Below are 57,671 nucleotides of genomic sequence, written 5' to 3'. Positions count from 1 at the left end.
AAATCACCAATAATATAATCATGACCATTTACCAACGACCAATTGGCAAAAGCATCTCGTGGATAAGATTCGGTTTGCATAATGACACGGGAAGGTACACGCTGATGATCAACCGGCGCTCGATGCAGCAAATAATTATAGCCCACTATTTCATGTACGGCAGCCAATGGATCATATATTTCCCAGTCATTATCCCAAGCAGCTAAAGCAGAAGTTACCGGACGACTGGGATCAAACTTATGTACATAGTCGGCCAACTTCCGAGCTGTAGTGACCACTTCCAATTTTTTACGCTCAATTACTTCATTGCCAATACTCCAACAAAAAATAGAAGGATGATTGCGGTCACGAAGAACCATGGATTCGATATCCCGTTGCCACCATTGATCAAAAAGAATAGAATAGTCATATTGATTCTTACTGTCACGCCAACCGTCAAAGGTTTCATCTATAACCAATAATCCGAGACGATCACAGGCATGGAGGAACTCTTCTGAAGGAATATTATGCGAAGTACGTACCGCATTAAATCCCGCAGCCTTCATTAATTCTACTTTCCGTTCTTCGGCACGATCATAAGCCGCTGCCCCCAGACAACCGTTGTCATGATGTAAACATCCACCATTTAAAATAATTCTCTTGCCATTCAAGAATAATCCTTGTTCAGCCGAATAAGTAACCGTCCGAATACCAAAAGATTCCGTTGTACTATCTATTACATCACTCGCTTCAGTCACTAGAAAGTGTGCATTATATAAATGAGGGGTCTCAGGACTCCACAAAGCAGGATACAACACAAAAATTTTTTGTGTTATTTCCTTTATTCCATTGGCAGGCAAATCCACTTTTATTTCTCCTTTTCCGGCTTCATCATTTCCTTTAGTCAACTTTGTTGTCAAGGTAATCTGTCTGTCAGAAGAAGTTTCATTTCTCAAAATAGTTTTTATTTGTACAACAGCTCTCTCCTCACTTACCTCAGGAGTAGTTATAGCTATCCCCCAATGCTCTATATGAACAGCATTCATCGCTGTCAGCCACACATGCCGATAGATACCTGTACCGGTGTACCAGCGACAATTTTTCTGCTGCGAATTATCCACTCGTACAGCAATAATATTCTTATCATCATAACGTAGATAAGGAGTCAGATCATAATAAAAGGATGAATATCCATAAGGACGGATTCCTACGGATTTTCCATTAATAAAGACCTCTGAATTCATATAAACTCCTTCAAAGTAAATACCCACTTTCTTGCCTTTATGCTTAGAAGGTATTTCAAATGACTTACGATACCATCCTGTCCCTGCCGGAAAATAACCTCCATCATTCCCCATCGGATTTTCCGGATCAAGGGTTCCTTCTATACTCCAGTCATGAGGTAAATCAAGTATCCTCCAATCAGCATCATCGTATGTATTCAATGAAGCGTCAGGATAATCCCCCAACTTGAATTTCCAATCATAATCAAAAAGTTGTTTTCGATATTCACTTCCCGGATACGCATCTGCTCCGAAACAAACTCCCCATAACAGGAAAAGTGCAGTTAGTAATTTGATACTATCCCAACAGACTAATGGTAACTTCTTTTTCTTCATGCTTTATTATTTAAGAATCATGAAACAAAAGAAGCCATATCCTGGAAAAATAGGGTATTGAAACCCTTTACAGAAGGTATAAAATCCTTTCATGAAACGTTTCAATACCCTAATGACAGAAATTTATCCCCTCTTTCTTTTATCAGGCCTTGATATGTGACTGCTGATACTCGGTAGGCGTCACGCCAAATTCCTCTTTAAAACATTTCGTAAAATACTTAGGATTACTGAAACCTACAGCGTATGCCACTTCAGATATGGTCTGAGTACGCGCAAGCAACATCATACAGGCACGCTTCATCTTTATATTGCGTACAAAGTCCAAAGGTGTCAATCCGGTCATAGATTTTATTTTACGGTATAAAGTAGATTTGGACATGTTCATTTCTTCGGAAAGTCTTTCCAAATCAAATTCAGACTCTTCCAGATGTTGTTCTATGCTTTCAATTATAGACTGCAGAAACAACTTGTCGGCAGACGGATAAGCTAAAGTTTCCAAATTGACGTCTTCTTCTTTACGAAAAGCCGCCTGACGCATCTTAAACGATCTGATAAGATTATCCACACGGGCAAAAAGTACTTTCATTTCAAATGGCTTTGCAATATAACCATCCGCTCCGGCATCATAACTGGCTATCCGGTCATCAATGCCGTTCTTCGCAGTAAGTATGACCACCGGAATATGATTAAAACGCAAATCCGACTTAATACGAGTACAAAGCTCCCAACCATTGATATCAGGCAACATCACATCACAAATAATCATATCCACTTCATGGTTGCTTAGTTTATCCCAAGCTTGCTGTCCGTCTGCCGCAGTCCATACACTATACTTTTCCTTAAATATTTCTTTCATGATATAGAGTAATTCTGCATTATCATCTATCAACAGAAGAGTAGATTTATCCGTATCTCCATCAGATGAAACATCATCCTCTGCCACAATTACACATTCGGTGATATCCATTGCCACACTTTCCAACTCGTCCACTATTTCATCATGCTTATACCCCGTTCTGTCAATGGGAAGTTCTACCGTAAAACAGGTACCTTTACCTAATTCACTGTCTACTGTGATAGTTCCATGATGAAGATTCACCAACTCTTTCGTCAAAGAAAGCCCGATACCATTCGATTCGATTCCCACCTGTTTCTTACTACTATAAAAACGAGTAAAAATATAATTGATTTCTTTGGATGAGATACCTATTCCCTCATCCTTTATTTTGATAACCAAGACCTTATTTCCTTCCTTATTCATAAGGTATACGTTTACTTTGATACATTTATATTCGGGAGTGTATTTTACGGCATTCGATAACAGGTTATATATTATTTTGTCTAACTTATCAAAATCCAGATAACCTTTGATTTCCAATGGTTCTATGTCAATCTCTAAAATTATGCCTTTCTTTTGAGCAAGAGGAAGAAAATTCGTCTTGCAAATATTCTGTATAAACTCACTGATATTTCCTTCGGACACATTCAGATTCATTTTTCCCACATCCATCTTTCTAAAGTCCAAAATCTGCTGTATTAACCGTTTCAGTTTGTCGGCATTGGATTTCAGTATTACAGACTGTTGTCGGATAGCAGGAACTTTTTGTTCCAAGTGGTCAGTAACACAAGAAATAACGGTCAGCGGAGTTAGTAATTCATGAGAGATGTTTGTAAAATAGTTCAATTTTGTCCGTGCCAACTCTTCTTTCAGCTTCACTTCATTTTTGATTTTGATACGTTGTGCATACGTATGAAAAGACAGATAGACAGCAAGTACAATCAAAACAAGGTAAACCATATATGCCAACCAAGTTTCATAAAAAGCCGGAGCCTGGACAATAGCCAATACAACTTTGCCTTCCGTCCATTTTCCTTGTCCATATTTCCATTTTAACCGGAATGAATGAGTACCTTTCTTCAACTGATTATAGAAAGCAGAATTCTTATCATTGGACAGATATACCCAATCCTTATCTACTCCATCCAATTTATAAGCCATCTCTACCTTGGAATTCAATGAATAGATAAGCGATGAAAAAAATATTTCTATATTTCTGGAGTTGGGGGCCAAAGAAACCCGGTTGATGGTATGAAGTGATTCATCTTCAGCAAAGAAGATACTTTTATTTTCAACTTTCACATCTGTAACGACAGGAGAAAACTGTATCTTATCCGCTGACGAGACACTACCAGACTGAATATGTATAAAACCACGATGCCCACCTACATACAGCCCTCCTTGCCTGTCCTTGCTTATCGCTCTGTATCTGAATACATCAACCCATATATTCCCATCCGAAGTGGCATAATTCATACATATTTTCTGATAAATATCATATTGGAGTACCTTTTTGTTAGTTATGATCCACACATTGTTTTCATCAGCAAGTAACCCCAACACAGAGCAATCATCTATCCGGTTATCCAAAGCCATATTTTCAAATGTCTCTTTGTCCGTATCCGATTTGAATATTCTCCCTAAAGAAGAAACTAACCATAAGCAACCCTTCCTGTCTATACAGACATGATTTACATTTTCCTGTCCTGAAAGAACAGGAATACAACCTTTTAATTCATAAGATATATTCCTGTCAATACAGCTTAACCTATACACCTTTTTATCAGTAGACATTCCCCATATGTTACCTTCTTCATCACTTGTCAAGGAAGACATTTCCGGAAAATCAGAACTTGCTGCAAGTAAAACAGAATTATCAGGACGTTTTACATAAAGCCCCGACTGGGTAAAAATCCATAAATTGCCTCTATTATCTTCAACCAAGTCCCTGATATTTCCCGGATTATGGATTTGTTTTTCCAAATCAATATCCTCTTCCAACTGTATCTTCATATCCTGATGGGTCATTCTCATTACCCGTGCACCGTATCTGGGACTGATCCATACTCCTTCCTTAAGCTTGGATTTCACAATTATACTTACTTCGCCCGGATTTGACAAGTTGTTATCACTATTATCTGCAAATAGATCTTGTGACAAATCATACAGGCAAAGCCCGTATCTATCCTGATTAACCCACATCACATCATTTTTATCCAAGCAAAGATTCAAGATATTCGCATCCCAACCCATGTGTTTTTTAAGTTGTGGCAAAGGATAATTATCAATCTTCGAATTATCAAAGAAAATTGTATATGCCATATCATAAGACCCCAGCCACAGATTCCCTTCTCTGTCTTTCATGATTTTAGTGTACATCATGTGTGTATCTACCAAATCATGTATATCCACAGGTACCAATGTGCCCTCTTCGGTATATTGCAAGGCGTAAAGTTCATTATAAGACAATAGCCACAAGTAGCCGAATGTATTATCTTGCGTCATACTATAAAAGATCGGTTCCGTTTCCCCACTTCTGGAATTGATAATATGATGTCTTTTATAACATTCTTCCCCTTCTTTCTTTGGAAAGAACTGCCATAGTCCTTCACCCCACGTACCAATCCAATAATTGCCCGATTGGTCTTGACACATAGTATAAGGTGCATTATTCTTGCCTAATGGAGGATAAGTAACAAAAGAATCTGCCTTTTCATCATATCTGAACAAGCCTCCTCCCGTAAGCGCCCACATATTTCCCTCTCTATCCTGATAAACAAAATTAATGGCATGCCTATTCTGTTGTGAGCCGAAAATATCATATTCCTTCACAATAGAAGCCGTAGAATTACATCTGTATATTGTATTACCGGCTCCTATCCAAATATTGTCTTCTTTATCTGCTGCCATATAATTAATCCCCTTATCCAACAATCTCGCATCCGGAAAAGGAGTTATTTTACAGGTTTGTTTATCATAAAGATTTAATCCTTTCCACGTACCGATCCATACATAGCGAGAATTATCCACTATATTTGAAATTGAATTATTTGTAAGCAAATTCAGATTTTTATAATCAGACCGAAAAGGTTGTAAGCGGAAACCATCATACCTTGCCAGCCCGTTAGTGGTTCCTATCCATAAATATCCTTCTCTATCCTGATAGATATCAAAAATCTCATTAGAAGAAAGTTGATAAAAAAAAGGAAGCTGTTTGGAGATCATATGTTGTGCACAAACAGAGTAATTACCAAAAAATAAAAAGAGAAAGAGGAAAAAGTACTTCATAGTTATCAGATATATTGATGAAACAAAGTTATGGAAATTAATTGTTTTGTAGATGATTTTGGCAAAGAATTCGTATTGAAACAGGAAAAATAATACATCTACACCTTAAACATCTAAATAATATACTTGTAAGTTCTATAATCTTATCCTCGGAAGATTATAAATCTTACAACTGCTATTTGTCTAAATAAATACAATAAATTTTGGAGGGTATATATTTAATATATATCACTCCAAAAAATGTAAATAGAAACAATATATATATACATAACAAGAAGTTTTTTTTATTTCCTGTTCTTTCCATATATCTCCCCGACTTTCATTATCTTTGCAATCACTTAATAACAAAGATATTAAATAACAAAAAATAGATCATGGAATACAATTTCAGAGAGATTGAAAAGAAATGGCAGCAAAGATGGGCAGAGAACCATACCTATCAAGTGACTGAAGACGAAAGCAAAAAGAAATTCTACGTATTGAATATGTTCCCTTATCCGTCGGGAGCCGGATTGCACGTAGGACATCCGTTGGGATACATAGCCAGTGATATTTACGCCCGTTACAAACGCTTGCAAGGTTTCAACGTGCTGAACCCGATGGGATATGACGCATATGGACTTCCTGCAGAACAATACGCTATACAAACTGGACAACACCCTGCCATCACCACTGTGAACAATATCAACCGCTATCGTGAACAGTTGGACAAAATCGGCTTCTCTTTTGATTGGAACCGTGAAGTACGTACTTGTGAACCAGGATATTACCATTGGACTCAGTGGGCTTTCCAACAAATGTTCAACAGCTATTATTGTAACGATACACAGCAGGCACGCCCCATCAGCGAACTAACGGAAGCATTTGCCCGGTACGGCAACGAAGGACTGAATGCGGCTTGCAGCGAAGAACTCAGCTTTACAGCCGAAGAATGGAATGCCAAAAGCGAAAAAGAACAACAGGAAATCCTGATGAACTACCGCATTGCCTATTTGGGAGAAACCATGGTGAACTGGTGCCCGCAACTAGGAACTGTTCTTGCCAATGACGAAGTGGTGGATGGAGTTTCGGAACGCGGCGGTTTCCCCGTCGTTCAGAAAAAAATGCGCCAATGGTGTTTACGCGTATCGGCTTACGCACAACGGCTGCTGGACGGACTGGACACTGTGGACTGGACTGATTCACTGAAAGAAACACAGCGTAACTGGATTGGACGCTCGGAAGGTACGGAAGTACAATTCAAAGTGAAAGACAGTGATATTGAATTCACTATCTTTACTACCCGTGCAGATACCATGTTCGGTGTAACCTTCATGGTACTGGCGCCCGAAAGCGAACTGGTTCCCCAACTTACTACTGAAGCACAGAAAGCCGAAGTGGAAGCCTATCTGGACCGCACCAAGAAACGTACGGAACGTGAACGTATCGCCGACCGCCGCGTAACCGGTGTATTCAGTGGCTCATACGCCATCAATCCGTTTACCGGCGAGGCTGTTCCCGTATGGATCAGTGATTACGTATTGGCAGGTTATGGAACAGGCGCCATCATGGCGGTTCCTGCTCACGACAGCCGTGACTACGCTTTTGCAAAACATTTCAATCTGCCTATCGTTCCGTTGGTAGAAGGTTGTGATGTAAGTGAAGAAAGTTTCGATGCCAAAGAAGGTATTGTTTGCAACTCACCCCGCAAGGATGTCACTCCTTATTGTGACCTTTCTTTAAACGGACTGACCATCAAAGAAGCTATCGCAGCTACCAAAGAATATGTGAAAGCCCACAATTTGGGACGCGTGAAAGTGAATTATCGTCTTCGTGACGCCATCTTCTCACGCCAGCGCTATTGGGGTGAACCGTTCCCTGTATATTACAAAAACGGTATGCCTTATATGATTGACTCATCTAAATTGCCGCTTGAACTTCCCGAAGTAGCTAAGTTCCTGCCAACCGAAACAGGCGAACCTCCATTGGGACATGCCACCAAGTGGGCCTGGGATGTAGAAAAAGGTGAAGTCGTGGAAAACAACTTGATTGACAACGTCACTATATTCCCGCTTGAACTGAATACCATGCCGGGCTTCGCAGGTTCATCCGCATACTATCTGCGCTATATGGACCCACACAACGCACAAGCACTAGTATCAGAAAAGGCAGATCATTACTGGCAAAATGTAGATCTCTATGTAGGCGGCACCGAACATGCTACGGGTCACTTGATTTATTCTCGTTTCTGGAACAAGTTCCTGCATGATCTGGGCGTAAGTATCAAGGAAGAACCATTCCAAAAATTAGTAAACCAAGGAATGATTCAGGGACGAAGCAATTTTGTATATCGCATCAAAGACACCAACACCTTTGTGTCATTGAACCTGAAAGACCAGTACGAAACCACTCCGCTGCATGTGGATGTGAATATTGTATCCAACGATATTCTGGATGTAGAAGCTTTCAAAGCATGGCGTCCTGAGTATAACGATGCTGAGTTTATCCTGGAAGATGGAAAATATATCTGCGGATGGGCAGTAGAGAAGATGAGTAAATCCATGTACAACGTAGTCAATCCGGATATGATTGTCGAGAAATACGGTGCCGACACGCTGCGTATGTACGAAATGTTCCTCGGTCCGGTAGAACAGTCCAAACCTTGGGATACCAATGGTATTGACGGTGTTCACCGTTTCTTGAAGAAACTGTGGAATCTGTTCTATAGCCGCACAGACGAATTCTTGCCTGTAGAGGGTGAACCGACTAAAGAAGAGTTGAAAGCAATTCATAAGCTGATTAAAAAGGTAACCGGAGATATTGAAACTTTCTCTTACAACACTTCTATCAGTGCATTCATGATTTGTGTAAACGAACTTACTTCATTGAAATGTCGCAATAAAGAGGTATTGAGCAATCTCATCATCCTGTTAGCTCCGTTCGCTCCACATTATGCAGAAGAACTTTGGGAAGCTCTGGGAAATACCACCAGCGTATGCGATGCACAATGGCCTGCATTCAATGAAGATTACCTGAAAGAAGACACTGTAAAATACACTATCTCTTTCAATGGCAAAGCACGTTTCACCATGGATTTCGCCGCTGATGCTGATAACAATACCATTCAGACAACAGTTATGGCAGATGAACAAGCCCAGAAATGGATTGAAGGAAAAACCCCGAAAAAGGTAATCATCGTTCCCAAAAAAATTGTAAATATCGTATTATAATCGATACTATCCTTGAGGTGTGTCAAAAGCAGTAACTTTTGACACACCTTTCTACTTACATTAAAAACAATCCTCATTACCATGGACCAAATATTAAAAATCAAACTAGGCAGAGAGGTAAAAGACTATTTATCCATTACCTTCGGACTGATTTGCTATGCACTGGGATGGGCGGCTTTCTTACTGCCTTATCAAATAACTACAGGCGGAGTAACCGGTATTTCAGCCATTATATATTATGTTACAGGCATTGAAATCCAGGTTTCTTATTTTATTATCAACGCTGTTTTCTTAGGTTTCGCATTAAAGATACTAGGACCTAAATTCAGCCTTAAAACCATTTATGCCATCTTTATGCTAACATTCCTATTATGGCTCTTTCAAGCATTATTGAAGAACCCGGATGGTACACTGCCGCAATTGTTAGGACCGGGACAAGAATTCATGGCTTGTGTAGTAGGTGCCGGCTTGCTGGGATTTGGTATCGGCATTGTTTTCTGCAATAATGGAAGTACCGGCGGAACGGATATCATTGCCTGGATAATCAATAAATATAAAGATGTAACCCTTGGCCGCATGATGATGTATTGTGATATTGTCATCATATCCTCCTGCTATTTCATATTCCATGACTGGAAACGGGTGTTATTTGGTTTCTGCGTATTGTTTATTATGAGCATTGTGATTGATTATGTTATAAACAGTTCACGCCAATCCGTACAGTTCCTTATTTTCTCGCGTAAACATGATGAAATAGCCGAAGGAATCACCAAACAAATAGATCGTGGAGTTACCTTATTGGATGGTACAGGATGGTATAGCAAACAAGGAATCAAGGTCGTAGTGGTATTGGCAAAGAAAAGCCAGTCACTGGATATATTCCGATTGGTGAAAGATATTGACCCCAATGCATTTATATCACAAAGTAATGTGGTAGGAGTGTATGGCGAAGGATTCGACAAACTAAAAATAAAGTAACTAAAAAATAATCTCTTCCATTGCTTCACTGTTTCTGCATTGAAAAACAGAACGATGAAGCAATGATAAGATTACTACATATCGGTTAATCTATTTTCTCAAATTTCTATTTTATACAATACATGTCTGCATAACCAATGCCCTTGTTCCACCAAAGGATGATCGAACTCTTTTTCAAAATGCATTCCTATTTTCTGCATGACCCGTTCAGAGCGTTTATTGGGTATGGCAGTGAACGAATATACCGTTTTAAAAGGTAAATTATCACTCGCATAATCCAGACAGGCAGAAGCGGCTTCTGTGGCATATCCCTTTCCCCATGCATCCCGGCACAACCGCCAGCCTATTTCCACTCCGGGAGTAAAATCCGACTCGAAAGCAATATTATGAAAACCCACATAGCCTAGAAAATTCTGAGTTTCTTTACATTCTACAGCATACAAACCATAACCATATTCTTCAAATTCTTTCCGGATACGACAATAAAAAGCCATCGTCTCTTCCTCTGTCAAAGTAGTGAGAAAGAATTCCATTACTTCTTTATCACTGTTCATACGGACAAACGGAAGAATATCTTCTTCCTCCCAGTCCCGTAACAACAAATGAGGAGTTTCTATATATACCATACTATCAAGTATCAAATGATAGCAACAAAAATAATCAAAAATTGAAAATACACATAGCAAACAAATTACTATTTACCTTTTCACCTATATTATTCTGTCAGGAATTATCTTACTTTGGTTCATTCTCAGTATCTTTGCATTCAATTAATATGATATAAAATGAAAAAGAAATTAGTATTTGCTACAAACAATGCTCATAAACTGGATGAAATATCCTCCATTCTAGGAGAAAAAGTTGAATTATTGAGTTTGAAAGATATCCATTGCCATGTTGATATCCCCGAAACTGCTGATACGTTGGAAGGCAACGCGATGCTGAAAGCGGAGTATATTTATAAAAACTACGGTTTAGACTGTTTTGCCGACGATACAGGCCTGGAAGTGGAAGCTTTGAATGGTGCGCCGGGTGTTTATTCCGCCCGTTATGCCGGAAGCGAAGGACACAATGCGGAAGCCAATATGCAAAAATTATTGCAGAATATGCAGGGAGTGCAAAATAGAAAAGCACAATTCCGCACAGCTATCTGCCTGATTCTGGATGGAAAGAAGCATTTGTTCGAAGGAATTGTAAAAGGTGAGATTATCAAAGAAAAACGAGGTTCGTCAGGTTTCGGATACGACCCTATCTTTGTGCCCGAAGGATATACTAAAACTTTTGCCGAGATGGGAAACGAGACGAAAAATAAAATCAGTCATCGGGCGCTGGCGGTGGAGAAGCTTTGCCGGTTCTTGAAGGCATAATCTTATATAAAGAACAATAGCAAAACGGGGATGTGTCAAAACTCCGATAGCGCTATCACTTAGTCTGTCATTCAGAGCGAAGCGAAGAATCTGTAAACATAAGTAGATGTAAACAGATCCTTCACTAGAGTTCAGGATGACAAAATGATAGACCATTTTAGTTTTGACACACACCCGTTTTGCATTTATATATTTCACTTTCAATCCCATTCCACACCTCCAAACGAATTTTCCACCGAATAAAGCATTTTTTTCACTCCCATATTTCATATTTCTTCTAATATTGTACCATAAACAGTTAACAAGAGAAAATATGAAATTCAAAAAACAATTTTATCTATTATTTATCTGCTTATGGGCAGGCATAACAAAAACTACATTTGCACAACAACCCGCAACCTATGATTATGTAGTATCTTCAAACGGTAAAGGCAACTTCACAACTATACAAGAAGCAATAAATGCCGTACCCGACTTCCGAAAGAAACAAACTAGAATATTATTAAGTAAGGGCATATACAAAGAGAAACTTGTAGTCCCCGCCAGCAAAACAAATATCGCACTAATAGGAGAAGACGGAGCGGTTATTTCATACGATGACTATTCAAACAAACTGAATGTTTTCGGCGAAACTAAAGGTACGTCCGGTTCTTCATCCGTTTATTTATACGCTCCTGATTTCTATGTGGAGAATATCACATTCCAAAATACTTCCGGTCCTGTGGGACAAGCCGTAGCCTGCTTAGTCGTAGGTGACCGTACTCATTTTAAAAAATGTCGTTTTTTGGGATTCCAAGATACACTTTATACCTGGGGAGCCGACAGTAGACAATATTATGAAGAATGCTACATAGAAGGAACTGTAGATTTTATATTCGGAGCCTCCACTGCTGTATTTCATCGCTGTCATATACACAGTAAAAGCAATGGGTTCATTACCGCCCCTTCCACCCCTTCCGAAAAAAAATACGGATATGTTTTTCTTAATTGTAGACTGACCGCAGATACAAATGTGAGTGATGTATATCTTTCCCGTCCTTGGCGTCCTTATGCACAAGCTGTGTTTATTCATTGTGACCTAGGTAGACATATTAATCCTGCAGGGTGGAATAATTGGGATAACAAAGAAAATGAAAAAACAGTATTTTATGCAGAATACCAGAATGTTGGAGAAGGAGCCTGTAAAGACAAACGCGTTTCTTATTCCCATCAACTGAAAAATATAAGTCATTATGCTATTCAAACAATATTAGGTGGGGAAGATGGCTGGAATCCAATATAAAAAAGCATTTTTTTAACCCATTCAAGCAATTATTTCACCGCCAATAAAGTAGAAATTTACTCTTTTGCAATCAAACAAGGAAAAACACAATATCTAATATATCCTGACTGATAAGTCTTAATCATTAATTTAAATGTAGTAATATGGAAAACAACATTCATCTTAGAATCAGAAGTATCTGTTTTGTTTTGATTCTGTTCATAGCACAATGTGCCTATGCGCAAAACAGAATCATAACAGGTGTGGTAACTGACAACAAACAGGAACCATTGATTGGTGTGAACGTAATGGTAAAAGGAAACGAAGCTACCGGAACCATTACCGACATAGACGGCAGTTACCGGTTATCTGTCCCATCAGATAAAACCGTACTGGTATTTTCGTACATAGGCTATATCCCTTATGAGGTTACAGTCGGTAAGAACTCAAAAATAAACGTCATATTGAAAGAAGATACACAAGCATTGGACGAAGTCGTAGTAATTGGTTATGGTACTGTGAAACGTCGTGACCTAACTGGTGCCATCGCTTCAGTAAAAGGCGAACAAGTAGCTGCCAATCCTGTATCCAATGTGGCCCAAGCATTGCAAGGACGACTTCCGGGTGTAAATGTGATTTCACAGGATGGACGTCCGGGTGCTACAATCTCTGTACGTGTACGCGGTGGAGGTTCCATCACACAATCCAATGAACCTCTTTATGTAGTAGATGGATTCCCGGTAAGCAGCATTGACGACATCCCAGTGGCAGATATCGAATCCATTGATGTACTGAAAGATGCTTCCTCTACAGCGATCTATGGTGCACGTGGTGCAAACGGCGTTATTTTAATCACTACTAAAAGTGCCCAAGAAGGACGCGTAAAAGTATCATACGATGGATATGTACAAATAAAAAACGTATCTAAAACACTTGAAACGCTTTCGGCTCAAGAATATATTCTTCATAACTGGAGCTATGCTGCCTCACGAGGAAGTGCCAACCAAGATGCGGTTGAAAAATACTTCGGTTTGGGAAGCAAATATGGCAATCATTATACTGATTATGCTAATATTTCAGCACATGACTACACTGATGATGTATTACGCACAGCAATGTCTCATAGTCATAATATTAATATTTCAGGAGGTACTGAGAAAACTAAAGTTTTATTCACTTTCGGCTATGTGGATGATGAAGGTATTAAAATCAACTCGGATTATAATCGTATGAACGCTTCTTTTAAAATTCAACAACAACTGACCAAAAAGTTAAAGTTCGACATGGATGTCCGCTATACGGAAAATAACCTCAACGGACGTGAGAATGTAACCAATGGTAAAGGATCAAATGTATCCGGTGCCTACCGCTATCGCCCTATTGATAATCCGTTAGGAGGAGTCAGCTATTCGGAAGTTGCATCAGGATTCAGTTTTGGTGTGGCAAACATTGATGACAAACACAACCCTATAGAACTTATTAATGACATTACTAACAAATCTTATTCCCGTTCATTAAGAGGCTCAGCTGCTTTATCTTGGGAAATAATCAACGGACTTACCGCCCGTACAGAGATATCCATAACCCGTGGTTCATCAAAAAATTCATATTATGAAAACGGATATACCAATGGAGACAAACGTGCTACCTTGACCCGTGGTATAAGCGACGGATTACGTTCCGTAACCACACTGAATTATAATTTCAATATTGGCAAGAACCATACTTTTTCTGCACTTCTCGGCAATGAAATTCTAAAATCCGATTCAGAATCTTCTCAAATTTCAGGTCGTGATTATCCCGATACCTTTGATTATGATACTACCATGGGATTAATCCATACTGCAACCACTTCTCTTTCCGCGAACAATAATTTCAGTGTTCCCGGACGTACAGCCTCCTTCTTCGGACGTCTCAGTTATACATTGAATGATCGATATTTGTTTACCGGAACTTTCCGCGCTGACGGTTCTTCCAAATTTGCTCCGAATAATCGTTGGGGGTATTTTCCAGCAGGTGCTTTTGCATGGCGTCTGTCTGAAGAGCCTTTTATGGCAGTAGCAAAAGACTGGTTATCAAATTTAAAAGTCCGTTTATCATACGGTACATCAGGTAGTGACAACATCAATTCCAACTTATGGCGTGAAACTTGGTCCAGTCTAAGCTCAAGCAGCAACCACACTCCTATAAATGGTGAATTAGGCTCTTTCTATCGTCCAGACGGGTTATTGGCAAATTCCGACTTGAAATGGGAAACAACCATCTCACGCAATCTTGGTTTGGATTTCGGTTTTCTAAATAACCGGATCAATGGCAGTCTTGAAATATACTGGAATACCACTAAAGATTTATTAATGGCAGTACCTGTCGACAACACCACAGGTTATTCTTACCAATTCCAGAACTTTGGTAAAACATCTAACCGAGGCATTGAGCTATCACTGAATTTTGATGTGATAAATAAAGGAGATTTCCGCTTCAACATAGGTGCTATTTATAACTACAATCGAAATAAACTGGATGAACTGCCTAATGCTGATCAATACCTTTATTCTTCTTATTGGGGTTCATCTTCCCTTGTTCCTACCAATGACTATATGTTTGTAGAAGGAAAAGCAATCGGTTTAGTCAGAGGCTTTGTCAGCGAAGGCTTTTACACAGTAAACGATTTCCGTTATGAGAACGGCCAATACATTCTAAAAGAAGGAATACCCGATATTACTAAAGCGCTTACAGCTACCTATATGCATCCATTCAATATTCCTAATGGACAAACTGCGTTTCCGGGAGCGGCCAAATTCCGTGATGTAAACAACAGCGGCACTGTAGATCTGGATGATGCCACTTGCCTTGGCGAAGTAATGCCACGCCATACAGGGAGTTTCCAATTAAATTTCAACTATAAAAACTTTGATCTTTCCAGTAATTTCAATTGGACTGCCGGAGGAAAAGTATATAACGTTGCAGCCATGATTAATGCTTCAGGGCAAGAATTTGACGGTATCGGAGCCCAACGTACTTCATGGGTAGCAGATACATATAAAGTATATAATGTAAACTCATCAGGTGATTTGTATGCCGTAACCGATCCCAACGAATTGAATGCCTTGAATGCTAACGCCAAATATCACCTGCCATATCATCAAAGCGGAATCACTTCTTCTGAATGGCTGGAAGACGGGTCTTACTTACGTTTACAAACACTGACTTTAGGTTACACATTACCTCATACCGTTTTGAACAAAATACATATTGAGAAGCTTCGTATTTATCTTACAGCGACCAATCTGTTTACTATTACAGGTTATTCGGGTATTGATCCGGAAGTTAATGCAACTCCTACAGGACAAAGTGGATTTTATAGTAATCTAAGAGTTTTCCCTACTCTCAATATGGATTTTGGTACATACCCTCGTGCACGCACTTTTACTTTAGGTGCTAATATTACTTTCTAAATAAAAATCTTATAACTAAAATAGAACAATTGATATGAAAAAAATACTGAATATAGCCCTTGCAACAGCTTTTGCATTTACACTATCAGGTTGTAACGATTTCCTAGACACCTCTTCTTCCAGTGTCGTTGACCGAGATTTTGTCTTCTCTAATGAGGATTCTGCACGTGATGCCTTATACTATGGTTACGAAACCCTTAGAGCCAATCGCAGCTTGCACTCCACAGGATTCTTTTGGCATCCGGTATGGGGTTCGGATATTGAAGATTCCCAAGATACTTATAATGAAGGTAGTGCAGGTATTCTTCAGAAATGGTTTTATCCCGGAGGAACAAGCAATTATAATATTGATACAGGTGAAGGTACAGAAGTATTCACCAAACTTTATGAAACAATCTCAATAACCAATTCATTAATTTCAAGTTTCGAATCTTTGGACAATTTCAATGAAATTATGACAGGTGAACCTAATAATCTTTCAGATGTATATGGACAAGCAGTAGCTTTACGCGCTACTTGTTATTGGGAACTATGCCGTTGGTATGGAGATGTACCTCATGTACTGAAAGCAGGTGAAAAAGCGGAAGGCCTAGTATCACGTTACGCTATCTATGATTATCATGTGCAAAAACTGATTGAAGTCGAACCTCACATGTATCGTGCAGGTGAAGGAGGAAACCGTGCAGATGTTATGAACCGGAATTATGTTCAAGGTCTCATTGGTCGTATCTGCCTTTATAACGGAGGCTATGCTACCCGTCGTACAGATCTCGGTGCAGATTTCCATGTAGACGGAGAAGGTAATACACTGACTTTTGATGATTGGAGTGTGGAAAAGAATAACGCAATTTACGGACGTCGCAGCGATTGGAAAAAACTATATGCCATCGCCGAAAAATATCTTCAAGAATGTGTTAACAATCCCGGTTCAATAGTGCTACACACAGTTGATCCCCGTACCAAAGGAGCAAACGGACAGGAATATGGTAATCCATATCAATATATCTTCCAACAGATGCATGCAGGAGATAATATAACATTAGCTGACGAATCGGTATATGAAATACCTCAAGAGTATAATTATAGTTCCGACCGTCCTGCCTATATAGGCCGTCCTTCTACCGGAGGAAATGGACAAGCTCCTTGTGTAGCTTGTGGCCAGGATCGCATTCAGGCACATTTTTATTACGGTTGGTTTGACAACAAAGACATGAGACGCGATGTATCAGTAACCGTTACCGGAAGCACAGGGCAAGGACAAGAACTAATCCAGTCTTTTGATCGCAGCGCATGGGGGAAAGGCAGTGGTCCCGGAACTAATAAGTATGACTGGAACCGTCTTCCTAGTCCTAATACCCAGTCCTATGGCACATCAGGAATTAATATTTCCTATATGCGCATTTCAGATGTATATTTAATGCTTGCCGAGGTATATGCTGCATTGGGAGATGATGGTAAAGCTAAAACATATTTAGGCATAGTACACCATCGTGCATTTCCAGGAAACAACGATCCTAATTTTGAAAAATATATCACCGATTGCGGTTCCGTATTTAATGCCGTTATTAAAGAACGTGCATTAGAATTCAGTGGAGAAGGTATGCGTCGCTTTGATATTATCCGCACCGGAATTCTTCCTGAAGTAGCCGTTGAAAACCGTAAAGTGATGACTGCAATCATCACCGGTATCCGAAATAACGGATATTATACTTTCGATAATGGAAACCAACTCCCTGCCTATATATGGACCAAAATGGTAGATGCTAAAAAAGAATACGGATATCGTCTGACAACACAGACTCCTGCAGGTAAAGAAAACGACCCTGTTCTTTTTCCCGGATGGAGAGGACAGCATGATGATTGGGGAAGTATCGTACCTGCTTATGCTAATGAAAACATGACTAATGTAGCCATAAAAGGCTTATTTACATATATTGACCCTTCAAGCGACGAAGCAAAAGCTTTAGAGGCCGACGGATATGTAAAAACTCCATGGGCTATTGATATGTTGAACTATGAGGATTCTTATGCAACCAAACTTTTTGCAGGTTATACCGATGCAGACTATGCAGCAAAAAATCCACCTATCCATCTTATGCCCAATACATATCAGGTACTTTTGAATTCAAACATTACCAATGGTTACGGTTTCAAACAGAAATAAGAAAAAGAAACAAGATGTGTTTTTATGTTGTCAAAGCAAATCATTAAAATGATTGCAACCTAAACTTTTAGGTATCTTCTTTCCTTTTAAAGGCAAAGAAGATACCTTTGTTTTAGGAAAATATTCTTCTCCGTCAAATTCTATTTTCTTTGCCCGATTTATACTCTGTAGGAGTTACACCATATACTTGCTTAAAACATTTGCTGAAATAATGAGAATCATTAAAGCCCACTTGATAAGCAATTTGCGCCATATTACCCTCATCAGCTAAAATCAACTGAGCTGCCTTTTTAATACGCATTTCACGTAAAAACTCAACCGGAGACAGTCCGGTCGGTGTTTTCAATTTATTAAAGAAAACCGAACGGCTCATACCCAATTCCTGAGCTAAATCAGCAATCATCAAGTCTCCGTTATCCAAATTATCTTCAATAAACTCTATCAAACGATCCATAAACAATTTATCATTGGCAGATAAGACAGGAATACCCTCCTCTTTTTTATCTTCTTCGGATGATTCAGCCGAGGTCTTTAATAAAGTTGCACAATAAAGTGCTTGTAACTTTTTACGCTGTGCCAACAAATTAAATATACGAGCTTTTAAATATGCGGCACTAAAAGGTTTAGTAATATAGTCGTCGGCTCCAGATTCCATTCCTTCTATTTTATTTTCAACAGTAGATTTTGCCGTCAATAACACTAAAGGTATATGACTGGTAGACATTTCTTCACGCAATTCACGCATCATCCGAATTCCATCTTTTCTAGGCATCATCACATCACTGATAATGACATCAGGAACCACTTCTTTAGCCATATTAAAACCGGCAACTCCATCGACTGCTTCTACTATATTAAAATAAGGATTGAATATGGTTTTCAAAAAATATCTTAGTTCCCCATTATCCTCCACTAATAACAATGTTTCTTTCGCGGAATCAAAAACATCACTTTGAGAAGATATTTCTTCATTTTCCGATATCAATAAACCGGCAGTATCTTTATCTCCTACAGCCTCATTTCCTATTATATCCGTAAGAATAAACTCTGTATCCGAATCAAAATGTTCTTTCCCTAAAGGCAATAAGATAGTAAATTTACTACCTTTTCCTACCCAACTTTCAAAACCAATTGTACCTTTATGCATCTCTACCAATTCTTTCACCAAAGAAAGTCCTATACCGGTACTTTCTCTATTAAACAGATTTTTATCAACAAGATTTTCAAATCTCTCGAACAGTCTTTTTTGCTTATTCTCCGAAATACCTATACCTTGATCCTCTATACCTATACATACATTTTCACGGACTACATGGATTATGACTTTTATTTGTTTCCCTTGGGGAGTATATTTAAAAGCATTGGATAACAAATTGAAAAGTATTTTCTCCAATTTATCCATATCTCCCCAGATACTCAATGAATCAACAGAACTCTCCAGTTTAAAGGATATATGGTGTTCATCAGCCAGTCCATTAAAACTTTCCATCAACCTGCGTACAAAAGATACTAATTCGATCTGCTGTACCCTCATCTTCATCTTATTATTCTGAATTTTCCTAAGATCAAGAATCTGATTTACCAACTGACGCATACGGTTTGCATTTCTTTCAACCAAAGTCAACTGAGTACGATAATAAGAAGAAAGATGCTTATCCTCCAATAATTGTTCTACAGGACCTGCTATCAGTGTCAAAGGGGTACGAAGTTCATGAGAGATATTAGTAAAGAATTGAAGCTTTAACTCGGACAGCTTCTGTTCTACAGACACTTCATGCTTTAGCCGATAAAAAGTAAACAGGATATAAACAACAGACCAGATGATAGCCACTACTGCCAATATATATAAAAGAATAGCCCAAGGTGTCTCCCAGAAAGAAGGTAGCACAGTAATATCGATGCTGCGGATATTATCTGCCCACCTTCCATCACTGTTAGTAGAACATATCTGGAATTCATAATTTCCTTTAGGTACATTTGTATAAGTAGCCATACGTTGCTTACCTACCTCATTCCATTCTTTTTCAAATCCTTTTAATCTATAGGCATACGAAACATTGCCGGGATATTTCATATCAAGTGCCGCAAACTGAATGCTGAAAGAATTGTTGTCATGGGTAAACGTCAACGATCGGGTATCATCAATATTCCGTTGCAACAACCCTGTACTGTCCTTGGGTGTTATTATTTTATTTGATAATTGTAATCCTGTAAATACGATAGAAGGAACATAGGTACTTTTATTAATAGAATCGGGCTGGAAATATAACACTCCTTGTTTGGTATTAAATAATAAAGAACCGCTTTCAGGCAAACAAACTCCTCTTCCTTCATTAAATTTGAGTGATCGAGGAAAAGAGTGGGCAGGATAATTTTCTACAGTTTTTGTACTTGGATTGAATTTACAAAGCTCCTCTTCCATAGCTATCCATAAATTTCCTTTTTTATCTTCTACCATCGTCACAAGAAGGTCGGACGGAAGATTATTTAATGTGGTATACACATTAAAATGAGCTTTTCCATCTTTTAAAGAAACCAATTTATTGAGCCCTCCTCCGAAAGTCAAAACATAGAGTTCTTTTTCACGAGTTAGAAAAACACGATTTATATTATTATTACTCAAGCTGTTTATATCTTCCGGAGTACGTGTATAATGTTCGAATTCCAATTGTTCGGCATCAGAAAACTTTTCTTTGCAAGCAAGCAGACCATTACTTGTAGCAATCCATATTCTTCCATTACCATCAGAAACAAGGTCCCGAGTACGATAACATAAAGGAATAGGGAATTTTTTCAGCTTGTTACGATAGTTAATAAAACGAGTCTTACCCTCTATCTGCTCCATATAATTCACTCCACCACCAAAGGTTGCAATCCATATTCTTCCTACAGCATCTTCACATACCGCATAAATATCATTATGACTAAGACTATATATGTCTTCAACAGAATATTTGTATTGCTTCAATAAAAAATGTAACGAACTATGACCGGGCTGGACTTCTATCAGGCCATTTCCTTTAGTACCTATCCAAATGGTACCGGACTTATCCTGAGTAATAGCATAAGCCATTCCCAATGAAGTATCCGGCTGCATCGAAACACTGCCATCGAAATGAAGATAACCTAAGAAATTATGACTATTGTCATAAATAGCGATGGTTTTATCTTTACAAGCTATCCATAGTCTATTTTTATTATCATACAACAGTGCCCGGGCATTATTCTGGCCGGTTCTTTCATATCGGGTAGGATCTGTATAAAATTTGAAAAAGGTATCATTAAAAGTAACTTTTTCCAATCCGTTATCATAAGAACCTATCCACATATTTTCTTGCCTGTCCATAAAAAGAGCAGTAATACGATTAGCAATCTTGTGCTTTTCTAATGATAATGCCGGATTGGAAAACGGAACCAGCTGATTTACCGAACGATTATAATAAAACAATTCTCCTTTTGGAGGATGTATCCATAAATTACCGGAGTTGTCTTCAACAATAAATAATTCTGAATTAGCTTCCGATTTATCTCTTCCACTGACAGGATTAAAATAGTCTATATTCCCACTTTGAAGATGAAATAATGTAATTCCCTCTTTATCATGCTGTATCCATACTTCATGATTCCGGCTTACATAAATACTTTTTATACAATCACTCGGAAGTTGAGGAAAAAGGGTCCTTTTATATTGTCGGCTTTGTCCATTCTCTACATTAACAACAAAAAATCCATCTTCCCTCGTACCACAAACTAATTCCTTATTTCCTAAGACTTGCAGGCAAGTTACCGAAGAATCAACAGGTAATTTTATAAGAGTAAACTCCTTTGTTTGTTTATTATAGCGTTGTATAGAACCTTTTTCGGAACTGAAAAAAAGATAATCTTCAGTTTCTGTCACTTTATAAAAAGCACTATTCTGAGGATACTTTTCCGTAAAAAAAGAAATGATTCGTTTCGAATCTCTAGTTATTAAATAAATTCCATTACTGGTCAGTATCCATTCACTCTTTTCTTTATCAGCATATATCTGATTTATCTTTTCATCAGACGAAATCTGGTTATCTGCCGAAAAATTCTCTATCACAATCTGGCTATCGTCATCCTGATATGTCACTAATAACAGTGCTTTTTCTGTGGTAATCCATATACAGCCGGTAGGAGAAATATAGATTTGCCTAGCCTGATAGTCATCATAAGGTAAAGGAAAGAAACTCTCCGTCCTAGGGTCAAAACGGTATACATGACCATCATAACTTAAAGCCCATATAAAACCTTGATGATCTTCTGCAATATAATCCACACGATTATTAATAAAACCAATGAGGTCTCCCGGACGAGCTTTGTAATTTTTAAATGTATATCCATCAAAACGGTTAATTCCATCCCAGGTAGATACCCAAATAAAACCTTTACGATCTTGTAAAATATAACTAATAGTCTTTTGTATCAACCCATCTTTAGTAGTATATTGAGTAAAAACGCAAGATGGTTGCGATTGAAGAGATACAAAAGAAAGTATATTGAATAATAAAAGAAAAAGAATGTGCTTCATAATATTACAAATAACAACTCATATTTCTCTCTCTATTTTTTGCTTTCCGTCTAAAATAGTTTGTCTATTAGCCTTTAATTCCGCTTTTACTAACAGAAGGGCACTCTTCACATCCCGTTGCGTATTTCGTTTCTCTATCCAATCGCTTCCCATAAAGGTAAGGATGATACCAAGCACTACAGCAGTAAAATTGCATACGAAATCTCCCATTCTACGGTTCTTGAAAAGGAGGGTTATTTTTTCCACAGTATTATTTTCATTCTATCATTCTCTTATTTCCTTAAATAATTTTAGCGGAATAATGTATTATGAAAATCATTATTCCGCCAAAATTATTCAAGAGAGTAACATTAATAAAACAATTCCTATTCCGATAATACATCCTATGATGAATCCTTTCCAAAAAAATTCTCCTTTACTTTTCGGAATAGAAAACAAGTCTTTTATCACTTCCATTTTTTCATCTAGGTTATAACCCCAGTTTCTCGGAGATCTCCAGCATCTTCTTAATCGGTTTCACCGCTTCCTTGGCCACAGCTTCATCCACTGTCACTTCGGGCCATTCATATTTCAAGGTATTATATAATTTTTCCAACGTATTCAGACGCATGAAGTTGCATTCATTGCAAGCACACGTACTGTCTTCGGGAGGAGCAGGAATAAAGTTCTTTTCAGGACACTGCTTACGCATCTCGTGCAGAATACCGCTTTCCGTAGCCACAATAAAATCTTTCTTGTCACTGGCTACGGCATATTTCAACAAGCCTGCCGTAGAAGCAACCTTGTCCGCCAACTTGGAAACAGCTCCTTTACATTCGGGATGCACCAGAATGGCAGCATCGGGATACTGCTTCTTCAATTCCAGGATCTTTTCCACGGAGAACTGTTCGTGTACATGGCAGGCACCGTCCCAAAGCAACATATTGCGTCCCGTAATCGAATTGATGTAATTACCCAAGTTTCTGTCGGGACCGAAAATAATCTTTTCATCTTCCGGAAAGCTTTCCACAATCTGCTTGGCATTGGTGGAAGTAACCACCACATCGGTCACCGCTTTAACGGCCGCCGTGGTATTGACATACGAGATCACCGTATGATCGGGATGCGCTTTGACAAAATTGGCAAATTCATCGGCAGGACAACTGTCGGCCAGCGAACAGCCTGCATTCAAATCCGGCACCAGCACTTTTTTATCAGGACAAAGAATCTTAGCCGTTTCACCCATAAAGTGGACACCACACATCACAATGATATCCGCATCCGTTTTAGCTGCCCATTGTGCCAGCGCCAAGCTGTCACCTACAAAGTCGGCAATATCTTGTATTTCGCCCGACTGGTAATAGTGACCTAGGATAAGCGCATTCTTTTCCTTACGCAACTTATCAATTTCAGTTTTCAAATCCAGAGTTTTGTCTACCGGTTCGGTAACATACCCTTTTTTCAACCATTCCTCTTTATTCATTATATCTATATTTTTTCTCCTTCTTTCAAAAAAAGAAATATGGGTATTGATAATATGCAAAGTTAAAAACTTTATGGTTATGACCACCCAAAATAGTGATTTTTATTTCCCCGACTTCAATGTACCTGCATTGCTATCTTCGTTATTCACACGTTTCTGCATGGTTTCATACTTACGTCCAAAACTGATATTCCATGATACTTTTGCCACAAACAAGCGGCAGCTCTCTTTCACATACCACCAATTCTTAGAAGGAGCCACTTTACTGAACATTTCTCCTCCCATTCTGTAATTATCAACAAATGGATTCAAAGTCATCATCCCGATATTTAAACGCTTGTATCGATAGGACAATCCCAAGGTATGAAAACTCTCTCCGTATGACAATGTTTCCCCATAGAAATTATTCCGATGATTTTCCATTTGAAAGAATCCGGACCATCTTTTATAAGATGCCATCACTTCGGCCCTGTAATACCAATTGGTATATGTATGATGATAATCCAAACCACGACTATCATAATAATTTATACCGGTAGAAAAAGAAAAAGTCAAAATATCTTTCAGAGGACCGAGTTTCAATTCCAACTCAGGATTCAATTTCTGCCAACTTAACTGATTGGCATTGGTACCGACAAAACTGTTATTCTTATCTCGTATGGTTTCTTCCATGATAGGCCTGTGCTGATACTGATACGACAAATGAAAATTACCACTAAACAAACCTTTCCGGAAATCTGCCTCCGACTCATTTTTATATACTGTGAATATCTTTAATTCCGGATTTCCGCTTCTCACCTGTAAAGAGTCAATTAATTGTCTCACATTTCCCATATCGGACAAACCGGGCGATTTACGTGAAATCTGTCCCCGGTAACGGACAAAGACATTATCTGAAAATTGATACCCCAATCTCAAACGGGGCAATAACGAATACCTGTTATATCCTTCCTCTTTCTGTTTGAATCGGGAATAACTGCCTTGCAGTCCAAAAGAATAATTGAAACGATCCATTTTCCCACTGTATTCCACATAAGCTGTCGCATGGGTTTCATGCATCTTTGTTTCAGATGACTCGTTTCCACCATAGGTATTATCCGCCAGACTTTGCTGATATTTCACTCCTGCACTCAATCTGCTCTTCTTGGTTACTTTCCTTTCATAAATACCCTCTCCTATAAATGAATATTTATTTCCCGATACGGTAGAATAAATATCAGTCAGCGGTTCATCACTCTTCCCCTCCGTATAACTCCTGTCACTTTGAGTGTCAATATAAGTAGTCACAGCATTGATAATCAATGACTGGTCATTGTTCAGTTTACATTGAAAATACAAGTCCACCGACGGACGGGAAGTCCGGCCCGTACTATGTTCTTTCATCATCAAAATTTCTTCAGGCTTCTCCAAAACATACAGACTGCTTTGGTTATTCTGCTTGTTCTTATTAAAAGCCCACCGTACAGTGGAATTAAAGAACCATTTCCCCTGATCCTGAAAACTATAATTCAATCCTATATTATGCCCATAAGTGGAAATTCTACTCGGAATACCATCTTCCACCCGTGTAAAGGAAGAACCATCCTCATAGCGGAAAGTTTCCCAATTATTACGCCAATAATTATCTACCGAACGATAAACATTATTATAATTCAAACCGAATTCTGACTTTTTATGGTTTATTTTCACCATAAAATTATTGTTTCCAAAAAGTACGTGCGGAGAATCCTGCGCATCCAAAGCCACATAGCCACCGGTTTCATGCCGTCTTACAATGTAATCAATCACAGCAGCCGTATTATCCCCATATCGCAAACCGGGAGCATCATGATATTCTATACGAATCACATCTTCAGGACGAAGAACCAATATATCCTGTATCTCGGCATTTACTCCATTCATCCGTAACTGTACATCCCCTTCACCGGAGGATGTTACCTTGTTACGCATTTGATCCACTTGTATTCTGCTCAGCTTCATCTGCTGCAATAAAGACAGACCATTGCCGGCCGATTTTAACTGATGTGCTGTAGGAAGGATAATTTTCCTGTCGGCGGCATTTATCACACTGGCTCCCGTTACCACCACTTCCTTTAACAGGATCGATTCCGGAGATATCATGATAACGCCTAAATCCTTAGAAACAGCTAAATGATCCAATGATATAATCCGGGAGGTATATCCCATACCGGAAATACAAAGCAGATAACTTCCAGCTTGGATATTCTCCATCATGAACCTTCCTTTACTGTCGGTTACTCCTCCGGCTATAAATATAGAATCCTTTGTCTGCAATACGACATTCGCAAATTCCACCGCTTCATTTTCTGAAACTACTTTTCCTTTAACCTGTACATTTTGAGCAAAAAGTATGCAGCACATACACAAAAGTGATGTGGCAACCAATATTCTTTTTATCATATTCTTTATCTTAGTGCATTAGTTAATAAAAAGACCGCGATCTTCTACCTTTTATTTCTGTTACTTAGACGCAGGAAATTATTACAGGTTACATTTCAAGAAACACAATAAACAGTTACCAACAATTTCTTTGTATCTATTATATCTATATTTTTTCTCCTTCTTTCAAAAAAAAGAAATATGGTATTAATAATAGGCTGTTTATATTGTTAGTAAAAAAGAGTTCTTTCTCTTGCCTGATAAGTTATTTATATATAATACCAAGATATGAATAAATAATCAACCGGCTTAAATACTGATAATACAGGTTTTACTTATTCTATTAACATATTGTTGATAAGAATATGAGTTAAAAACTTTATGGTTATGAACGCCTGAAATAGTGATTAAATTGTGTTGATATTGATTGTTTAAGTTATGTGATTAATTTTTGGATTGTTGATTTTAAGTGTATGTTATACCATTATTTGAAATATGCAAGAAATACTTTTGAAATGATATCCTCATCCTTTTTACATGTTTTCAACCGTTATCAACAGGGGGATGTGAATTAGTTATTATCTTTTTTTGTATAAAGAAATCCAATTGTAAAACAGATGGATTTGGGACTGAAGTAAAAATAAAAAGAGAGTAGGGGAGGCTTCTTTTTCATTATATAGGCGTAAAGATCATAGATTTTTATGTAAGTTTGTAACCGTTAATAATAAAGTAGAAAATAGAGTATGAGGAAACTCAAAATAACAGAACTGAACCGGCTTACTGTAGACGAATTCAAGAAAGCCGATAAGTTGCCTTTAGCAGTGGTGCTGGATGAAGTACGCAGTTTACACAACATAGGATCAGTGTTTCGCACATCGGATGCATTTTTGGTAGATTGCATTTATTTATGTGGTATTACAGCCACTCCTCCGCATCCCGAAATGCATAAAACAGCTTTAGGAGCTGAAAATTCGGTGGAGTGGAGATATAAAAAGAATACGCTTGATGCCGTTCAGGAACTTCATGATCAAGGGTTTATCGTATTGGCTATCGAACAGGTGGAAGGCAGTACTTTGCTGGACAAACTGGAACTGGATGCTGATAAGAAATATGCCATCGTAATGGGAAATGAAGTGAAAGGGGTACAACAGGAAGTAGTCAATGCCTGTGACGGATGCATCGAGATTCCCCAGTATGGTACAAAACATTCGTTAAATGTATCAGTAACGACAGGGATTATTGTATGGGAGTTTGCCAATAAATTAATGAAATTCAGATAATAAGAGTAAAATTCAAACAGTAGGAATCAGTTAGATTTGTCCGTTTTCAACTAACAATACCACCCGTTCGGTCAGTCGATCCTCTCCTTCCGGATGATATTCTTTCTTCAGACTGGCACCAAAAAGTGCTGCAAAAGTTTGATAGAATCCGGCTTTAAAGGGTCCCATAAAAGCTTTTACCAGTTCATAAGAGGAAGAATCCGTCTGACGGTTTACTAACTTTATCAACAGTTTGCCCTGTGAAAAGGTTAATTTCTTCATAATCGGTGTATATTGCTCTTTTAATCCCTTCTCTACGAGTTTCAGGTGCTTTTCCCTGGCTTTTTTGTCAGGCAATGTTTCTATATATTCGTAAGTTTCTATTACAGCACGGTTAATTTCACGGGCTAATGGCAGGGTTTTCTTCACATTCCTTACCAAGCGGTAGTATTCCCGTCTTTCTTTTTCGTTTTTGAATTTTAATGGTCTGAAAATGTATACATTAGGTAACTGTACAGCTGGAATAGTATCTCCTTTGTATACACATACAGGTACTATGTATCCGTTTATAGTAGTCGTTTGTTGCTGGGAATGAGCAGCAACGGCTATAAAGGAAAAAAACAATGCTATAAAGAGTTTCCTTTTCATCTTGGTGCAAAAGTAGCAAGAAATATGATTACTCTGTATAGTGGATAAAACTATTTAACTTAAAACACGCCAATGAATTACAAAATGAACAGGTTGTTGAAAGTAATGTTAATTATCTGTATTACAATACTTTTGTCGGTGCATAACCTGTGTGCGCAGGAAGTATGGGAAGAACTGGTAGAGCAATTGATGGATGAAGATGAAAACAGTTCGTTTCAATGGGATACTCACTTTGAGGAGCTTTCCGAATTACGTGAAAATCCCATCAATATCAATACAGCAACTAAAGAGCAACTGGAACGTTTTCCATTTCTCTCTGACCAACTGGTAGAGAATATATTGTATTATCTGTACAAATATGGTCCTATGCTTACCCGCAATGAGTTATGGATGATTGAAGATATTGACAGGCAGACTATTCACTATTTACTACCCTTTATTTACTTTGAAACTCCTGAAAAAGAGCAATATAAACCAAATATAAAGCGGATATTGAAATACGGTAAACAAGAGTTATCAACACGTGTTGATATTCCTTTTTATACGAAGGCCGGGTATCAACAGTACCCGGCAGAAACTTTAAAAAAGAATCCGAACAAACAGTATTTGGGATATGGATATTATCATAATCTGCGATATAGTTTTCATTATCGGGATCAGATTTATGCAGGAATTACTGCTGAAAAGGATGCAGGAGAACCTTTCTTTACCGGACAAAATAAAAAAGGTTATGATTTTTATTCACTATACTTGTTAATTCGTAATATAGGTCATATCAAGACTTTAGCTCTTGGTAATTATCGTGTCAGCTATGGTTATGGACTAGTTATCAACACTGATTTCGGGATGGGAAAAACAGCTACACTCTCTACTTTGGGAAATAAGAGCCGGGGAATACGCAAGCACTCTTCTACCGATGAATATAACTATTTTCAAGGAATGGCAGTCAGCTATAAGTTGGCGAAAAGATGGACATTGGATGGTTTCTATTCTTATCGGAAGATGGATGGTATTGTTGATAATCAGTTTATAAGGTCGTTGAAAAAAGATGGATATCATCGGTTGTATCGTGAGTTTGAGAAGAAAAATACATTAACTAATCAGTTGGTTGGCAGTAATTTAAATTATAATGGAAAGTACTGTGAGTTAGGATTAACAGCTGTTTATAATGTTTTCAACAAGCCGTTGAATCCTGAGAAGAAGTACTATAATATTTATTATCCCCGTGGAAAGGACTTTTATAATGTGGGAGGAGATTATAAATTCTTTTGGAAACGCTTCTCTTTATTGGGTGAAACGGCTATAGACAAATGTGGTACTTGGGCAACCATGAATATGTTACGTTATTCACCGAAAGGAGGAACACAGTTAATAGTTATGAACAGGTATTATGATGCCAAATATCAATCGGTTTATGCTCGTTCTATAGGAGAGGGAAGTACGGTACAAAATGAGAGTGGATTTTATATAGGATTGGAAACCAGTATTTTAAAGTATATCAAAATGACTTGTTATGGTGATTTTTTCTATTTCCCTTGGAAGAAATATTTAGTAAGCAAAGCAGGAACCAAAGGATTGGACGGATTACTCCAATTAAGTTATTCACCTACTTATGAACTGGAAATGTTTATAAGATATCGTTATAAAAAGAAGGAAAAGGACTTCACTGCTGAGGATAAAACCAAGCAAACTATTCCATCTATTCAGCAGAAATGCCGATACCAATTGAATTATAGCGTGAAAGATAAGCTGACATTGAAAACCATAGCGGATTATGTACGCATCAACTTTCGTGGGCAATCTGCTTCCAATGGTTTTCTGGTTTCTCAAAGTGCTGCTTATACCTTCCATTTGCTTCCTCTTCAGCTTGATTTGAGTGCCGCATGGTTTAACACAGATGACTATAATTCCCGTCTTACTATCTATGAAAAGAGTGTGCTCTATGCTTTTTCCATGCCTTCATTCTATTATAAAGGTATGCGTGTGGCAGTGAACGCCCGTTATGAATTGAATAAACACATTATCTTGCAGGCCAAGTACGGAACTACTCATTATTTCAATCGGGATAAGATAAGTTCCGCCTTGGAGGAAATTGACGGCAGTACAAAGAGTGACCTTTATTTGCAGTTGAGGCTGAAATTCTGAAAAACATTCTGTATTTTTGTACTGTTATCAACTGAAAAAAAAACTATGTCAACAATCATTTATCCTTCTCCCATCTTCGGTCCGGTACATAGTCGTCGTTTGGGAGTTTCTTTAGGAATCAATCTTCTTCCTGAAGATGGCAAGTTTTGTACCTTCGACTGCATTTATTGTGAATGTGGTTTTAATGAAGATCATCGTCCGAAAAAGAAACTGCCTACTCGCGAGCAGGTTCGTGAAGCTTTGGAGGCCCGTTTGATTGATATGCAGCAAAATGGTCCTAAACCGGATGTGCTGACTTTTGCCGGTAATGGCGAACCGACGGCTCATCCTCACTTCGCAGGAATTATAGAGGATACTTTGGCACTGCGTGATAAATATTTTCCCCAGGCAAAAGTGAGTGTATTGAGTAACTCTACTTTTATTCACAAACCGGAGGTATTTGATGCATTGAATAAGATAGATAATAATATATTGAAACTGGATACCATTGATACGGATTATATCCATTTGACGGATCGTCCTACTGGACATTATGATGTGCAGAAAATTATAGAAGGCATGAAAGCTTTCAAAGGAAAGCTGATTATTCAGACTATGTTCATGAAAGGTACCTATCAAGGTCAGGATGTGAATAATACGACAGACCGGTATGTGTTACCTTGGTTGGAGGTTGTGAAAAAGATAGCTCCGCGTCAAGTGATGATTTATACCATTGACCGCGAAACGCCCGATCATGATTTGGAAAAAGCTACTCATAAGGAATTGGATAAAATAGGAGGATTGGTGAAAGAGGCAGGTATTCCGGTTTCGGTTTCATATTAAGTGAAAAAAGTAAGTTAACTTCGAGGGGCAAGTAAGTTAACTTACTTTGCTCATGAACATATCTTACTTTTTCAGGTCAGTAACAATGTATAACCTACTCCTCGGATATTTTTCAATTCAATGCGAGGTTCATCTTTCAACAGTTTCCGCAATTTCGTGATAAAAACATCCAGGCTGCGTGATTTAAAATAATCGTCTTCCGTATCCCAAAAACGGCTTAGAATAGCTTTTCTTTCCACAGTTTCATTTATATTCTTACAGAAGAGTTGAAGTATTTTTGCCTCGCGTACAGTTAGCATCTTTTTTTCTTCAGTTTCATCATTATACAGTGTGGCATGTTTGGCATCCAGTGTGAAACGTCCCAGTTTATAATGTTCATTTTCATTGCGTGATTTGGTTCCTGCTTTTATTTTAAGAATGGCATGTATATGCGCATCGAGTTCATCGGGCACAAAGGGCTTTTTCACATAGTTATTAACACCTAGTTTATATCCTTCTTTTACATCTTTGGGAGAAGTCAATGCGGAAGCAAATAAAATAGGAGTCTCTCCATCAGTTTCACGAATACGCTCTACCATTTGATAACCGTTCATTACAGGCATGTCAATATCCGAAATAATGATATCCGGATGATATTCTTCCCAAGCCTTCAATCCTTCTTTTCCATTCATAGCAGTTATCACTTCATAACCACCAATAATTTCCTGTAATCCACTTTTCACGATATAACTGAAAGTGGGATCGTCTTCTACTAATAAAAGTTTAATCATAGTTCCTCCATAATTTTAGGTATAAACAAAGTAAATTCTGTAAAATCTCCTTCTATGCTGTTTACATATATTTTTCCTTCATGTGCTTCAATTACTTGATAAACATAGTTTAAACCTAATCCAAATCCGGTAGCTCCACCAAATTTAGTGCGTTTAGTTGCTGAAGCACGTTCAAACTTGTCGAAAATGGTTCTTTGATCTTTCTCTGAGATACCCATTCCGTTATCATATATTTTTATAATGGTATATTTATCATCGTAATGCGAACTTATTTTTATTTCAATACTCTTTTTGGAATATTTAATGGCATTATCTATCAAGTTGCTCATAAGTTCTTTAAAAAATTCTTCATCAACATATACTTCTTTGGCTTTTAAATCAATAGTGAAATGAATGGGTTTGTCAGATTTTGTTATAAACTTCTCTTTTAAATCCTCAATAATAGGTTCGAATGAGATTTTTTTCTTATTCATTTCCAATTTATGATTTTCTAGTTTTGATAATGTAAGTATCTTATTGGTCAATGCTAATAAATGATCTGCTTCATTTTCTACGATAGTAAAATATTTCTCTTTCATTTCAGGTTTGTCATCCAGTCTTCCACTGTGCAGAAAACTAGTACACATCGTGATAGAACTGAGTGGTGTTTTCATATCATGAATCATGGCATAAGAAAAATCTTCCCTGAGTTGGGCTATTTTATTTTGTCTGGCGATGATTTTTATTTGATATACAATACATCCTATTACAAAAATCATCAATATGACAGTTGCTATTAGCAGTAACCCCATACGTTTAATAATTGTGTAATATGGGTTTATTAAAATCATTTGCACACCTTGTGATAAATCTGTCCGGATCGGAATTATATCTGTTTTTATAATCCCGAATGAATGGATATCTAAATCATTCTTGCTTTTATTCAGAACTTTTTCTGTGTCAGTATTCAGTAGGTAGATAGTTATTGTACTTTCAATATTAGTAGCTTTTAAGAAATCATTGGCGAGGGAATCAACATTAGTTAATGATAGTTCTAATCCTAGTTTTAATAATCCTTCGTTCAAATAGGCTATTTCCGGTACTATTTCATTAGAATCTTTTATTGGAGCACCATTTATCATTGTTCCCTTAGGTGTTTTTTCAAATCTAATAGAAGCTTCCCTGTTTAAGGACTTCTTTAAAATGTCATTACTATCTTTATATATACTTTGTGAAAACTGTATATATGCATTACATAACCATATAGTTTGTAAAGCTATAATTGCTATTAATCCAAAAATAGTGAGTATTTTAATGTGTCTACCTTTCATGTTTATTTTTTTGCAAAGATAATAACATATTTCTAATGTTAGATAACAATCGGATAACATTTTATTATAAAAATAGCCTGTATATTTGCAATGTAAAACAAATGTAAGTCATTTAAATTAAAACAATAAGTTATGGAAAATATTATTTTAGAATTGAGAAAAGGAGAAAAAGAAAATATTTATGGTGGTGAAGGAAGAGTTGTTTATGTATTGAATGAAGAAGGTAAGTGTATACCCAGATATATAAACAATTAACATAGAGATAACACTTCAATAACAAAGAGTTAGAAAAAAGCAATTTACCTTTGTCGCATCAAAACAAACCCAAAAAGAGAGATATGGAAAAAACGAGTATAAACGAACAAGGTGGGGACGTAAATCACATGACCGGTATACCACTTTTTACTGTCCGCTTGTTCAAAAGAAGAATCAGAGATTGCCCTAATATTGAGATAGGGAAAATAATAACACGAACACAGAACATGATAAGAATTAAATGAAATGAAAACGCTGACGTTAGCAGAATGTATGAATATTTATGGCGGATGCTACATCTATAGTAGCAGTACTAGTCTGACTAGTGTATTTGTAGTACCCAGCCGTTTTAGAGAATTATTTTTTTAGTATATAACAACAAAACACAAAATGAAGTATGAAAAAGAATGATTATTGCATGGTGAAGCCACTCAGTGGCGAGGAATATGCACAGATATCGGGAGGTTATGCGCCTCCTACAGCGGAACAAATGAGAAATATGGACTGTTGGCAGATGTTATCTGCTGGTAGGTTTTTATATAAGTACAATTTTATTAACTAATGTAAATCAGTATCAGTACTTCCTATTGATTTGCATTAATAGAAAACTATATGAATATGAAAAGAATTGTATTTAAAATCGCAAAATCATTTTGCGCTTGCTTTATTACATTGTTGTTCTTTAGTTGTAGTAATTCCGAATCTGTGATGGAAAAAGAAAGGAAAAGTACTGTGATTATTGATATCAAACAAAATGGACTAGGTTATGAATTGAAAAGCAAAGAGGTTCCTTATATCACTCGTGCCTCAGGTCGAAATATAGAACAATTTTATTTATCTGTTTATAGAGAGGATAATAGAGATATAAAACTTGATGCTATTTTGGTGAAAGAAAATATAGACGAAAATAATTATATACTTTATCACTACACGACTGATGAAGTACTATTTGCAACATTATATATATCTGATAATACCTTGAAAGATATAAAATTGGAATTTGATGATGAAAATTTAGTAAAAACAAGAAGTCTTGCTAGTTGGTATCAGTGTGCCAATGATGAATACCAAAATTATAAAGATTTTTATGAGAATAACCACCCTATAGCATGTGATATTGGCGATTTGTTTTTTGGAGCATGTACTGTTGGTGGAGTACTAGGCAGTGCAATTTATTGTGCATTTTAAAATAACAATCAGTATGGAAAAAGAACATATATCAACAGTCCTTTTATTATCGGTTCTGCTAACTTTTATGTGTCCTGTTTTAGGCATAATTCCTTTATACCATAGTATAGAGGCTTGGAAAAAGAATAGAAAGTCAGATGTTTCCTATGTCATCAGTTTAAAAAAAGCATATAGCTGGACAAAAAGAATTTTTATTGCTTTGCTGATAATATGGATTGTTGCAGCAATACTTTTTTTCGGAGGATATTATTTTAGATGATAAATGATATGTCTTGTACGACGATTTAACATTAATCTAAAGATAATAATCTGATAACAAAGAGTTTGAAAAAGTAGATTTATATTTGTCGCATCGAAACAACCCTAATTACTCAGTATGCTAAATATGTAGCTGGTGCGGTCGGTGGTGCAGGTCTTGGTATTTTGACAGGAGCCGGACTGTTTCGGGTGAAGCTTTGGGTGGATACAGTGGAGCATTAGTAGGTGTGGCAACATTCTGTTGAATATGAAAAAGAGTATTCTGTATATTGTATCAGTATTTTTACTTGCTATAGCTTTATTTCTCTATGAGGGAGACCGGGCTAAGTTGATTCCCGTATGCTTTCTTTTTCTGGTAGCGATACTTAATATTAGTGTAAGAAAAAAAGAAGATGATAAAGGGAAATAGTACGGATATTAATGTAATATGACAGTTTCTGTATATGAATGTTCTTGGAGCTATTTTAGAGAATTATTTTCTTAGTATATAACAATAAAACACAAAATGAAGTATGAAAAAAAATGATTATTGCATGGTGAAGCCACTCAGTGGTGAGGAACATGTACAGGTATCGGGAGAGTGTATGCCTCCTGCTGCGGAACAGATGGAACGACTCCGTAAAATATATGGACCATTAGCGGATATTATCTGCTGGTAGGCTTTTAGATAAATACAATTTATTAACTAATAAAAAAAATACTATTATGAAAAATTTAGAAAATAGTGCTTTGATGCAGGAAATGAATGTGAATGAGATGCAAGAAGTGAATGGTGGATGGGTCGCTTTAGCTCTTGCTGTGGCTGGTGCTGCAATTTATGTATACAATAATTGGGATGATTTTTGCGTGGGGGTTAATGAGGGATGGAACGGAACAAGAAATTAATCATTAAAGTATTATTTTATGAAATGTGTTTATGAAGAATTATCTGAGCAAGAATGTAAATGTTTTTGTGGTGGAGATAAAGCAATGAGAAGTTTGGGGAATAGTGTAGGTTCTATAGGAGCAAGTATTTGTAATTTTTTAGAATATTTTGGTCAGATGGCACAAAATAGTCCAACAGCTTATGGATAAAAACGAATAGATAATGAAACAAACGGATTTACAAAAGGAAAACAAAAAATTGAAGCGAATCAATTTTATCTTGATTATTTATGTGGTTATATCAATTGTTATTCAATTATATAATATACTAGTATGATTAATTTTAAATAAGAATTTATTAGTCAGGATTGCTTATAAGCTTTCCTGACTAGCAACTAGATATCGTAATTATGAGAAAAAAACATAGATTGCTTCACTTGATAGTAGGTTGTCTCTTTATCATAATAATGCTGCTATTCCGGACATATTACCGTCCTTGGGTATATACAAATCATTTATTTGATTTCTATCTTGCCGATACATACACTAATCTGTTTGGTGAATGTGTTGTTTTTTTTATTCTTGTTTCTCTTTTTTCTCCTAATGAAATGTACAAACCGATTAAGTTGCTTTTATATTCTTCATGTGGATTGATGATATATGAATTATTGGGATTGATAGTGGAAGGGGGATTATGTGATTATAAAGATATAATTGCTACTTTTGTTGGTGCCTTATTGTCTTATGCAATAAATAGAATGATTATTAGTAATGCGAATCAGTAGTTGATTTCTGATTCTTGTTTTAAAAAATTAGATAAATGAGTGCGATGGCAATTTTTCCCATCGTATGTACTAAAAGTCCAGATGTTGATCTGACTTTCATCGCTCTTTGAATATTTGTTTTCTCATTCAGCCAGTTGAAAAACGCTTCTATAGGCTGTCTGACCTTTGAAACAGCAGTAGAGAACAGTTCTCTTCCAGCTTTCTCTCTTTGAGTAATAACTGGTTCCTCTCCTTTTATTGCTTTCACGGGAGTTAGCATAGTAGTTCCTTGTTCTTGTTGCTTATTGCCCCAGTAAGAAAAATCCGAGTATATCTTATCGGCAAAGATGTTTCTGTTTATAAGGCTATCAGCGGCTTCTCTTTTAAGAACTGTCAGGTCATTCTCTTCTGCCGATGATAAGAGAATCATTTCCGGGAATGGAATAGTTCCTTCCCTGCGGAAGGCTAAAGCATGGAGTTTGAGACCGAAGTAATACATGTTCTTTGTAGAACAGTATCCTTTGGTTGCAATTTCAGTAGCTACCTTTCCTGTTTTATTCTTTCCTGCACAGGTAATAATAGGCATAGAGTCAATAAGTGATGTCATAGAATCGCAATCCTCTGGTTTAAAGAATGTAATGAGATGCTTTACAAGTTCACTAATGGCCTCACTCATCAGGTTTAACCGATAGTTGAATGTCTGATAAGAAGGTAGGTTGGGGAACCATGAGAGCAAATATTCTTCAGTGAATGTATGTATCTCTTTGATTTGGAAGTATCGCTGATAGGCTCCGCAAAACAGATATACGGTAAGCAGTTCCTGGTCTGTAAAGATAGGAGTTGCATTATTACTGAATCTCTGGCAGTAAAACTTCAGTGAAGACTGGTAAATATCGCAGATGTACATATATATTTTTATAAGTTTTAGCTCTTTCTCCTTGGGAATCATAATTAGAATAATGAGTGGTTTTATTCTTCTAATATACTGATTTTCAAGGAGATTGAGAAATAAATAAACGAGATAATTAATTGAATAATAACATTTTAACTAACTGAATCAAGTAGGTATTTCAACTACTGATTCGCATATATAACAATAAAACACAAAATGAAGTATGAAAAAAAATGATTATTGCATGGTGAAGCCACTCAGTGGTGAGGAACGTGTACAGGTATCGGGAGGGTGTATGCCTCCTACTGCGGAACAGATGGAACAACTCCATGAGAAATATGGACTGTTGGCGGATGTTGTCTGCTGGTAGCTTTTATGTAAATATAATTTTGACTATAGTTTAGAAATTGTAATATTACTATAATTTTTATATGATATTGAATTTGTAAAAAATAGTAATCAAAATAGTTTATGAGAAAATCTATTTAAACTACTCAGTATATTTATGAAATGAATAAAAAAATATAAATGATGAGGTACAAATCAATAATAGAGAAATTCTGTAGAGATAATAGTGGAATAGTTAAAATGATAAAAACTATTTTTCTTTTTGGATTTTTGGTAGTATTTGTATTGTTTGTATTACTCCTTCAAAATTCTAATTTGAATATAGAAGAAAGTATATTTAACTCTATAAATATAGTGAGTAAACTTATTTTACTGATAGTAGCAATTAATTTTATAATACGAAGAAAAAATGGAAAATGATATAATGACATCAAAATTGACATCATCTGAATTGAAAGAAATTCTAGCTGGAGTACCAATGTCTTATTATATGAACTCAAGTACGGCAAGGCAAAATTGGAGTAATATAACTTCTTTTATTGGGGTACTTGTTGGTATAGTTGAATCCCCTCTTTATTAGTATTAATTTAAAAATTATCATTATGAATGAATTAACTTTTGACGAACTTCGACAGATTGATGGAGGATCTTATGAAGAAGGTAGAGAATTGGGACATAAAATAGGTAAAGCATTTTATGGGGCCTGTGCAATGTATGGAGTGTATGTACTCTTTTGCTTATAGTAGAGTAATTTGGTATTGCAATTGTGAAACTAATGTTTTATTTTAATAATTGCACTTGTTAATTGAGATAGCAAAAAATGCATAGTGTGATATATTGAGATAAGCTAAAGAATATCCACTAAATCAATTGTATAATCCATTAAAAAATGAGTAGAATTAAACTATATACAAAGAATTTTGTCATACTATTTATTTCCATGCAACTAGTGAATTTGATGATTGTTTATTTTAAAACGAAACAGTTTGTATTTGAGATAACTAGTGTGCAAGCATTTATAATTATCTATATAATAGGACTTTTTTATAATGTCATATTGATATATAGAAAAAATAAAGACGCTTGATATCGTTTCAAAAGAATTAATGGTATCATTGGAATTGTTTATAGTGCATTCTAAATAAAGATTCAGTGTTGAAAATATGTCAACACTGAATCTTTTCTGTATAAACTTATAGATATTAACCTAAAGATAACAATTCGATAACACATATACTTTTTCTTTCATTCTACTTTTGCTGCATGAATCAGTAAAAGTAGAAATGTTATGTTATTACCAAATGAATGGATAGAGAACAGTATTGAAACATACATCTATCAACACACCACAAAGTCCCAGATTATCTATTGGGTAGTATTGGCAGCCGTAACTGCCGCTATGATTGCATTGCCTTTTATCTATGTAGATATCTCTGTGCAAGGCAGTGGAGTAGTAAGGCCGATTACTGAAAAAACTGAAATAAAATCGTCTATCACAGAATTAATAGATTCAGTTTATGTGCGCGAGGGCGATCAAGTGAATAAAGGCGATGTACTCCTCCGCTTCCGCACCAATAACTCCGATTATAAAATCAATTATCAAACGAATCGCCTGAATGACTATGAAGCACATTTGTCAGATTTGGCTTATCTGGCAAAAGGCGAATGCCCTGCCGGGTTTCATTCTCCGGTGCGTCAACAGGAATATACCTATTTTATCAAAAAGAAAGAAGAATTGGAAACCTCTTTGGCACAGGCAGAAAAAGAGTATAAGCGCAATAAAAACCTGTTTGATAAGAAAGTGATTTCAGAAGAAGAATATGATAAATATTATTTTCAATATCAAAGCCGGCAAAATGAACTGGCTTCATTGATACAAAGCCAGTTGAGTACGTGGCAGGCAGATCTGAATACGTATCGTAATTCTCGTAGCGAAATGAATACTACACTGAAGCAAGAGTTGAAAGATAAAGAACTCTATATAGTTCGTAGTCCGATAAGTGGAACCATTGATCAATTTTCCGGCATATACAGGGGAAGCAGTATACAGGCAGGACAGTCATTGGCAGTTATCAGCCCGGATTCCACACTGTGTATGGAAATATATGTTACTCCTCGAAATATCGGTTTTATGAGTTTGGGAATGCCGGTCAATGTACAGGTGGAATCATTTAATTATAATGAATGGGGAACATTACCCGGCAAAGTGACCGAAATTTCATCAGACTTCCTAACCGACAGTCAGGGAAACTCATTCTATAAAGTGAAATGTCAAATGGAGCGGAACTATCTTATGCTGAAAAGCGGACAGAAAGGAATATTAAAGAAGGGAATGATCGTCAGTGCCCATTTTATGATAACGCGGCGATCGCTTTTCGATTTGCTCTACCAAAAGATAGACGATTGGGCGAATCCCAAACAATATGAGAATAATGCGATGATAGCTAAATTTTGATTCTACAATTCATTTATAAATATTCAATGATGAGCAAGAAAGGTATTAAAATAAAACAGTTTGATATTACAGATTGCGGAGCGGCTTGTCTGGCTTCCGTATGTGCCTATTATGGTTTGCAATTTCCCATTGCACGTATCCGCCAATATGCGTTTACCGATCAAAAAGGAACGAATATTTTGGGGTTGATAGAGGCTGCTAATAAGCTGGGCTTGTCAGCTAAAGGAGTGCGGGCTAAGTTTGAGGCATTGTACATTGTTCCTAAACCTGTTATTGCCCATGTCATCGTGCACGAGCAGCTTCAGCATTTTGTAGTGATATATAAGGTGGAGAAAAAGAAAGAATACATAGAGTATATGGATCCGGGTGACGGGCGGATGCATCGCGTGACCAATCAGGAATTTGAGAAAATGTGGACCGGTGTACTGGTGTTATTGGAACCGGAAGAAACTTTCAAGACCGGAAACATGAAAACCGGTATGACAAAGAAGTTCTTTTCTCTGCTGGCTCCTCACAAAAGCGTGATGCTACAAGCCGTGTTTGGTGCGCTTATTTATAGCATTTTGGGATTATCCACTTCCATCTATGTAGGTAAAATTACAGATTATGTATTGGTAGATAAAAATATCAATTTACTCAATCTCATGGGAGTGATCATGCTGGTCATCCTGCTATTGCGGACTTTTATCGGAGCAATGAAAAGTATTCTGGCTTTAAAGACCGGACAACGGATTGATGCGGCATTGATTTTAGGATATTATAAGCATCTGCTGACTTTACCTCAGCAATTCTTTGATACGATGCGCGTAGGTGAAATTATTTCACGCGTCAATGATGCGGTGAAAATCCGTAATTTTATCAATAATGTTTCGTTGGATCTGGTGGTTAATATCATGATTCTTGTCTTCTCTGTGTGCCTTATGTTCGTTTATTCCTGGGAGCTGGCATTGATTACATTAGTGTCTGCCCCCTTATTCCTGCTTATTTTCTGGGGATTCAATAAATTGAATCGGAAATATCAGCGCGGTATTATGGAAAGTAGCGCTGATTTGGAAGCGCAATTGGTGGAATCTCTTAATTCCATTTCTACTATCAAACGATTCGGTATAGAAGAATATGCTAATTTGAAGACGGAAACTCGTTTTGTACATTTATTAAAGAATACGTATCGCAGTATTTATGGATCTATTATGGCGCAAGGCGGTATTCAGTTTGTATCCACCGGCATTACGATTGCCGTTCTTTGGTTAGGAAGTATTTTGGTGGTCGATCAGGAGTTGACACCCGGAGCTCTGATGGTGTTTTATTCCTTGGTTGGTTATGTAATTTCTCCTATCGGCTCGCTGATTTCTTCCAATCAGACTATCCAGGATGCACTGATTGCCGCCGACCGCTTATTCCAGATTATGGACTTGGAACGCGAACAGGATAATAATCAAAAGATAATATTAGAACCGGATATGGTAGGCGATATTACGTTTGAGAATGTTTCGTTTCGCTATGGTTCGCGCAAGGATGTGTTCAAGGAATTGGGCTTGAAGATAGAAAAGGGGAAGACTACTGCCATAGTGGGAGAAAGCGGGTCGGGCAAGACGACTTTGATTTCGTTGTTACAGCATATTTATCCTATACAGGAGGGTCGCATTCGCATAGGCGATTATGATATTGCGCAAATAGACAATCGCAGCCTTCGTCGCCGGGTGGGAACAGTACCTCAACAGATTGAATTATTTGCCGGCAGCATTGCAGAGAATATAGCGGTAGGTGACTTGCATCCGGACATGAAGAAAATTGTAGATTTGACGGAACAACTTGGTTTGAAGGACTTTATAGATGGTTTGCCTAAGGACTACCGGACTTATATCGGTGAACATGGTGCATCCTTGTCGGGTGGCGAGCGGCAGCGGCTTGCCATAGCGCGTGCTTTGTATAAGGAACCGGAGATACTTATTTTCGATGAGGCAACGTCTTCGCTTGATTCTATTTCCGAACGCTATGTAAAGCAGACATTAGATGCATTGGCACGGAAGGGGAAAACGATTATCGTGATTGCTCATCGGTTGAGTACAGTGAAAAATGCAGATAAGATTGTGGTGATTGATAAGGGGCAAGTAGTCGAGGCAGGTACTCATGAAGAATTGTTCAATTCGAATGGGATGTATCATCGTTTATGGAAGGAACAGTTTGATGAAGTAGGTTAAAGAATGAACAGTATGAAAAAGTTAATAGTTGTAGCTGTTGCAGCCATCGTATTTATAGCGAATATACAAGCACAAAATAAGAAGTGGAGTCTCAAAGAATGTATAGATTATGCCATACTGCACAATATAGAGGTGAAGCAGAGTCAAAACCGGATTAAAAGTTTGAAAGTAGAGAGAAATACGCTGAAGAGCAGTTTTCTGCCCGACTTGAATGTAGGAGCTTCACAACGTTTTTCTTTTGGCAGGGCCTTGAATCAGGATAATACGTATGAAGATAGCAACATACAAAATTCTTCATTCTCTGCCAGTGCCGAAATGCCTCTTTTTACCGGATTCAAAACAAGTGCATCCATTACCCGGAATAAATTCGATATATTGGCGGCTGAGGCAAATAAGGAATTGATAGAAAACAACTTGTCACTCAATGTAACCAACTATTATTTTCAGATACTGTTGAATAAAGAAATCTATCGTATCGCTCAAGAACAAATCCGGTTGACAAAAGAACAAGAAATCAGAACACGGATTTTGATAGAGAATGGAAAAGTTCCGCAGTCTCAATTATATGATGTGAAAGCTCAATTGGCTGATGATGAGCTGGTGGCTACTGAAGCTAGGAACTCGCTGCGGCTTTCTTTTCTTGACTTGATGCAATTGATGGAGTTGAAGGGTGAGGAGTATTTTGATGTAGATTCTTTGGATGAAAGTATAGTTTCTATGGAGTCTGTCACTCCTGAGGGGATTTACGCCTCGGCATTAAGCTGTATGCCTCAGATAAAGCAAGCTCATTATTCTTTGCAGAGTAAAGTGAAAAGTACAAAAGTTGTCAAGTCGGGATATTACCCACAGCTTTTTTTGGGTGCCGGAATCAATACCGGTTACTATTATTCTCGTCGTGCAATGAATCCGTCTTTTTATCAGCAGTTTAAAAACAATATGCAGAAAAGCATTTATTTCACATTAAGCATCCCTCTTTTTGACCGCTTCTCTACGAGGAATCAGGTAAAAACAGCGCGTTTGGAAGAGAATAATGCCCGCTTGTCATTGGAAAATGAAAAGAGAAGTCTCTATAAGGATATTGAGAAAGCATATATGGATGCGTTGGCAGCTTTTGAGAAATACGAATCTACTACCAAAGCGGTAGCTGCCAATCGGGAGGCGCATCGGTATGCGTTAGAGAAGTATATGGCTGGAAAGTCGGCTGTATATGAGTATAATGAGATAAAAATGAAATTAGCAGATGCGTTGTCCCAACAATCACAGACTAAATATACCTATTTACTGAAAGAACGGATATTGGCATTCTATTCATGCCACTCTTTGGTGGAGTAGTACCAACCTGAAGTATTTAGATGAGAAAGAGGATATTCCAGCTATCGGGAGTATCCTCTTTTCCATAGATAAATTCTTTTAATAGAGTAGTCCGTTTTATTTTTCTATAATGCCCTTTGCCTTTTCCAGTGCTACATTAATATTAGGACAGATATTTTCTTTTCCCAGTAATTCATTAAATCCTGATTTTTCAAGAATTTGATGCACTTTTTCATTCACTCCCGAAAGCACAATCTGAATATTTTCTTTTTTAGACATTTCACATAGATTAGTCAGGTTGTGAATACCGGTAGAGTCAATGAATGGTACTTTACGCATACGTACAATCCGTACTTTGGGACGGTCGCCCAGTTCGGACATGATTTCCTCAAACTTGGTAGCGATACCAAAGAAGTAGGGACCATTGATTTCATATACTTCCACACCTTTGGGAACCATGAGATGTTCTTCGTGCACTTCCAGATCGGATTCATTATTGGGGTCGATTTCATTTTTGATAACCGATATTTCTGTTGTTTCCATGACACGTTTCATGAACAATACACAGGCAATGAGCAAACCTACTTCAATAGCTACGGTTAAATCAAAGATAACAGTCAGGAAGAAAGTGATCAGTAGTACGGTGACGTCTGATTTCGGATTCTTCAGCAACGCCTTGAAAGTACGCCAGCCGCTCATGTTATAAGAAACAATCACCAATACACCTGCCAGACAGGCCATCGGGATATATTGTGCCAGAGGCATCAGGAACAAGAGAATCAGCAACAGAATGACTGCATGAATGATACCTGCAACAGGTGATTTTCCACCGTTGTTGATATTGGTCATGGTACGTGCGATGGCTCCTGTAGCAGGAATACCGCCAAACAGCGGAGCGATAATATTGGCTGCGCCCTGGGCTATCAGTTCCGTGTTTGAATCGTGGCGGTCACCAATGACACCATCGGCTACGGCAGCAGACAACAGAGATTCTATGGCTCCCAGTACAGCAATGGTGATGGCAACCGGAAATAAATTCTTGATAGCTTCCCAATCTAATTTGGGTACTACTGCATCCGGCAACTGTGACTGAATGGTAAAACGGTCGCCAATGGTGTCGATACAAGTGATTCCGCCATATGTCTTCATCAGGTATACGGCAATAGTCACTACAATGATGGCAATCAGCGAGCCTGGGATCTTTTTTGAGAATCGGGGAGTCAGTGCGATGATCAGGACACTGACTATGCTGACAATGGCGTTCCACCAATTAACAGTATCAAAATGACGGAAATAAATCATCCATTTGCCTATAAAGTCTCCCGGTACTTTTTCTCCTCCGAAGTTCAGTCCGAAGATATCGGCAATCTGTGTCGTAAAAATGGTGACGGCAATACCACTGGTAAATCCTACAATAATGGGATAAGGAATAAATTTGATAACAGCTCCCAGCTTGAATACACCTAATAAAATAAGGAGTACTCCTGCCATAAGAGTTGCTACTGTTAATCCGCTGATGCCGTATTCTTGGATGATACCATAGATAATTACGATAAATGCTCCGGTAGGTCCGCCTATTTGTACTTTGCTTCCTCCTAATAAAGAGATGATAAATCCTGCTACAATAGCAGTGATGATGCCTTTTTCTGGAGAAACTCCCGAAGCGATACCAAATGCGATAGCTAGTGGAAGTGCAACAATACCTACGATAATTCCGGCCATAAGGTCGGCCATGAAGCTCTCTTTTGAATAATTCTGTAGGGTAGTGAAGAGCTTCGGCTTGAATTCAAATGCTTTCATTTGTCAACTACTTTATGCTATGATTTTAAACGAGTTGCAAAAGTAGATAAAATTAATGTATAAATTAAGGTATTATTCTATTTAAATTCGTATTTTTGTTATTCATAGGGTGTTTTGTTGATAGTAATGGTGCGTTGGGCGGTAGAATCATTTGTGATACTGGTTACATCTCCTCTCGTAGTAAAGTAAACGTAATTTCCTTTATCGTAAAAACGATATACCTTGCAACCGTCATGTTCAAACAGATAGCTGACAGTGTAAGTGGAGTTGTTTTCAGATTCTCCGACCTTTAACGGTATGGACGCACACGAATTAAATCCTATTATAGTAAGGAGGGGAAAAGTGAATAATTTGATGATGCTTTTCATAATGAAAAATGTTAATGTTGTTGTGAACACAAATATAGGTGTTCTTGTTTATTTTATATAAAGTGAACGTTTAATTAAATATAAAAATATAATTGTAATGAATACAATTTTGGAATAAAAGATATATCTTTGTATTACCAAAAGATGATTGAATAATAACTAACTAATAAAACTAATTATTATGGCTAAGAGCGTAAAAGGTACACAGACAGAAAAAAATTTGCTGACTTCATTTGCAGGTGAGTCACAGGCTAGAATGCGTTATACTTACTTTGCAAGTACAGCAAAGAAAGAAGGTTATGAACAGATTGCTGCTATTTTTACTGAAACAGCTGATCAGGAAAAGGAACATGCGAAACGTATGTTTAAATGGTTGGAAGGTGGTATGGTAGAAATCACTGCCAGCTATCCTGCAGGTATCATTGGTACCACTATGGAGAATTTAAAAGCTGCGGCTGCCGGTGAAAATGAAGAATGGACTACTGATTACCCTCACTTTGCTGATGTGGCCGATCAGGAAGGTTTTCCTGCTATCGCTACTATGTATCGCAGAATCGCTGAAGCTGAAAAGGGGCATGAGGAAAGATATCTGGCTTTATTGAAGAATGTGGAAGAAGGCACAGTATTCAAGAAAGCGGAAGAAACTGTATGGCAGTGCCGTAACTGCGGTTACATTTATGTAGGTACGGAAGCTCCTGAAGTATGTCCTGCATGTCTGCATCCGCAAGCTTATTTCGAAGTGAAGAAGAATAATTATTGATTGAAATAAAATCACTCGTTCATCATGAATCCGGTTTCTCTGAAAAGGGGAAACCGGATTTTTTATTTTTAGGGAATGATTTTTGATTAGTTTTTATTCTTCTCTTTTCCCGTTTACAAATTCCCCCGGTTTCATGCCGAACTGTTTCTGGAAACACTTGGAGAAATAAGACGGATTATTGAATCCTACCATATAACAGATTTCATTAATGCGGTATTTGTTTTCTGCTAGCAAGATCGCTGCTTTTTTCAAACGTACCACTTGAATCAGTTCATTAGGGGTGATATTGGCCAATGTTTTAATTTTGGCAAACAGACCCGAACGGCTGATACACAACTTTTCGGCCAGGAAATCTACGGATAATTCCGGATTGGAGAAATTCTCTTCTATGATTTCATTCATGCGGGTAAGGAACTTGTCGTCCATAGAATTATTGGCAATGCTGTTCAGCGGAACCAGCGGCATCTTCGAGAATTTCTGACGCAGCAGATTACGCAAGTCTACCAGATTCTTGATACATGCTTCCAAGTATTGCATGGAGAAAGGTTTCTCTATGTAGGCATCTGCACCACAATCCATACCTTCTATCTTGGAGTTGGTATCTGTCTTGGCCGTTAGCAGGATGAAGGGTATATGACTGGTAGTTTGGTTAGTCCTTATCGCTTTGCAGAATTCCACTCCGTCCATGCGTGGCATCATCCAGTCGCTTACAATGAGTGTCACTTCGTTTTCTTTGAGTTTATTTAATGCTTCTATACCGTCTTCTGCGGTAAGTATGCTGTATTTATCAGCCAGACTACTCGAAAGGAAATTCAACATTTCCTCATTATCATCCACAATCAGCATGGTTGGTTTATGTTTGATAGGAGAACCGGAGAGGTCCTCTTGCAAGATTTCTTCGGGAATGGCTGGGTTGTTCAATAGTGATGTGCCCGTATCCTGTGGCAGGACTTGTGCTTGTTCTACAGGCAGTGTTACGATAAAAGATGACCCTTTGTTCACTTCGGATTCCACTTCAATGCAGCCATTGTGTGATTCTACAATACTTTTGACAATGCTGAGGCCGATACCTGTTCCCGGCTTGTTATCCATAGCCTGATAGAACGGATGGAATATCTTCTTTTGTTCTTCTTTGCTGATCCCTATGCCGTTATCTGTCACTCGGATTATAAAAGTATGTTGTTCCGGCTGTACGATACAGGTAAGAGTAACTTCATCTTTTGTGTATTTACTGGCATTGGTTAACAGGTTGCTGACTAGTTTGGTTACCGCTTCACTGTCTACTATAGCTGTGAAATCTGCTTCAGGATATTCCACAGTAAGCCGTGCTCCATGTTGGGCGATGAAAGGTTCGAAACGTTCACAAACCGCTTTGAGCAGTTGGTGGATATTTTGGGAAGCAAACTTCATTTTCATTCCTTCCTGTTCCACCTTCCGGAAATCCAGCAATTGGTTTACCAGGAACAGCAGACGCTGGCTGTTACGGTCAATAATATTTAGATCGTCGCGTACTGTAGACGGCAGGGACACGGGGGATTTCATTATTTTCTCCAAAGGTCCTATGATAAGGGATACCGGTGTGCGTATTTCGTGGGCTATCATGGTGAAGAACTTGATTTTGGCTTCGTGTACTTCTTTTTCCTTGTTGGCGTTCAGTTTGTTTATTTCAGCCGTATGTTTCTTCTCTGTCCGTTTGATGATGAAGCGGATGACGAATCCGAAAGCTATGCAAACCAATATAAAATAGAGCAGTTTGGAAGCGGTGGACCAATAGAAAGGAGGGTGGATGGTGATTTTCAGACTGGTTCCTTTTTCATTCCATATTCCGTCATTATTGGTCGCCTTTACTTTGAAAAGATAGGTTCCTGCGGGCAAATTGGTGTAAGTGGCCTTATTCTGGGAGCCTACATAGTTCCAGTCTTTGTCAAATCCTTCCAGTTTATAGGCGTATTTGTTTTTATTGGGGGTGCAATAGCTTAAAGAGGCATAAAGCAAGCTGAATGCATTTTCTTTATAGGATAGCTCCAGTTCTTCCAACTGGTTGAGAGATTTTGGAAGCAGTTTGTTTCCAGTTTGGATTTCCTTATTATCTATTTCCAGTTCTGTAATGATTACTGGAGGAAGCATCACATTTGTCTTAATCTGATGGGGGTAGAAAGCATTGAATCCGTTTACCGAGCCGATATAAATTTTTCCATCCGATGCTTTTAAGGCAGCATTAGGTAGGAATTGTTCACTTTGCAGTCCGTCGCTTTTAGTAAATACTCGGCAACCTTCTCCAGGGGTGTAGCGCACTAGCCCTTTGGTGGTGGTGAGCCACAATATGCGTTGGTCTTCGATGATGCTGCATATATTGTGACTGGGAATTTCAAGAGGTAAAGTTTCGAATGCATCTTCTTCCGCATTGTATTTGCAGAGCCCGTTCATGGTTCCCACCCACATCTCTCCGTTTGTGTCAATCAGTACACAGTTCACTTGGTTGTTTGCCAGTGAGTTCGGATTTTTATGGTCATGTATATAGTTCTTCCATATCTGTTTTTCTGGATGGTATTTAAATAATCCCTTGCCTTGGGTGGAGAACCAGGGATTTCCTTTGGTATCCTGGTCAATGTCAATGGTCAGTGCGTCCAAGTATTTAATTCGGGTGAAATTATCTTTTTCCCGGTTATATAGATTTACTCCGGACATGGAGGTGACCCATATTCTCTCTTTTCTGTCTTTGAATATGGCATAAGAACTGGTTCCGTCCAGTGAGGCGGGATTATCCTGATAGGCAGAATATGTTTTAAAAGTTCCCGTTTGCAGATTTAATACGTTTACCCCTCCAGTATAAGTACCGATCCATAAATTATCACCGTCCATACAAAGTGCATGTACATTGTGATAGGACAGACTGTTTTTTCCCTCCAAGGGCAAATAATGGGAAAATTTTCTATTTTTGGGAGAAAAGCGGTTTAACCCTCCGTCATCCGAAGCGATCCATACATCTCCGTTAGAGTCTTCGCAGAACCGTCCGATGACTGTTCCGTTAACAGAATTGGAGAAACGTGAGTGGACAAAACTTTCGAATTGTCCAGTATTGGGTGAGATATAATTTACTCCTCCATAGTAAGTTCCGATCCATATTCCACCTTCATGATCTTTTATAATAGGATAAACAAAACGGTTGGACAATGAATGTGGGTTTGTTTCATCTTCTGTAAACAATTGATATTCCTCTGTAATGGTATTGAATAACAGAAGCCCGTCATCCGAGCCTATGAGTAGCTGGTGAGGGGCATATTCCATGATAGAATGAATATGGGTGGCACCTTTTCCGTCTGTCGGATGCAGATAAGTAGTGGCCTTTCCGCTGTATTTATCGATTTTTTGCAAACCACACTCCCAGGTTCCTAACCACAGTGTATGTTCCGAGTCTTCCAACATGACCAATGCGTTTGAGTCATGCTTTCCGCTTTCATAGGAGAGCGGAAAAGTCTCGAATTTATTTTCTGCTTTATTCAGTTTGAAAAGACCTGAGTTTCCCCAATTGGTAATGGCCCATATTTGGTTTTCACTATCCACCAGCACACTTGCCATTAAACCATTTGCGTTTTTAAATTCGTATTGCTCCAAGTGGTTGGTGATGGTGTTGTATTTGAATATTCCTTGTCCTACCGTAGTGAACCATAGGTTTTTGTCTTTATCTTCGACAATATGGTTCGTATTTGTTTCAATATGGATATTTTTGGAGGTGGCCAGTACAAAAGGCATTATATCTTCTGTTTCGTAATCATAGATATATATGCCTTCGTCTGTACCTATCCATATCTTGTTGAGGGTGCTGTATAAAGATGAAATAGCTTCATTAGCTCCCCTATCTTTCAGTCTATAGAGTTTTACAGTAGTACCGTCATAGCGGTTCAGTCCTTCATCCGTTCCTATCCATAGAAAACCGTATTTATCTTGCATTAAAGCACGTACCGAATTGGATGATAGTCCGTCTTCTACAGAAAAATGACGGAAACAGAGGTCATTGGACGCAGCAAACAGAATCATCGGCATCAGTAAGTTCAATAGCAATAGGACTAGTCTTTTCATAGTATTTTCTTCTTATTTCTAAATCTTATGCAAGATTACTACTTTTCTGAGAAAGAAAAGAGAAAATTCGAAGAAAAAGTGAGGATTCCAGATGAATCTTTCAATTTGCCGAGGTGAGTAGGAAACTGCCGGTTATTTTTATTTTATAAGGCCATTGTGCATCTTTTTCCCCGGATATGGGATTCATCCAGTGTTCCGTCGGAGCCCCCATGACAACCAACCACAAGTGGGCCAACGGTACATCCTTGGGAGCAATATACTTCACCACTCCTTCCGTGTTGTTTCCCATTTCTCCGTAAACGGATTTTCCTTCCCGAGTGACAGCGACAAAACCGTATCTCCAGCCGGCTTTCTCCGGGTGGACGGAATTGTAACCCTCCCTACCTGCCTCCCCAAGGAACTCCACTTCCACGGCACTTCCCGGCTGGGGAACGGAGAGGGGAACTGCGTTGAAACCATAATTCTCAGGACAGTTTTCGGGTGCAACCCGGTACCATCCCTCTTCAGATGGATTCATTTTGCAAGTGTATTGGTTTGCGTACGGGCGTGTCTCTTTCCATACCCGCTTAAAATCCCAGTTGACAAAATGGCGACAGGCGTCGAACATCTCGTCACAGAACTCTTTCTGTCCAAGACTGTTCAGCCGTTTGTAGGTAATGACAGGGTCCTCCCCACGTTTTCCCTGGCGGTACAGTTCGGCTATGAAAGGCAGACCGTACCGGATTCCCCAGTATTCAAGCACATATGGTGAATGATAAATATTATCCAAATGCAGATAAGCTTTGTGTGTAAGGGTTTTGAACGCATCCCAATGATATTTCTCATCGGTCATCCAGTCAGGATTTACTTGCCAGAGCATCCATTGTGAAGTCATCTCGAAAAAGCCGCAACCACCCCAAGCTTCTCCTTGACCGTCGCAGGTGATTTGTGACTGGAAGCTATGCCCCAGTTCATGCGCGATACAATTCAATTTCTCATCTTGTACCCGGTTGGGGGTGATCCAGAGCGCACCGATCTGCCCGTCGTAATCCCCTCCGTAGGCAGTGCCTTCCAGGGAATAGTTTATCATGACCATCATGCGGTATTTATCACATTTCGAACCTTGCCTGGCAAACTGCAGCGTGTGGTAGAAATAAGCGTAGAAGTTTTCCAGCTTCTCCTTCAGACCGGGCAGATCCACCTTCATGGAATGCCCCTCCAGCTGTGGTGGGTTGCTGAGGTCATTGCCGAAGCCCTTCTCCCAGAAGATGACGAAGTTCTCGGTGTATGCCATACGGTGATAACTCCACTGACTTGCCGGATTCTGTAAATCCATGCCTTGAAGCTCCTTGGGGATATAGATGGACTTGCCGGAGGGTAGAGGGATATCGCTGTTTCTTTGTGCGTTGGAACAGGAAGTGATTATTATTGCCAGAAATAAAAAGAAGGTATGTTTATTCATATATAATTACTTTTTTTGAAAACAGGAACGGTTTTTATTTTCCGTTCCTGTAATATATAATAATCAAGAAATACTATTTTTTATTCATACGGTGCGGCATCTAGTAACGTTGATTTGTTTAACTCGTAACGTGGGATAGGCCACCAATAATTTTTTGAGGCATCGAAATTACGTTGCTGTACGGCTTCTGGGTTATGATAATATATTTTGGTTCCATTCTGCAATTTATAAATTTTTAATCCGGTAGGCCAATGTTCTTTGGAATATGTTTCTTCCATTTTCTTCCAGCGGCGTAAGTCAAAGAATCGTTGTCCTTCGAACATCAATTCTACAGTGCGTTCATATTCATATTCAGTCCGTATGTCTTTGCCTGTGGCATCCGGTAATAACGCACGGTTTCTGATAAGGTTGATGTATTTTAGAGCCTCGGCATTGTTACCTAGCTCTATCTGACATTCAGCATAGTTCAAATAGACTTCTGCCAGTCTGATGAAGAACCATGGGGTAGTATCTACTACCGTATCGTCATAAAAATTAATATGAGAAGATAAGAACTTTCGCATATTATATCCAGTTTTTGTACCGTTCCACCAAGTTTCTCCTGTACGTGAATCTTTACCCGGAATGACCCCTTTTGCTCCGGCTTCAAATAATTCGATTTCACGGTTTGAATCTCCGTATCCCCACAGCATACCATCATAGAGAATATTTGCTTTCAGACGGATTTCTCTACCTTCCCATGGGTTTACATCTGATGCCTGTATAGTGACTTCTTTTTGTGTGGCTTCTCCAGAGTCGGGGTCAATTGTGGTTTGTAAAATCGTGAATGGTTTGGTTTCTGCCGGTTTATAAGGTGTACCATCAGCATTCTGGAAGAGTTCTACTATTTCGTAAGTGGGTTGCCACGTACTCCAGCCTTCATATCCGTTACCAGGTCCGGCAGGAGCTTGCATAACTAGGCTGGCACTACTTCCTGCAATTCCTTTTTCATCATAAAGTTTTTCGAAAATTACTTCCGGATTTTTGGAATCGAAGAACAGATCTGCATATTCATCACTATTCGAAACTTGTTTTAAAGAATAGATATTCATATCGATGACTGCTTTGTTTGCATCTGCTGCCGCCTGCCATTTTTCTCTAGAGGGAGTACCGAATAAGGGACTTGCTTTATAAAGCAATACTCGGCCTTTTAAAGCAAGGGCCGCCCCTTTGGTTGCACGCCCAAAATCACTTGCATCTTTATAGACTGTGGGAAGTAATTCAGCAGCTTTATCACAATCAGCAACAATAAAATCAGCTACATCATCCATATCTGCACGTTCCTCTTTGAATTCAGAATCCAAGTCATAAGTATGGTCAATCAATGGAATACGTCCATAGACACTATATAGCATATGATAGTAGTAGGCGCGTAAAAAGTAGCCCTGGCCGATTATCTGATTTTTCCATTCTTTTTCACTATCGGTATTGGCAGGCGTATCCATGATGTCTTCCAATAATTGGTTGCATAATTTAATGCCGCCATAATAATGTGACCACGTATTTCCTTTTCCTTCAGTCCACCCGGTATTATAGTTGTCACATGAAGCACGGCCTTGTGTATAGGTACTTGTTCCATAGTCGTGCATATGATAGGTTTCATCTGTATAATTACAGAACATTACGCCGTTTGTATTTTCTGCTTCCACTCGTAAATAACAGTAGTTTAAGAAACTTTCTGCCAGGCTCAAGTCACCCCAAACAGCTGTATCTGTGTATGAGTCTAGTGGTTTTTGATCTAAAATATCTGAACAAGAAGGAAGTCCGAAACTTGAAAGTGCAAGTGCTGCACAAAGTAATATATGTTTTTTCATTTTGTATTTTAGTTTTATAGGTCATTAGAATGTAACATTAGCTCCGACTGTAATCATGCGTTGGAGAGGATAACCTCTGACTCCACCGGATTCCACCACATAACCATCTGTGTTTTTGAACATACCGGCCTCTGGATCACATATTTTCATACCATCAATGGTAAAAAGATTGTTACCATTAACATAAATACGTGCATTCTCAATACCTATGCTTTTAGTCCACATTTTGGGTAGTGTGTATCCTAATTCTATAGATTTCAGACGAACGAAGGAAGCGTCACGTAACCACCATGTAGAGGCTACACCATTCCATGCGTCACCATATGTCTGCTTGATGAATGCACGCGGCCATTTGGCAGCAGCATTTTGTTCTGCTGTATTTGTTTCTATCCAGCGTCCTTCATAGAAATCGGTTGCCATATTCATGGTCGGTTGAACCAATTGCTCTGCATCGGCTTGTCCTTGGAAAAATACATTCAGATCCCAACCTTTCCATGCTCCGTTCAGGGTCAGACCGAAGATTATTTTAGGTGTGGCCGATTTATCTAAACGTATAGCATCATCCCAGGTAATATTTCCATCTCCATTGGTATCTTGATAAATTAAGTCACCGGGTTTGGCACCTGCAATGTGAGGTGTGTTATCTACCTGTTCTTGTGTTTGATAGATTCCTAATGCTTTATATAGTACCATTCCATCAATAGGATGACCGGTACGACGTTGCCATTCCGGAGTGGAAGCAGCTTCATCTTCGTATACTACTTTGTTATTGGCATAAGTGAAATTTCCTGTTATTCCCCATGAAAAATCACCGGAATGGTCACGATAGGTTGCAATGAGTTCTAGACCGTGATTTTTTACTTTACCCAAATTTTCGGCTGGAAGAACTAATCCCGAATAGGTAGGGATAGAAGCATTACGGGTAATCAAAATGTCATTACGGCGTGATTGGAAATAATCAAAATCCAGTCCGAATTTACCATCAAGGAATTGTGAAGAAAACCCTAGATTCCAAGTCTTTGCTTTTTCCCAAGTAATTAAAGGGTTGGCTGTACGTGATTCATAAATTGCTTTTACTACTTCATCACCGAAGCACATGGAGCTGGTATTGTTTAAATCAATGAATTTGTATTGTGACATATACTGATAAGCAGTTACATTGTCATTACCCATCATACCCCATGAACCTTTTACCTTGAAGAAACTTACTACATTTTTCAAGGGTTGGAAGAATTCTTCTTCTGACATCACCCAACCTAAAGAAAACGCCGGGAAAACTCCCCAACGATGTCCCGGAGCAAAATTCATAGAACCATCATAGCGCATTGTAAATTCTGTCAGATATTTGTCTTTGTAGGCATAATTGATACGACCGAAATAGTTTTGACGAGCTGTTACATTCGAACTTCCACTATTATCCTTGTCTTTAGCTACATCGCTTCCGGCGAAGATTTCAGGAATAGTTGTTGATAAATAATTTGTACGATAGGCAGAAATACCAGTATAATCGTATTTACTTTGTTCGTAAGCTATAAAAGCATCTACATGATGTCCACCTTTAAAATCGTGACTATATCCTAAACGGGCATTCAAGGTAATGGTTTTATCTTTGTTGAACCATTGGTTAACACTGATGGAACCTGTGGCATCACGTCTGTTGATATAGGAATCTGTTGCTGCGTCATATTGGTAAACATCATAAGGATTGTTTATCTGTTTTCCATCATTAAAATGAAAGTCTAGTGCGGCATAACCTTCTACATATAATCCTTTGGTAATGACGTCTAAGTCTACACGGAGTCTTGGCTTTAGGTTAAGAGTACTGTATGTCGTTTTATTAGTACCCGGTATATCCGTTACTTTTACAGCGGCATTGTTGGTTACTCCATCATAGCCTACACGTAACAAGCCATTAGGATAATAAGGAGCTGCCATCGGATTAGTGGTAAGAAAATAGCCAAACAGGTCTTCTGTAGAATATACACCACGATTCCTGACTTCCTGCCGGCCTAAAATATCCATGCTGAATTTTATTGCTTTCGTAATTTTTGCGTCAAGGTTGGTAGTAAACTGATATTGGTTGTAGTCTTGTACACCTTTCTTGTAAATAGCATCTTGATACATATATTGTGCCGAAGTATAGAAAGATATTTTGTCATTACCTCCGCTGATAGCCAAGCTGTGTTGAGTTTTGGTAGCCCAGTCTTTAGCTACTTCACTCCACCAGTCTGTATTAGGATAGCGAATTTGATCCTCGCCACTTTGAATCATACCTAATGCTTCGGCAGAATAAGTGGCAGCTTCACCATGTCCGGCATCGTATTCATTTACATAAGTGGCATATTGGTAAGAATCCAACATTTCAGGGATACGGGTTGGCTGGGAAAAAGATACATTACCACTATAGTTGATTTTGACTTTCCCTTCTGTACCGCGTTTGGTTGTAACCAGGATTACTCCATTAGCGGCGCGTGCACCATAGATAGCTGCTGAAGCATCTTTCAAGACAGAGATAGATTCAATATCTTCGGGGTTAAGACGGCTGAATGACCGGTCGGCAATACCGTCAACGACAATAAGAGGGGAGGTACTTCCTAGAGTCCCTTTACCACGGATAAGAATGTCAGCGTTATCTTCACCCGGTTCGCCCGAACGTGTATTAGCAATGACACCTGCTGTTTTTCCGGCAAGTGTATTAGTAAGATTTGTTGCAGCCACTTTCTTCAGTTCTTCACCACCTACCTGTGAAACAGAACCGGTTAGTGTGGCTTTCTTTTGAGTACCATAACCTACCACTACTACTTCATCAAGCATTTCTGTGTCTTCCTTCAAATTGATGTTAAGTGTTTTTTTTCCGTTTACAGGAACCTCTAGCGTTTTATATCCCACATAGGATACAACTAAAGTAGCTTTAGCAGGAACTTCCAGCATAAAGTTACCGTCGAAGTCGGTTATAGTTCCATTAGTAGTACCTTTTATCACAACACTGGCACCAATGATGGGTTCTCCATTTGCGTCTGTAATCTTACCATTGACAGTGCTACTTTGTTGTACTATCGAGGTTGCTTGGGCATTCTCTTCCGGTGCTGCCCATACACTACTGACTCCTGCACCCGCAGTAAGGAAAAGACAGGTGGTAGCCTTCAGCAAAGCCCTGCTGAACAAGGCCCGGTTCTCATGTGTTTTCATCATACAGTTTTATTTAAAAGGTTTATATGTTCATTCAGTTTACTTTCCATTCAATCACCCCTCCCGAAGCTCCTTTCTGCAATTGTGCTGCAATTTTAAGCCCCTTTGTTTTGACAGG

Annotated in this window: 37 protein-coding genes and 1 pseudogene (1 of these 38 running past the window's edge); 21 read left to right on the top strand and 17 right to left on the bottom strand. The window is 38.2% G+C overall.

Annotated features, from left to right (window positions below; translation table 11 throughout):
* Both AB5935_RS01705 and AB5935_RS01700 read right to left on the bottom strand, forming a co-directional pair.
* Positions 1-1,598 carry the 5' portion of a sugar-binding domain-containing protein gene (locus AB5935_RS01705; RefSeq protein WP_007847900.1) on the bottom strand. The gene continues 841 nt to the left of window position 1, outside the view, so 1,598 of the gene's 2,439 nt are visible here — the first part of the coding sequence; its start codon is at positions 1,596-1,598; its stop codon lies beyond the left edge, outside the window.
* A gap of 142 nt (positions 1,599-1,740) precedes the next feature.
* Positions 1,741-5,724, bottom strand: coding sequence for a hybrid sensor histidine kinase/response regulator transcription factor (locus AB5935_RS01700; RefSeq protein WP_038608346.1), 3,984 nt, complete (start codon positions 5,722-5,724; stop codon positions 1,741-1,743).
* 374 nt (positions 5,725-6,098) lie between these two features.
* On the opposite strand from AB5935_RS01700, the gene leuS reads away from it, so the two are divergent.
* Entirely contained in the window at positions 6,099-8,933 is a 2,835-nt protein-coding gene (gene leuS / locus AB5935_RS01695) for a leucine--tRNA ligase (RefSeq protein ID WP_005849960.1), read from the top strand.
* Between the two features lie 81 nt (positions 8,934-9,014).
* Positions 9,015-9,911, top strand: a complete 897-nt coding sequence (locus AB5935_RS01690; RefSeq protein ID WP_005849962.1) for a YitT family protein — start codon at positions 9,015-9,017, stop codon at positions 9,909-9,911.
* A gap of 98 nt (positions 9,912-10,009) precedes the next feature.
* Here AB5935_RS01690 and AB5935_RS01685 read toward each other — a convergent pair whose 3' ends face one another.
* Positions 10,010-10,537: a GNAT family N-acetyltransferase gene (locus tag AB5935_RS01685; protein ID WP_038612140.1), complete on the bottom strand. Its 528-nt coding sequence runs from the start codon at positions 10,535-10,537 to the stop codon at positions 10,010-10,012.
* Positions 10,538-10,696: 159 nt separating this feature from the next.
* Here AB5935_RS01685 and AB5935_RS01680 point away from each other — a divergent pair, with 159 nt between their 5' ends.
* From AB5935_RS01680 to AB5935_RS01665, 4 genes and pseudogenes are all read left to right on the top strand, one after another.
* Positions 10,697-11,278 carry a non-canonical purine NTP diphosphatase gene (locus tag AB5935_RS01680; protein WP_038608343.1) on the top strand — a complete coding sequence of 194 codons (582 nt, stop codon included), beginning with the start codon at positions 10,697-10,699 and terminating at the stop codon, positions 11,276-11,278.
* A gap of 400 nt (positions 11,279-11,678) precedes the next feature.
* Positions 11,679-12,560: pseudogene (locus tag AB5935_RS01675) on the top strand (pectinesterase family protein); the annotation flags it as partial.
* 143 nt (positions 12,561-12,703) lie between these two features.
* Complete coding sequence (locus AB5935_RS01670) at positions 12,704-15,994, top strand: SusC/RagA family TonB-linked outer membrane protein (RefSeq protein WP_038608340.1); 3,291 nt, start codon at positions 12,704-12,706, stop codon at positions 15,992-15,994.
* 34 nt (positions 15,995-16,028) lie between these two features.
* A complete protein-coding gene (locus tag AB5935_RS01665) occupies positions 16,029-18,158 on the top strand; it encodes a RagB/SusD family nutrient uptake outer membrane protein (RefSeq protein ID WP_038608337.1) in 2,130 nt (709 codons plus the stop codon).
* 133 nt (positions 18,159-18,291) lie between these two features.
* Here AB5935_RS01665 and AB5935_RS01660 read toward each other — a convergent pair whose 3' ends face one another.
* From AB5935_RS01660 to AB5935_RS01645, 4 genes are all read right to left on the bottom strand, one after another.
* The gene (locus AB5935_RS01660) at positions 18,292-22,608 is read right to left on the bottom strand and encodes a two-component regulator propeller domain-containing protein (RefSeq protein WP_288259610.1); all 4,317 of its coding nucleotides are present in this window, start codon (positions 22,606-22,608) and stop codon (positions 18,292-18,294) included.
* 120 nt (positions 22,609-22,728) lie between these two features.
* Complete coding sequence (locus AB5935_RS01655) at positions 22,729-22,956, bottom strand: hypothetical protein (protein WP_227216277.1); 228 nt, start codon at positions 22,954-22,956, stop codon at positions 22,729-22,731.
* 223 nt (positions 22,957-23,179) lie between these two features.
* Positions 23,180-24,172 carry a quinolinate synthase NadA gene (gene nadA, locus AB5935_RS01650; RefSeq protein WP_038608328.1) on the bottom strand — a complete coding sequence of 331 codons (993 nt, stop codon included), beginning with the start codon at positions 24,170-24,172 and terminating at the stop codon, positions 23,180-23,182.
* Between the two features lie 102 nt (positions 24,173-24,274).
* A complete protein-coding gene (locus AB5935_RS01645; protein WP_368327318.1) occupies positions 24,275-26,593 on the bottom strand; it encodes a carboxypeptidase-like regulatory domain-containing protein in 2,319 nt (772 codons plus the stop codon).
* A gap of 722 nt (positions 26,594-27,315) precedes the next feature.
* Here AB5935_RS01645 and AB5935_RS01640 point away from each other — a divergent pair.
* Positions 27,316-27,852, top strand: a complete 537-nt coding sequence (locus tag AB5935_RS01640; RefSeq protein ID WP_007834196.1) for an RNA methyltransferase — start codon at positions 27,316-27,318, stop codon at positions 27,850-27,852.
* 30 nt (positions 27,853-27,882) lie between these two features.
* On the opposite strand, the gene AB5935_RS01635 is transcribed toward AB5935_RS01640, so the two are convergent.
* Positions 27,883-28,389, bottom strand: a complete 507-nt coding sequence (locus AB5935_RS01635) for a DUF4294 domain-containing protein (RefSeq protein ID WP_007847909.1) — start codon at positions 28,387-28,389, stop codon at positions 27,883-27,885.
* Positions 28,390-28,551: 162 nt separating this feature from the next.
* On the opposite strand from AB5935_RS01635, the gene AB5935_RS01630 reads away from it, so the two are divergent.
* Both AB5935_RS01630 and AB5935_RS01625 read left to right on the top strand, forming a co-directional pair.
* Entirely contained in the window at positions 28,552-30,624 is a 2,073-nt protein-coding gene (locus AB5935_RS01630; protein ID WP_007834194.1) for a helix-hairpin-helix domain-containing protein, read from the top strand.
* 45 nt (positions 30,625-30,669) lie between these two features.
* The gene (locus AB5935_RS01625; protein ID WP_007834193.1) at positions 30,670-31,446 is read left to right on the top strand and encodes a radical SAM protein; all 777 of its coding nucleotides are present in this window, start codon (positions 30,670-30,672) and stop codon (positions 31,444-31,446) included.
* Positions 31,447-31,517: 71 nt separating this feature from the next.
* Here the strand turns inward: AB5935_RS01625 and AB5935_RS01620 are convergent, their stop codons facing one another.
* Positions 31,518-32,216 (bottom strand): response regulator transcription factor, encoded by a 699-nt coding sequence (locus tag AB5935_RS01620; RefSeq protein ID WP_007854815.1) that lies wholly within the window; start codon positions 32,214-32,216, stop codon positions 31,518-31,520.
* Positions 32,213-33,526 carry a sensor histidine kinase gene (locus AB5935_RS01615; RefSeq protein ID WP_007834191.1) on the bottom strand — a complete coding sequence of 438 codons (1,314 nt, stop codon included), beginning with the start codon at positions 33,524-33,526 and terminating at the stop codon, positions 32,213-32,215. The genes AB5935_RS01620 and AB5935_RS01615 overlap by 4 nt, the downstream gene beginning before the upstream one ends.
* A 132-nt stretch (positions 33,527-33,658) precedes the next feature.
* Between AB5935_RS01615 and AB5935_RS01610 the strand changes: the two genes are divergently transcribed.
* The 6 genes from AB5935_RS01610 to AB5935_RS01585 all read left to right on the top strand — a co-directional run bounded on the left by AB5935_RS01610 (position 33,659) and on the right by AB5935_RS01585 (position 36,301).
* A complete protein-coding gene (locus AB5935_RS01610; protein WP_007834190.1) occupies positions 33,659-33,781 on the top strand; it encodes a hypothetical protein in 123 nt (40 codons plus the stop codon).
* A gap of 618 nt (positions 33,782-34,399) precedes the next feature.
* On the top strand, positions 34,400-34,969 hold the full coding sequence (locus AB5935_RS01605) for a hypothetical protein (protein WP_008672354.1): 570 nt from the start codon (positions 34,400-34,402) through the stop codon (positions 34,967-34,969).
* 13 nt (positions 34,970-34,982) lie between these two features.
* Positions 34,983-35,228 (top strand): hypothetical protein, encoded by a 246-nt coding sequence (locus tag AB5935_RS01600; RefSeq protein ID WP_007834185.1) that lies wholly within the window; start codon positions 34,983-34,985, stop codon positions 35,226-35,228.
* Between the two features lie 511 nt (positions 35,229-35,739).
* Positions 35,740-35,886, top strand: a complete 147-nt coding sequence (locus tag AB5935_RS01595; protein ID WP_007841642.1) for a hypothetical protein — start codon at positions 35,740-35,742, stop codon at positions 35,884-35,886.
* Between the two features lie 46 nt (positions 35,887-35,932).
* Positions 35,933-36,112, top strand: a complete 180-nt coding sequence (locus tag AB5935_RS01590) for a class IIb bacteriocin, lactobin A/cerein 7B family (protein ID WP_007847917.1) — start codon at positions 35,933-35,935, stop codon at positions 36,110-36,112.
* 18 nt (positions 36,113-36,130) lie between these two features.
* Positions 36,131-36,301, top strand: a complete 171-nt coding sequence (locus AB5935_RS01585) for a hypothetical protein (protein WP_007839227.1) — start codon at positions 36,131-36,133, stop codon at positions 36,299-36,301.
* Between the two features lie 594 nt (positions 36,302-36,895).
* Here the strand turns inward: AB5935_RS01585 and AB5935_RS01580 are convergent.
* Positions 36,896-37,762, bottom strand: coding sequence for a transposase (locus tag AB5935_RS01580; RefSeq protein ID WP_038612134.1), 867 nt, complete (start codon positions 37,760-37,762; stop codon positions 36,896-36,898).
* Positions 37,763-37,970: 208 nt separating this feature from the next.
* Between AB5935_RS01580 and AB5935_RS01575 the strand changes: the two genes are divergently transcribed.
* The 5 genes from AB5935_RS01575 to AB5935_RS01555 all read left to right on the top strand — a co-directional run bounded on the left by AB5935_RS01575 (position 37,971) and on the right by AB5935_RS01555 (position 44,083).
* Positions 37,971-38,117: a hypothetical protein gene (locus AB5935_RS01575; protein ID WP_007834179.1), complete on the top strand. Its 147-nt coding sequence runs from the start codon at positions 37,971-37,973 to the stop codon at positions 38,115-38,117.
* Positions 38,118-38,697: 580 nt separating this feature from the next.
* Positions 38,698-38,838: a hypothetical protein gene (locus tag AB5935_RS01570; protein ID WP_007834175.1), complete on the top strand. Its 141-nt coding sequence runs from the start codon at positions 38,698-38,700 to the stop codon at positions 38,836-38,838.
* 545 nt (positions 38,839-39,383) lie between these two features.
* Positions 39,384-40,550 carry an HlyD family secretion protein gene (locus tag AB5935_RS01565; protein ID WP_368327317.1) on the top strand — a complete coding sequence of 389 codons (1,167 nt, stop codon included), beginning with the start codon at positions 39,384-39,386 and terminating at the stop codon, positions 40,548-40,550.
* A 26-nt stretch (positions 40,551-40,576) separates the two neighbouring features.
* Positions 40,577-42,751 (top strand): peptidase domain-containing ABC transporter, encoded by a 2,175-nt coding sequence (locus AB5935_RS01560; protein ID WP_038612131.1) that lies wholly within the window; start codon positions 40,577-40,579, stop codon positions 42,749-42,751.
* A gap of 12 nt (positions 42,752-42,763) precedes the next feature.
* The gene (locus tag AB5935_RS01555; protein ID WP_038612128.1) at positions 42,764-44,083 is read left to right on the top strand and encodes a TolC family protein; all 1,320 of its coding nucleotides are present in this window, start codon (positions 42,764-42,766) and stop codon (positions 44,081-44,083) included.
* 96 nt (positions 44,084-44,179) lie between these two features.
* On the opposite strand, the gene AB5935_RS01550 is transcribed toward AB5935_RS01555, so the two are convergent.
* Positions 44,180-45,862: a SulP family inorganic anion transporter gene (locus AB5935_RS01550; RefSeq protein ID WP_007841628.1), complete on the bottom strand. Its 1,683-nt coding sequence runs from the start codon at positions 45,860-45,862 to the stop codon at positions 44,180-44,182.
* 98 nt (positions 45,863-45,960) lie between these two features.
* On the bottom strand, positions 45,961-46,230 hold the full coding sequence (locus tag AB5935_RS01545; protein WP_007841627.1) for a DUF4884 domain-containing protein: 270 nt from the start codon (positions 46,228-46,230) through the stop codon (positions 45,961-45,963).
* A 181-nt stretch (positions 46,231-46,411) separates the two neighbouring features.
* On the opposite strand from AB5935_RS01545, the gene rbr reads away from it, so the two are divergent.
* Positions 46,412-46,990 (top strand): rubrerythrin, encoded by a 579-nt coding sequence (gene rbr, locus AB5935_RS01540; RefSeq protein WP_005844074.1) that lies wholly within the window; start codon positions 46,412-46,414, stop codon positions 46,988-46,990.
* 93 nt (positions 46,991-47,083) lie between these two features.
* On the opposite strand, the gene AB5935_RS01535 is transcribed toward rbr, so the two are convergent.
* From AB5935_RS01535 to AB5935_RS01520, 4 genes are all read right to left on the bottom strand, one after another.
* A complete protein-coding gene (locus tag AB5935_RS01535; protein ID WP_368327316.1) occupies positions 47,084-51,070 on the bottom strand; it encodes a two-component regulator propeller domain-containing protein in 3,987 nt (1,328 codons plus the stop codon).
* Between the two features lie 100 nt (positions 51,071-51,170).
* Positions 51,171-52,511, bottom strand: a complete 1,341-nt coding sequence (locus tag AB5935_RS01530; RefSeq protein ID WP_007834162.1) for a DUF6055 domain-containing protein — start codon at positions 52,509-52,511, stop codon at positions 51,171-51,173.
* 80 nt (positions 52,512-52,591) lie between these two features.
* Positions 52,592-54,364, bottom strand: coding sequence for a RagB/SusD family nutrient uptake outer membrane protein (locus AB5935_RS01525; RefSeq protein ID WP_007834161.1), 1,773 nt, complete (start codon positions 54,362-54,364; stop codon positions 52,592-52,594).
* 24 nt (positions 54,365-54,388) lie between these two features.
* A complete protein-coding gene (locus tag AB5935_RS01520; RefSeq protein WP_007847942.1) occupies positions 54,389-57,553 on the bottom strand; it encodes a SusC/RagA family TonB-linked outer membrane protein in 3,165 nt (1,054 codons plus the stop codon).
* Positions 57,554-57,671: the final 118 nt, after the last annotated feature.

This window comes from Phocaeicola sp. RTP21198st1_B8_RTP21198_201120 (assembly GCF_040929485.1).
Taxonomy (GTDB): Bacteria; Bacteroidota; Bacteroidia; order Bacteroidales; family Bacteroidaceae; genus Phocaeicola; species Phocaeicola dorei.
The sequence above is the reverse complement of the archived record's forward strand: the minus strand, read 5'-3'. Positions and strand labels throughout refer to the sequence as shown.

Excerpts from the sequence above, each read along its gene's own strand:
- AB5935_RS01665 (WP_038608337.1), top strand. The coding sequence starts at position 16,029 with ATGAAAAAAATACTGAATATAGCCCTTGCAACAGCTTTTGCATTTACA.
- AB5935_RS01590 (WP_007847917.1), top strand. The coding sequence starts at position 35,933 with ATGAAAAATTTAGAAAATAGTGCTTTGATGCAGGAAATGAATGTGAAT.
- AB5935_RS01585 (WP_007839227.1), top strand. The coding sequence starts at position 36,131 with ATGAAATGTGTTTATGAAGAATTATCTGAGCAAGAATGTAAATGTTTT.
- AB5935_RS01615 (WP_007834191.1), bottom strand. The coding sequence starts at position 33,526 with ATGAAAGGTAGACACATTAAAATACTCACTATTTTTGGATTAATAGCA.
- AB5935_RS01545 (WP_007841627.1), bottom strand. The coding sequence starts at position 46,230 with ATGAAAAGCATCATCAAATTATTCACTTTTCCCCTCCTTACTATAATA.
- AB5935_RS01530 (WP_007834162.1), bottom strand. The coding sequence starts at position 52,511 with ATGAATAAACATACCTTCTTTTTATTTCTGGCAATAATAATCACTTCC.
- AB5935_RS01555 (WP_038612128.1), top strand. The coding sequence starts at position 42,764 with ATGAAAAAGTTAATAGTTGTAGCTGTTGCAGCCATCGTATTTATAGCG.
- AB5935_RS01685 (WP_038612140.1), bottom strand. The coding sequence starts at position 10,537 with ATGGTATATATAGAAACTCCTCATTTGTTGTTACGGGACTGGGAGGAA.
- AB5935_RS01610 (WP_007834190.1), top strand. The coding sequence starts at position 33,659 with ATGGAAAATATTATTTTAGAATTGAGAAAAGGAGAAAAAGAAAATATT.
- AB5935_RS01680 (WP_038608343.1), top strand. The coding sequence starts at position 10,697 with ATGAAAAAGAAATTAGTATTTGCTACAAACAATGCTCATAAACTGGAT.
- AB5935_RS01520 (WP_007847942.1), bottom strand. The coding sequence starts at position 57,553 with ATGAAAACACATGAGAACCGGGCCTTGTTCAGCAGGGCTTTGCTGAAG.
- AB5935_RS01600 (WP_007834185.1), top strand. The coding sequence starts at position 34,983 with ATGGAAAAAGAACATATATCAACAGTCCTTTTATTATCGGTTCTGCTA.
- AB5935_RS01580 (WP_038612134.1), bottom strand. The coding sequence starts at position 37,762 with ATGTACATCTGCGATATTTACCAGTCTTCACTGAAGTTTTACTGCCAG.
- AB5935_RS01570 (WP_007834175.1), top strand. The coding sequence starts at position 38,698 with ATGAATGAATTAACTTTTGACGAACTTCGACAGATTGATGGAGGATCT.
- AB5935_RS01605 (WP_008672354.1), top strand. The coding sequence starts at position 34,400 with ATGAAAAGAATTGTATTTAAAATCGCAAAATCATTTTGCGCTTGCTTT.
- AB5935_RS01560 (WP_038612131.1), top strand. The coding sequence starts at position 40,577 with ATGATGAGCAAGAAAGGTATTAAAATAAAACAGTTTGATATTACAGAT.
- nadA (WP_038608328.1), bottom strand. The coding sequence starts at position 24,172 with ATGAATAAAGAGGAATGGTTGAAAAAAGGGTATGTTACCGAACCGGTA.
- AB5935_RS01640 (WP_007834196.1), top strand. The coding sequence starts at position 27,316 with ATGAGGAAACTCAAAATAACAGAACTGAACCGGCTTACTGTAGACGAA.
- AB5935_RS01595 (WP_007841642.1), top strand. The coding sequence starts at position 35,740 with ATGAAAAAAAATGATTATTGCATGGTGAAGCCACTCAGTGGTGAGGAA.
- AB5935_RS01700 (WP_038608346.1), bottom strand. The coding sequence starts at position 5,724 with ATGAAGTACTTTTTCCTCTTTCTCTTTTTATTTTTTGGTAATTACTCT.
- AB5935_RS01670 (WP_038608340.1), top strand. The coding sequence starts at position 12,704 with ATGGAAAACAACATTCATCTTAGAATCAGAAGTATCTGTTTTGTTTTG.
- AB5935_RS01625 (WP_007834193.1), top strand. The coding sequence starts at position 30,670 with ATGTCAACAATCATTTATCCTTCTCCCATCTTCGGTCCGGTACATAGT.
- AB5935_RS01550 (WP_007841628.1), bottom strand. The coding sequence starts at position 45,862 with ATGAAAGCATTTGAATTCAAGCCGAAGCTCTTCACTACCCTACAGAAT.
- AB5935_RS01575 (WP_007834179.1), top strand. The coding sequence starts at position 37,971 with ATGAAAAAAAATGATTATTGCATGGTGAAGCCACTCAGTGGTGAGGAA.
- AB5935_RS01565 (WP_368327317.1), top strand. The coding sequence starts at position 39,384 with ATGTTATTACCAAATGAATGGATAGAGAACAGTATTGAAACATACATC.
- AB5935_RS01535 (WP_368327316.1), bottom strand. The coding sequence starts at position 51,070 with ATGAAAAGACTAGTCCTATTGCTATTGAACTTACTGATGCCGATGATT.
- AB5935_RS01630 (WP_007834194.1), top strand. The coding sequence starts at position 28,552 with ATGAATTACAAAATGAACAGGTTGTTGAAAGTAATGTTAATTATCTGT.
- AB5935_RS01620 (WP_007854815.1), bottom strand. The coding sequence starts at position 32,216 with ATGATTAAACTTTTATTAGTAGAAGACGATCCCACTTTCAGTTATATC.
- rbr (WP_005844074.1), top strand. The coding sequence starts at position 46,412 with ATGGCTAAGAGCGTAAAAGGTACACAGACAGAAAAAAATTTGCTGACT.
- leuS (WP_005849960.1), top strand. The coding sequence starts at position 6,099 with ATGGAATACAATTTCAGAGAGATTGAAAAGAAATGGCAGCAAAGATGG.
- AB5935_RS01690 (WP_005849962.1), top strand. The coding sequence starts at position 9,015 with ATGGACCAAATATTAAAAATCAAACTAGGCAGAGAGGTAAAAGACTAT.
- AB5935_RS01645 (WP_368327318.1), bottom strand. The coding sequence starts at position 26,593 with ATGATAAAAAGAATATTGGTTGCCACATCACTTTTGTGTATGTGCTGC.
- AB5935_RS01525 (WP_007834161.1), bottom strand. The coding sequence starts at position 54,364 with ATGAAAAAACATATATTACTTTGTGCAGCACTTGCACTTTCAAGTTTC.